We start from the raw sequence: 57,671 nt of genomic DNA, 5'->3' as shown, positions 1-57,671 counted from the left end.
CGTGAAATCTCAAGTCATATGCCATACAGTATTGGTTTCAAAAATGGTACAGATGGTTCGATTCAAATTGCTTTAGATGCTATTCAGTCGGCACAAAATGAGCATCAATTTCTAGGAATGAATCAGCAAGGTTTACCTTCTGTTATTCAGAGTGCCGGCAACCCATTACCACACTTAATTTTGCGTGGAGCGAATCATGGTCCTAATTATGATTTAGCTTCAATTCAGGCAATACGTGAAAAACATAAGCAAAATCTTCCTCCTTTAGTCATTGACTGTAGTCATGGCAATAGTGGTAAAGACCCTTTACGTCAGCCAGAGGTTTTGCAGCAAATCGTTGCTGAACGCTTAAAAACTCAGGTGAAGGGTGTCATGATTGAAAGTCATTTAGTTGATGGTAATCAGAAAATTTCGTGTGAAATGACGTATGGTCAGTCGGTAACGGATGGTTGTTTAGGGTGGGATAAAACTGAACGGCTTTTATTAAATGTTGCTAAACAGTTAAAAGCAAGTGAATTAGCTCATTCGGCTTAATGATGTATACATTTAAAAAGGGATCTGTTTTAGCAGATCCCTTTTTTTTAAGAGGCATGTTTAAGTTCGGATAAAAAAGTAGTGATTTCATGCCCGAATTTTTTTGGCTCGGTTAATAATGGCGTGTGACCTGAACGCTCAAAATAAATTGTTTTTGCATGTTCGACACTATGTGCAATCAGTGTCTGACCAGTTTCTGGATAGAGTGTGGAATTACGGCCAATAAAGAAAGTTGTTGGGCACTGTAATTGTTGCAATGCCTCACGATAGTCTTCATTGTGAAAAAGATAATTTTCGACGTACCAAAATAAGTAGTCTAAGCGTTGAATCGGTAATAAGTATTTCTGTAAAAATGGCTGTTTTAACGCAGTTTTAAAAACAAATGGACTAAAAGGATTGCTACTTTGTAATTCAATAAAATCTACCCACAAACGTACCAATTTTTGACGGTCTGGAAGTGATAACTCATAAAGATATTTAGCATTTTTATGTTTTGATAATAATTGATAAATATCATTGAGTAATTGTTTAAATTGGGCATGTAATGGTCCGAATAAACCATATTGCCATGTCGCATCTACAGATATTTTAGGCGTTTGATCAATATGTAAATAAGCTTTTAACTGCTGAGCAAGATGAGCATGCTTCATACCATGCATTGCAGTGGTAGCACCCATTGAATAGCCCATTAAAATAAAGTGATCAAGTTTTAGTTGTTCAATTAAATGAGCGACATCTTGCCAGTGGCTTGATATGGCATCTTGCTCGGGAATAGCACAGTTTTTTGAACCGCCAAAACCACGCCAGTCAGGAATAATAAATTCATATTCTTTACGATTTGCGTAGATAAACGGTAGCCATTGCCAACTTTGCATACCTAGACCAGATAATACTAATACTGGTTCACCACGACCAACACGGCGTACAAATAATTTTTCCTGATCGGGCATGGTGTAATAAGGCATGGTTATTCTCCAGATGCGTTATCTTGAGCAAAAAGTTTTAATTGTGGGATGACCTGTTCTAACCATTTGATCCACTCAGTTTCCATAGTGATACCGAGTTCCAAGATCATTTTGTGGATATATAACACTCGATTATTCAAGTCATCACTATCTTTAAAATCTTTATCGTAAATATTTTGGTAAAGCTTAAGCTTTTCTTGGTGTAAGCCAAGATGTCGTAACAGTTCGGGTAATATTTGATTATTGCCCAATTGTGCCTCGGCACGCAATCTTACCATTAAGTCATCTCTAAGCTGAGCGGGTTCACTTTGCTGTGTCATCCATGAGGCAAGTTCTATACGCCCAAGTTGTTCGACTTGATAAGTCTTTTTTCGGCCGCTATCCATCTCATTTTCTAAAGTAGAAACCCAGCCTTTTTTTAGCATGTTATTGAGTTCACGATAAATTTGCTGATGTGTGGCATTCCAGAAAAAGCCCATAGAGCGGTCAAAACGGCGAGCGAGTTCAAAGCCAGTGCTTGGACGTTCTAGTAAGCTGGTTAGTAAAACATGGGGAAGTGACATGGCAATCCGTTTGTAAGCAAAAGTAAAGTGTGACTCATAAGATTATGCAACATGTTGCATAAAAGTCAAAATTTGATTATAAATTTGTGCAACAAGTTGCATTAAGCAAGCAGATTAGCAAGCCAAGGAGTTGTTATGTCGTTATATCCACATTTATTAAAACCATTAGATTTAGGTTTTACGACATTAAAAAATCGCGTATTGATGGGGTCTATGCACGTTGGTCTAGAAGAAGCGCCAGGTGGTTATGAGCGCATGGCGGCTTTTTATGCGGAACGTGCTAAAGGAGATGTTGGTCTTATTGTTACTGGCGGTATTGCACCTAATCAGGCAGGTTTAACCTTTGCTCATGCTTCTAAGCTAGATAGCACAGAAGAAGCCGAAAAACATAAAGTCATTACCGAAGCTGTACATGCTGCTGGCGGAAAGATTGCTTTACAGATATTACATACGGGTCGATATTCTTATCAGCCAGAGATTGTTGCACCTTCGGCAATTCAGGCACCGATTAATCCAATTAAACCTAAAGCAATGACTTCTGCAGAGGTTCAACAAACGATTGATGATTTTGCAAACTGTGCGAAGCTTGCTCAATACGCTGGATATGACGGCGTTGAGATTATGGGTTCTGAAGGTTATTTAATTAATGAGTTTATAGCAGCAAGAACAAACCATCGTGATGATGAATGGGGTGGTAGCTATGAAAACCGTATTCGTTTTCCTATCGAGATTGTAAAACGTACACGTGAAATAGTGGGTGAAAACTTTATTATTATTTACCGTTTATCAATGCTTGATTTAGTTGAAGGCGGATCTACTTTAGAAGAAGTGATTCAACTTGCTAAAGCGATTGAAAAAGCTGGCGCTACGATCATTAATACGGGTATTGGCTGGCATGAAGCTCGTATACCAACAATTGCCACTAAAGTTCCAAGAGCTGCATTTACTTGGGTCACTGAAAAATTAAAAGGTGAAGTTTCCGTTCCATTAATTACCTCAAACCGTATTAATACCCCAGAAATGGCTGAACATGTATTGGCATCGGGTCATGCAGATATGGTTTCAATGGCACGTCCAATGCTTGCAGATCCTGAGTTTGTTTTAAAAGCAAGTGAAGGTCGTAGTGATGAAATCAATACCTGTATTGGCTGTAACCAAGCGTGTCTTGATCATATTTTCTCTATGAAAATCGCAACATGTCTAGTTAACCCTCGCGCATGTTATGAAACAGAACTTATTTTTAAAGAAGCACAAAAACAGAAGAATATCGCTGTCATTGGTGCAGGACCAGCAGGTTTAAGTTTTGCTGTATATGCGGCAGATCGTGGACACCAACTTAAAATCTTTGAAGCAAGTCATCAAATTGGTGGGCAGTTTAACATTGCTAAAACTGTGCCTGGTAAAGAAGAGTTCTACGAAACATTACGTTATTTTAATCGTCAAATTGAATTACGTCCGAACATTGAACTTGTATTAAATCATAAAGCGACTTATGAAGAGTTAAGTCAATCAAACTTCGATGAAATTGTAGTTGCAACTGGTGTAACACCTCGTCAATTACAATTTGAAGGTATTGATCATCCAAAAGTACTGAGCTACTTACAAGTACTTAAAGAGCGTGTACCAGTAGGTCAGCGTGTTGCCATTATTGGGGCAGGTGGTATCGGTTTTGATACAGCTGAGTACCTAACCCATGAAGGTGAGAGTGGTAGTTTAAATCCAGAAAAATTTTATGAAGAGTGGGGTATTGATACTCACTATGAACACGTTGGTGGTTTAAAGCAGCCGAAAGTTGAAGCTTCTGAACGAGAAATCTATTTGTTACAACGTAAAGCTTCTTCAGTAGGTGCGGGACTAGGTAAAACGACTGGTTGGATTCACCGTACAGGGCTTAAGAACAGAAATGTGAAAATGTTGGCAGGCGTACAGTATGACAAAGTAGATGATCAAGGACTTCATATTACTGTTGATGGAAAACCAACAGTGCTTGAAGTTGATAACGTAGTGATTTGCGCAGGCCAAGAATCATTTACTGCAATGTATGACCAATTAAAAGCAGATGGTAAGAATGTTCATTTGATTGGTGGTGCTAAAGAAGCAGGTGAACTAGATGCTAAACGTGCTATTCGTCAAGGTGCTGAACTAGCAGCGGTTCTTTAATGATTTCAATGAGCACTGTCTTGGGTAAGAGAGTGCTCATGACTAAAAACTATTTGAAGGAAAAATAAAAAATGACACTCGAAACAACTAAACAGTCATTAGAAAAATGGCATCACATGGTTAAATCAAATGACTTATCGAACTTAAATGATTTGCTGGCAGATGAAGTCGTTTTCCGTTCACCAGTCGCTTATAAACCTTATGAGGGAAGACAAGTTGTTTTCTTTATTCTTACTAATGTGATTCAAGTATTCCAAAATTTTACCTATCACAGAGAGTTTTACACAGAAGATGGTAAAAATGTAGTACTGGAGTTTAGTGCGAATGTAGGTGATAAATCATTAAAAGGGATTGACATGATTCGTTTTAATGAACAGGGTAAAATTATTGATTTTGAAGTAATGATTCGTCCAATGAGTGGTTTAGCTGCATTAGCTGAGCAAATGGGTATAAGAATAGCTCAATTTAAACCTCAATAATTTTGTTAAATAGCCTAAGAATATTGAGGTATATAAAATGTGGTTAAAACTTTCAACATTGCTTTTATTGCCCGTATTATTTGTACAAGGCAGTAAAGTTCGAAAGAACACGCCACGTTTAGCAGAAGCCAAAGGTGAACGAGAAGGTTGTATCGGTCAAGGCAAGCCTTTATCCCTGCTTATTTTGGGAGATTCTGCCGCAGCAGGTGTCGGTGTAGAAAATCAGAAAGATGCCTTGTCTGGTGCTATTATTCAAGAACTGCAAAATGAATTTTCCCTGCAATGGAAACTTCATGCTAAAACTGGTGATACAACTCCACAAGTTTTTAATGCTTTACAGCATTTAGACGAGCAGAAGTATGATGTGATTGTGACATCTATTGGTGTAAACGATGTTACGAAATTTACTTCTGCTAAATCATGGATTAAACAACAGAAGCAATTATTTGAGCACATACAGAAACGTTTTCAGCCAAAGTTGATTATCGTTTCCGGTGTGCCTCCAATGCAACATTTCCCTGCTTTACCCAATCCACTAGCTTGGTTATTTGGGCAATATGCAGAGCAAATGAATCAAAAATTACAACAATGGTTAGCACCGCAGAGCCAGTTTAAGTTTCTTCAATACGATATTGAAACTTTTCAAGCCATGAATTTGACAATGGCAAGTGATGGTTTTCATTCTAGTAAGGAAGTTTACGCAATTTGGGGAAGGCAGGTTGCTGCTTTAGTGCGGCAATCATTTAACTCATAGTCAGAGGTAGTCATTGGACATGGGCATATCTGTTTTTAGTAAAATTAAAGATTTCGGTTCAGAGCTGTTTGATTTAGTGTTAGGTGCTGAGCATCCAAAAGTTTATTATGATCCTCAAGGGCAAATAAAAGATGTGTTGGAGAAGCTTCCTCAACTCAAACAGAAATATCGACCTACGCCTTGGTTAACCAATAGTCATGTCCATTTACTCTATTTTGATCTTATTAGAAAACAATCAATAAAATTAGAGTATGACCGCATTGATCAACTAACCATGAGTGATGGTGGGATTACCGCTATAGCTTGGTATGGATATGACTTACCGGCAGATACTCCAACAATTGTAATTATGCATACTATTACAGGTACGCCTGAAAGTATGCGTGAGTTAGTACGTGATTTGAATCAATATACAGGCTGGCGAATTGCACTATGCCTGCGCCGTGGGCACGCAGGTTTGCCAATGCCTGTGCCGCAAATTTCTCTTTTTGGATCTACCAGTGATTTAAAAGAACAGCTTAACTATATTCAAAGTTTATTTCCGACATCAGATTTATATGCAGTAGGTTCTTCAGCAGGTACTGGCTTGCTTGTTCGTTATTTAGGTGAACAAGGCGAAGATACACCTTTTAAAGCTGCTTTTGCGATGTGCCCGGGTTATAACACGGAAATTGGTTTTAAAAATGTTCATCCTTTTTACAGTAAAATGATGACGAAAAAACTCTTCAAGTATTTTATTTATCCGTATCAAAATACGTGGAGCAAAATAGCATCTTTAGAAAAAGTCTTATCGACGACCAATTTAGAAGAATTTGAAAAAGAATACTTTGAAATGGCAGGTTTTCAAGATTACGAGACTTACTGTAAATCTATTAACCCGATTTATGTGTTTGAAAATATCAAAATTCCATTAATGATTCTTAATGCAGAAGATGACCCTGTTTGCTCTATTAAAAATTTAGAACCTTATAAAGAGCCAATTCAGCAAATGAGTACTGTTGCTGTAGTCACAACTAAAAAGGGAAGTCATTGTGCATTTTATGAAGGATGGCGCAGTACATCATGGGCAGCACGTCTTATGTCTGATTATTTTCTAATTGAACGTAATAAATAGATAATTATTGAATATATAAGTGAAGCTCAAATTTTGGGCTTTATTTTATATCTTAAAATAAGAGCGGTATTGCTTCATTTTTCCAAGTTTTTGAATTGAAATTTAAATGAATTTAATCTGTTTTTATTATGAATTTTGTATAAATGCCCAAATCAAAAAAATTAATTTGGGCATTATTAAAACAGAAGCTTAGTTTTTAAGTGCTGGTGTTGCAGCAGCAATTGCAGCAGCAACTGCGTCATCTTCTGTCTTCGCAGGCTCAGTTGCCTTAGCTGGTTTAGACTGAGCCTTTTCAGGTTTAGGTTCTGCTTTAGGCTCAGGTTTTTTTTCAGGTTTAGGTTCTACCTTTGGTGTCTCAGATTTAGGTTGTTCAGCAACTTGTGTCTGTGAAGATTCAGCAGAATGCGCAGGACGGGTTTCTCGGCGAATTTCAGTTGTAGTATTAGTTGTTTCTTCACGTTCAACTTCAACTTGTGGTTGCGCTGGAACTTGAGCTTCTTGATGAGTATCTACACTCTCTAAAGATTCAAATTTTGCAGGCTTCTCTGGTTGAGGTTCTGAAACAGCAGTTTCAACCTTGTCTTGCTCTTCTTCTTTCGGTGTCTCTTTTTTAACGCATGCGGTTAACAATAGTCCAGCCGCAATTGCAGCACAGATTAAAAGTTTTTTATTTGCCATTGCCCTAAACAACATTTAATTGAGGAATTGGCATTATAACAGTAAATAGCAATGAAAAAATCATGTCAGATTGAGCTAATTTTTTATTAAAAATGCTGATAGAATAACCAGTTGTTTATTGTTCTTTGAATTGATGCGGTTTGACTTTGCTTTATAGGGGCAGAGTACAGTAAAATTGCCAAACATTGTAGGCCGATTTCGGCTTGATTGTACGAGAAACTTAATGACCCATTTTATTTTTGTCACTGGTGGTGTGGTTTCATCGCTAGGTAAAGGTATTTCTGCTGCTTCTGTTGCTGCACTTTTGGAAGCTCGTGGCTTAAAAGTCACAATGGTTAAAATGGATCCTTATATTAATGTCGATCCAGGGACAATGAGCCCATTCCAGCATGGTGAAGTTTTTGTTACCGAAGATGGTGCAGAAACCGATCTGGATCTGGGTTATTACGAACGTTTCTTACGTCGCGCGAAAATGACCAAACTAAATAACTTCACTAGTGGTCGTGTATATCAAGACGTTTTAAATAAAGAACGTCGTGGTGATTACTTAGGTGGTACAGTTCAGGTTATTCCTCATATTACCGATAATATTAAAGAACGTGTTCTTCGCGCAGGTGAAGGCTACGATGTTGCTATCGTAGAGATTGGTGGCACCGTAGGTGATATCGAATCTTTACCATTCATGGAATCGGTTCGTCAGTTAATGGTTGAGCTTGGTCATAAACGTACCATGCTTATGCATTTAACTTTATTGCCATATATTAAGTCGGCAGCAGAGTTAAAAACTAAACCAACTCAGCATTCTGTAAAAGAGTTACTTTCAATCGGTATTCAGCCAGACATTCTTATCTGCCGTACTGAATATGATGTAGATGTTGATACTAAACGCAAAATTGCATTATTCACTAACGTGGAAGCACGTGCTGTAGTGGTATGTAAAGATGCAAAAACGATTTATCAAATTCCACGTACCTTCTATGAACAAAACGTTGATGATCTAATTTGTGAGCGTTTTGGATTTAATGATCTTCCAGAAGCAAATCTAGAGGATTGGGACAATGTAGTAGAAGCATTACTGAACCCTGAATACACTTTACGTGTAGCTATGGTTGGTAAATATGTTGAGTTACCAGATGCTTATAAATCTGTAAACGAAGCATTGTTACATGCGGGTATTAAAAATCGCGTAAAAGTACAAATTGATTATGTCAACGCTGAAGAGCTTGAAAGCCAAGATGTATCTATTTTAAGTACAGCTGACGCAATTTTAGTACCAGGTGGTTTTGGTGAACGTGGTACTGAAGGCAAAATGAAAGCTATTCAATACGCACGTGAAAATCGTATTCCTTTCTTAGGAATCTGTTTAGGTATGCAATTGGCAGTTATTGAATATGCTCGCCATGTTGCAGGTATGCCAGAAGCATCTTCTACAGAATTTAACCGTTCTACAAAATATCCACTCATTGGTTTAATTACTGAATGGTTAGATGAGCGTGGTGAATTACAACAGCGTAGCCTTGAGTCTGACTTAGGCGGAACAATGCGTTTAGGTGCACAAAAATCAGAATTGGTTGAAGGCACAAAAACACGTGAAGTCTACGGAAAAGCTGAAATCACTGAGCGTCATCGTCATCGTTATGAAATGAATAATCGTTTCATTGAGGCGATTGAAAAAGCGGGCATGAAGATTTCTGGTTATTCTTCAGCACAACATTTGGTTGAAACTGTAGAAATTCCTGACCATCCTTGGTTTATTGCTGTACAATTCCACCCGGAATTTACAAGTTCACCACGTGATGGACATCCATTATTTGCTAGTTTTATTGACGCTGCAAAAACACAGCATCAAAAAAGTAAGTAATGCGATTTTAAATAAACTGGGAAAGTTTAAATGTCACAATTAAAACCACAAGAAGTTGTACGTTTAGGCGATATACAAATGGCAAATCATTTGCCATTTGTATTATTTGGCGGAATGAACGTACTTGAGTCAAAAGATTTAGCTTTTGAAATTGCTGAAACTTATATTGATATTTGTAAACGCCTAGATATTCCTTATGTATTTAAGGCGAGCTTTGATAAAGCAAACCGTTCTAGTTTGCATTCATTCCGTGGTCCTGGACTTGAAAAGGGTATTGAATGGTTAGGTGACATTAAAAAGCATTTTAATGTTCCAATTATTACCGACGTTCACGAACCATATCAGGCAGCATCAGTTGCCGAAGTCGCTGATATTATCCAGCTTCCAGCTTTCTTAAGTCGTCAAACTGATCTTGTTGAAGCAATGGCTAAAACTCAAGCTATTATCAACATTAAAAAAGCACAGTTTTTAGCTCCTCATGAAATGCGTCATATTTTGCATAAATGTTTGGAAGCTGGAAATGACAAACTTATTCTTTGTGAGCGTGGCTCAGCATTTGGCTATAACAATTTAGTTGTAGATATGCTTGGCTTTGACATCATGAAAGAAATGAATGTACCAGTATTCTTTGACGTGACTCATGCTTTACAAACTCCAGGTGGTCGTTCTGACTCAGCTGGCGGTCGCCGTGCTCAAATTACAACTTTGGCGCGTGCAGGTATGGCAACAGGTTTAGCGGGATTATTCCTAGAGTCTCATCCAGATCCAGACAAAGCAAAATGTGATGGACCATCTGCATTGCGCCTGTCGCAGCTTGAGCCATTCTTGGCACAACTAAAAGAATTGGATACTTTAGTTAAAGGATTCAAAAAGTTAGATACTCATTGATGCAGGAACTTGCATCGCGTTATTCATTCAACTGAGGAATTGTTCATGAGCCAAATCGTTGACATTCGTGCACGTGAAATTTTGGACTCTCGTGGTAACCCAACCATCGAAGCAGACGTCATCTTAGAATCTGGGGTGGTTGGTCGTGCATGTGCACCATCTGGTGCTTCAACTGGTTCTCGTGAAGCTTTAGAACTTCGTGACGGTGACAAATCACGTTACTTGGGTAAAGGCGTTCGTACTGCTGTTCAGAATGTAAATAGCTCAATTCATGAATTGCTTGTTGGTCAGAGTGTTTTTGATCAAAAAGCACTTGATGAAAAAATGATTGCATTTGACGGTACTGAAAACAAATCTAAATTAGGTGCGAATGCAACTTTGGCAGTATCTTTGGCAGCAGCTCACGCAGCAGCAGCTGAACAAAAACTTCCATTGTTCCAATATATTGCTAACTTACGTGGTCAAACTACTTTGACTATGCCTGTACCAATGATGAACATTTTGAACGGTGGTGCTCACGCAGACAACACTGTTGATATTCAAGAGTTCATGATTGAGCCAGTTGGTTTTACTTCATTTGCTGAAGCATTACGTGCTGGTGCAGAAGTATTCCATTCTTTGAAATCAGTTCTTAAAAAACAAGGTTTGAATACAGCTGTAGGTGATGAAGGTGGTTTTGCACCTAACCTTCGTTCAAACGAAGAAGCAATTACTGTAATTCTTCAAGCAATTGAGCAAACTGGTTATAAAGCTGGTTCAGATATGATGCTTGCACTTGACTGTGCATCTTCAGAATTCTACAAGAATGGTCAATATATTCTTGAAGGTGAAGGCAACAAGTCTTTTACAAGCAATCAATTTGCTGATTACTTAGCTGGTCTTGTTAAGCAATATCCAATTATCTCTATTGAAGATGGTTTAGATGAGTCTGATTGGGAAGGCTGGAGCTATTTAACTTCAATTCTTGGTGATAAAATCCAATTGGTTGGTGATGATTTATTCGTAACTAATCCTAAGATTTTACAACGTGGTATTGATGAGAAAGTAGGTAACTCAATTCTGATCAAATATAACCAGATTGGTACATTGACTGAAACTTTAGATGCAATCTACCTTGCTAAAGCAAATGGTTACACGACTGTTATTTCTCACCGTTCTGGTGAAACAGAAGATTCAACTATTGCTGATTTAGCAGTTGGTACAGCAGCAGGTCAAATCAAGACTGGTTCACTTTGCCGTTCTGACCGTGTTTCTAAATATAACCAATTACTTCGTATTGAAGAGTTGACTAAAGCGGTTTACCGCGGTAAAGCTGAGTTCAAAGGTTTAAACTAATCTTTTGAATAATACTTTGCTGATTTAAATATTGATGACAAATTAATATTTAAAATATAAGTGCTATTTCTTTTTTGGGAATAGCACTTTTTTATTTATCCTAAACGTCGAGTTTTTAAAGATTCAGCCCAACTATGATGATGACAGCGAGAACATTCTTGGTCGAGTTTGTTTAAAATTTTTGTTTCACCGCATTTCATACAAGAATAAAAAGTATTAATTTTAAGTACATCAGCTTTGCGGTAAGCATCTGGAAATAAAGGAAGTCCCCATTTAACGTCTTCATCTTCATAATAAAGCAAACTCAAAATACCATCAGATTCAAGTAAGGCTGTTCGGACTTGACCTAAATGCTCTACATTTTGTTGGCGCATTTCCGAGAAAAACTCGTCATGAGAATATGTTTGTTTCTGGAAATCTTTATAAACTAAGAGACCGTCCTTAACGACACAGAGAGCTCGGCCTTCTAATAAATTTTCAATTTTTTTATTTTTTACCATACCCCAAGTAACGAGGCGGTATAAAGAAATAATAGCTACAAAAGCAACAAATGCATGAGCAATAGGTAAGTCTTTAGTAAACATAGGATCACCAGCAGCAGATCCTAAACATAAAATAATAGCCAGTTCGAATAAGGAAAGTTGTCGAATACCACGTTTACCAGATAGTCTTAAAAAAGTAATGATGATAATAAACATCACAGTACATCGGATTAAAATTTCTAAAACAAAGGTCCACGTTGTGTCACCTATAAAAATGTTAGAAAGATCCATCTTCTTCTCACTTATTAAAATATGTATCAAAAATACATTTAAAATTCTTATCAAAATGGAAAGCAAAAAAGTATACTTTTTAGGTAGTTATTGGTTAAAAATATAAGAAATATGTGATTTTATATAGCTTCAAATAAAAATTTAATAAGTTTTATAGGGCTAATTGGATAAGTAATTAAGTATTTTAAGATGCAAATTTTAAATACTAAAACAGAACAGAGCTATAGTACGATTTTAAAACCTAGACTATTGTAGACTTTTAAGAATAATTATTTTGGTTAGGCCTATGATCTATGTAGCACTTGCTGTTATTGGGGTTCTATCAGGACTGATTAGTGGGGTAGTAGGGACTGGGTCATCTATTATTTTGTTGCCTATACTTTCTTATATTTTTGGGGCGAAGCTTGCAGTACCTATTATGGCAATTGCCGCAATCATGGGGAATATTTCACGTGTGGTGTTGTGGCGTAAAGAGCTTAATATTAAAGCATTTCTGTTGTTTACGAGTCTGGGCATACCCGCAACGATACTGGGAGCCAATACTTTATGGGTTATGTCACCGATATTATCCAACTTATGTATAGGTTTCTTTTTCTTTTGCTTAATACCGATTAGGCATTATGCCAAACGCCATAATTTTAAATTTAATTCATGGCAAATGATAGTCGCAGGTGGAGTGCTTGGCTATATCACTGGTGTAGTATTCTCCACAGGTCCATTATTACTTCCGGTTTTTAATGGTTTTGGTTTAACTAAGGGAGCTCTCTTGGCAACAGAGGCGGCAGCTTCATTTGGAATTTACGTAACAAAAAGCTTAACTTTTGGTGTGCTAGGTGTTTTACAGAAAAATATTTTAATTGCGGGAGTTGCGGTTGGTTTTTCTTTAATCATTGGTAATTATATTGGTAAAACATTTGTAATAAAGATGTCTGAGGAAACTTTTAATTTATTGCTAGATTGCATGTTGGCGGTTGCTGGTTTTTCTATGATATTTGCAGTTTTTACTCATTCTTAAGAGTAACTTTTATATACATAGATTGATTTATAAACAGTTGTGTTTATAAACATTATTTTCCTTTCCAATTGAGTTTAATTTTGACAAAATGAAACATGTTACGATGGTCAATTTAAAGTAATATGATCATTCATCGTTTTGCAGGAATTTTGCAGGAATTTTGCATGTCGCTTGTAAATTGTCATACAATACAAAAACTTAATAAAAGTTTTTAATTAAAGCTCTTAATGCTATGTTAGAAGTATTTCGATCCACTTCAAGCAAACTTATATTGCTACTGGTTATTGTTTTAGTAGCTATATTGCAATATCAGTTCTGGTTAGGTGAGGGTGGTTATTTTCCTCATCAAGCGCTTATGCAACAGATCCAACAGCAAGCCGAAGTAAATGATGAGCTTAAAGAGCGAAACCGCATTTTGGCAGCTGAGGTTTTTGACCTAAAAAACGGTACAGAAGCAATAGAAGAGCATGCTCGTCTTGATCTTGGTTTAGTTAAGCCTCATGAAACATTTGTTCAAATGAGTACAATTAGTACCAATTATAAGCCTATTTATATTGACCCGAACGCTAAAGTAGATTTGGAAACTAATGAGACACCTCCATCGCCAGACATCCCAGACTAAATTATGGGCAGTTATCCCTGCTGCTGGTTCGGGAAGTCGGTTCTCCAAAACTGAATTAAAGCAATATCAATACATTCAAGACGCTACTGTTTTAGAACACACGGTTAAACGTTTAAGTCAACTTCCATTAAGTGGCTATGTTTTAGCAATTGGTGCACAGGATAATTTTGCCTCGACTTTAGCTTTTCAGGATAAATATAAGGCTCATTTTTGTAATGGTGGTGCTGAACGTGTGCACTCAGTATTAAACGCTCTAAATTATCTATTGCAGATAGCGGATGAGAATGACTGGGTATTAGTACATGATGCTGCACGACCTTGTGTGACTTTTGAATGTCTTAGTGCTCTTGTTAAAACCGCAGTTGAAACAAACCAGAGTGCTATTTTGGCAATTCCGGTACGCGATACGCTAAAACAAGTAACTAAACAACACCAAATTGATAAAACTGTGAGTCGAGAACTTTTGTGGCAGGCTCAAACTCCCCAAATTGCTAAAATTGGCACGCTTAAAAAAGCAATAGAAACAGCATTAAAAAATAATTTGACCATTACCGATGAGGCGAGTGCACTTGAATCTGTGGGCGAAAGTGTACAAGTGGTCATGGGGCGCTCTGATAATATAAAAATTACTTATCCTGATGATTTGGAACTTGCTCGTTTAATTTTACAATCACAGTCTTAAGGTTTTATATACAGTGCTGATGGTTATTTTATTTATGAAATAGCCTAAGCAAATATGTTGTTTTATACATATCTATCCAAAATTATTGGTATTTTTTTACAACTTGAGTTTATAAGATAGATTAAGTAATTTACTGAGATAATGTTCGATAGTCGAACAAAAAAATCCTAAATCGAACAAAACTATATATAGCTTACTAGATCAAAATACGAAAATTATCAAAAATGATTAAAAGGGAAATCTAAGGGAAACACTCGGGATTGAGTGAAATATTTATCTATTCTTCTCGCCTCAGTGTGCCTAACTCTCTTACCTATCTCTTCTTCAATGAGCACAATGGAGTTGTCTAATGATTGACAAAAGTAAGTCCTCACTAAGCGAGGTTTTATCGCAGATTAAAGATGGTGCAACCATTCTGATTGGTGGTTTTGGTACCGCAGGACAACCCGCTGAACTCATTGACGGTCTGATTGAACTCGGTGTTAAAGGCTTAACCATTGTGAGCAACAATGCCGGTAATGGTGACTATGGTCTGGCTAAACTGCTTAAGGCCGGTTCAGTAAAAAAAGTGATCTGTTCTTTCCCACGTCAGTCAGATTCTTATGTGTTTGATGAACTATACCGTGCCGGAAAGGTGGAACTTGAGGTTGTACCGCAAGGTAATCTGGCTTGTCGTATTCAAGCTGCAGGTATGGGTTTAGGTGCTGTATTTACTCCAACGGGCTTTGGAACACTTTTGGCCGAAGGCAAAGAAACTCGTGAGATTGATGGTAAAGATTACGTACTTGAATATCCGATCAAGGCTGACTTCGCTTTGATTAAAGCCTATAAGGGCGACCGCTGGGGTAATTTGGTTTACCGTAAATCTGCACGTAACTTTGGCCCGATCATGGCCATGGCTGCGGATGTCACCATTGCTCAGGTTTCTGAAGTGGTGGAGCTGGGTGGATTAGATCCGGAGCACATCATCACCCCGGGTATCTTTGTACAGCATGTTGTACAAGTACAGCCCGCACAGTAAGCAATAAGGAGAAATAACATGAGCTACCAGAAACTCAGCCGTGACCAGATTGCACAACGTGTGGCACAAGATATTCCAGATGGCGCCTATGTGAACTTGGGCATTGGCTTACCAACCAAGATTGCCAGCTACTTACCTAACGATAGAGATATTTTCCTCCATTCTGAAAATGGCCTATTGGCATTTGGCCCACCACCAGCTGCAGGTGAAGAAGACCCTGAACTGATCAATGCGGGTAAAGAGTTTGTGACCATGCTAGAAGGCGGCAGCTTTTTCCATCATGGCGACTCATTTGCGATGATGCGTGGTGGTCACCTTGATATTGCCGTGCTTGGGGCATTTCAGGTTGCAGCGAATGGTGACTTGGCGAACTGGCACACCGGTGCACCGGATGCGATTCCTGCGGTGGGTGGTGCGATGGATTTGGCGGTTGGTGCCAAGAAAGTATTTATCACTACAGACCACGTCACCAAACAAGGTGAACCAAAGATTGTCGCTGAGCTGACTTATCCGGTAACGGGTAAGCACTGTGTGGATCGTATTTACACCGATCTGTGTGTGATTGATGTGACCAAAGATGGTTTAAAAGTAATTGAGAAAGTTGAAGGTCTTAGCTTTGATGAGTTGCAGGCTTTAACGGGTGCGACTTTGATTGATGCGACTCAAGGGTAAGGAAGTAGGGAAATGACATTAAAAAACGCTTATATCATCGATGCCATCCGTACTCCATTCGGCCGTTATGCCGGTGGCCTTGCACCTATCCGTGCCGATGACCTTGGTGCTGTACCCATTAAAGCCCTCATGCAGCGTAACCCAAGTGTAGATTGGGAACAGGTCGATGATGTGATTTATGGTTGTGCCAACCAAGCTGGTGAAGATAACCGTAACGTGGGCCGTATGTCAGCACTGCTTGCTGGGTTACCTTATCAGGTTCCGGCAACCACCATTAACCGTTTGTGTGGTTCATCACTCGATGCCATTGCCATTGCTGCCCGTGCCATTAAAGCAGGTGAAGCGAACTTGGTGATTGCAGGTGGTGTGGAAAGCATGAGCCGTGCACCCTATGTGATGGGTAAGTCAGACAGTGCCTTTGGCCGTAGCCAGAAGATTGAAGACACCACTATGGGTTGGCGCTTCATTAACCCGAAACTTAAAGAATTGTATGGTGTAGACACCATGCCCCAGACTGCCGAAAACGTGGCTGAACAGTTTAACGTCAATCGTGCAGATCAGGACCAGTTTGCCTTGGTGAGCCAACAACGCACCGCAAGCGCGCAAGCCAAAGGCTTTTTTTCTAAAGAAATCGTGCCAGTTGAAATCCCTCAGCGTAAGGGTGAGGCTGTTGTGATTGATACCGATGAACATCCACGTGCATCCACCACACTTGAAGGTTTAAGCAAACTTAAACCTGTTGTGAAAGCAGATGGTACAGTTACTGCGGGTAATGCTTCAGGCATCAACGATGGTGCGGCAGCTTTACTGATTGCTTCTGATGATGCAGTTCAGGCTTACAACCTCAAACCACGTGCCAAGATCATTGCTTCAACAGCGGTGGGTGTAGAACCACGCATTATGGGTTTTGCTCCAGCACCAGCCATTAAAAAATTACTGAAACAAGCCAACCTGACTTTAGAGCAGATGGATGTAATTGAGCTTAACGAAGCCTTTGCTGCACAGGCATTGGCAGTGACCCGTGATTTAGGTTTGCCAGACGATAGCAACAAAGTAAATCCAAATGGTGGTGCCATTGCATTGGGCCATCCACTTGGTGCTTCAGGTGCACGCCTCGTGACCACAGCCCTAAACCAGCTTGAACAGACTGGCGGTCGTTATGCCTTGTGTTCAATGTGTATTGGTGTGGGACAAGGCATTGCTTTGATTATTGAGAGAGTCTAATCATGAGTCAGTTATATGCCAGCTTGTTTTACCAAAAAGACGTTACTGACATCTTTAGTGACTCATCCTTAATCGCATACATGATTCAGGTTGAAGTTGCGTTAGCCCAAGCGCAGGCACAAGTTGGCGTGATTCCTCAAAATGCAGCAAATACCATTGCCCAAGTAGCTGAGCATGCACTAGACAAGTTTGATTTTTCCGCTTTAGCGGTAGCAGCTGGTTTAGCTGGGAATATCGCAATTCCATTTGTAAAACAGCTTACGGCAATTGTTAAAGATACTGATGAAGATGCTTCACGCTATGTGCATTGGGGTGCAACCAGTCAGGATATTTTAGACACAGCTTGTATTTTGCAATGCCGTGATGCGTTGAGTGTTGTAGAAGCTCAAATTCAACAATGCTATGCGACTGCATTACAGCAAGCCAAGCAATATCGCCATCAAGTCATGATTGGACGTACATGGTTACAACAAGCTTTACCAATTACGTTGGGACATAAACTTGCTCGTTGGGCTTCTGCATTTAAACGTGATTTAGACCGTATACAAGCTATGAAATCACGTGTGCTCACTGCTCAGTTAGGCGGTGCTGTGGGTTCGTTGGCTTCATTGCAAGACCAAGGTTCGCTTGTGGTCAGTGCATTTGCGAAGCAACTGAATCTGACTGTACCAACAAGTACATGGCATGGTGAGCGTGACCGTATTGTAGAAATTGCAAGTGTGCTTGGCATGATTGTCGGGAATACGGGCAAGATGGCACGCGATTGGTCACTCATGATGCAAACTGAAATTGCAGAGTTGTTTGAGCCAACCGCAAAGGGCCGCGGTGGTTCTTCTACTATGCCTCATAAGCGTAATCCAGTCGCAGCAGCTTCAGTACTTGCAGCAGCGAATCGTGTACCAGCGCTGATGTCTAGCATTTATCAAAGCATGGTACAGGAACATGAACGGAGTTTAGGTGCATGGCATGCAGAATGGTTAGCAGTTCCAGAAATCTTTCAGCTTTGTGCTGGGGCATTAAGCCGTACAGGTGAAGTTCTACAAGGTTTTGAAGTTAATGCTGAGCATATGCAACAGAACCTTGAGTGTACTAATGGGTTAATTATGGCAGAAGCGGTGATGATGGCACTTGCTCCCAAAATTGGTCGTTTAAATGCTCATCATTTAGTTGAAGCTGCATGTAAAACAGCGGTAGCACAAAACCAGCATTTGTTTGATGTTGTTAGCCAACTAGATGAAGTAAAAGGACAGTTTAGCCAGCAAGAAATACGAGATATTTTCAAACCAGAAAATTATTTAGGCAATATTCAGCAACAGATTGATGCGGTTTTGCAAGAAGCACAAGGAGAGTCAAAGTGAAACAGACTATTCGTAATCGTCAAGGAAAACAGTTAGCAGTTTATACAGATGGTCTAAAAGATGCTCCTGTGCTTGTGTTTTCTAATTCATTAGGAACAGACCATGGTATGTGGCAACCTCAGCTGAATGAATTAAAAAGTCATTTTAATGTCATTACATACGACACACGTGGTCATGGTGAAAGTGATGTAATTAGTGACACTACATTGCAAAACTTAGCTGAAGATGTTGTTGATATTTTAGATGCCTTGAATATTGAAAAAGCTCATTTTTGCGGGATTTCAATGGGTGGTATTACAGGGCTTTGGTTGGGTATCCATCATCCAAATCGTTTTAATAGCATTACAGTTGCAAACTCGGCAGCCAAAATTGGTCAGACTGAAGCTTGGTTAAGTCGTGCTGAATCGGTAGAACAAAATGGTTTAGCTGAGCTGGTTAAAACCACGCATACCCGCTGGTTCAGTGAAAAATTCGACTATCAACATAATATTGTTGCACAGACAACGATTCAAAGTCTGGCAAACACACCAGCACAAGGTTATGCCAATGCTTGTCGTGCTTTAGCGTATGCCGATTTAAGAGATGAAATTGCACAAATTCAAATTCCAGTACTGCTGATTGCAGGAACAGAAGATCCAGTAACTACAGTAGCAGATGCTGAATTTATGCAGAAGGCAATTAAGAACAGTCAGCTAGCAAAACTGGAAGCATCTCATCTTTCTAGTATTGAGCAACCACAGAGATTTACTCAGGAATTGACTAGGTTTATTCAGCAAATCTAATCGCTTAGTAATTTAAAAGGAATTGGCCTTAAGGAGGCAAATATGGCGTCTCAGGATTACGCTACACCAAACAAAAGCATCGATGCTCAAGCACTGATTAATGATGCTCCACTTAGTAAATATCAATGGATGATCGCAATCATCTGTTTCTTAATTATTTTTACTGATGGTATCGATACAGCTGCGATGGGCTTTATTGCACCAGCATTGGCACAAGACTGGGGAATTGATCGTTCTCAGTTAGGACCGGTGATGAGTGCAGCACTTGGTGGAATGATTATTGGCGCTTTAGTTTCTGGTCCGACAGCGGACCGTTTCGGTCGAAAAGTTGTTTTAGCTGTGGCAATGCTTGTGTTCGGTGGATTTACTTTGGCATCTGCTTATGCAACCAACTTGGATAGCCTTGTCGTTTTACGTTTTTTAACCGGTATTGGCCTTGGTGCAGCAATGCCGAATGCGACCACTTTATTTTCTGAGTACTGTCCAACCCGCATTCGATCATTACTCGTGACATGTATGTTCTGTGGCTACAACTTGGGTATGGCTACCGGCGGTTTTATTAGCAGTTGGCTTATCCCTACCTACGGTTGGCATAGCTTATTTTTGCTCGGCGGCTGGTCACCTTTAATTTTAATGATTTTAGTGATTGTAGTGCTACCTGAGTCTTACCGCTTCTTAATTGTGAAAGGTAAGAATCCTGAAAAAGTACGCAAAATCTTAAATCATATTGCCCCAAAACAAATTCAGAATGCGACTGCATTTCACGTTCCTGAAGAAAAAACTGAAACAGCTCAAAAGAAAAATGTCTTTGGAATTATGTTTTCTAAGCCATATGCCAAAGGAACAATTTTACTTTGGGTAACTTACTTCATGGGACTCGTGGTTGTGTACTTGCTGACAAGCTGGTTACCAACACTTATGCGTGAAACAGGCGCTTCGATGGAGCGTGCTGCATTTATTGGAGGGTTGTTCCAGTTCGGCGGTGTGGTAAGCGCATTGTTCATTGGTTGGGCAATGGACAAATTCAACCCAAACCGAGTCATCGCCATTTTCTACTTTGCCGCAGGTCTATTTGCAATTGCGGTCGGTCAAAGCTTAGGCAACTCAACCTTACTTGCAGTATTAGTGCTTTGTGCGGGTATCGCCATTAATGGTGCGCAATCTTCGATGCCGGCGTTAAGTGCACGCTTCTATCCAACTCAGTGCCGTGCAACGGGTGTGTCTTGGATGACTGGTATTGGGCGTTTTGGTGCGGTATTTGGTGCATGGATTGGTGCGGTGCTACTCGGTAATGATTGGTCATTCACCGCTATTCTCAGTTTATTACTAATTCCAGCGACTGCTGCGGCTGTTGCTGTATTTGTTAAATCACTTGTTGCGCATACCGATGCAACTTAATAGAGGTCTATCACAATGAATGATGAACAACGCTATAAACAAGGCATTGAAGTGCGGACTGAAGTTTTAGGTGAAAAGCATGTTGGTCGGTCTTTGCAAAACCTAAATGACTTTAACCAAGATTTTCAAAATTTTATTAGCCGTTACGCATGGGGTGAGGTGTGGTCGCGTCCGGGCTTGCCACGTCATACACGTAGTTTAGTGACGATCGCAATTTTATTGGCACTGGGCCGTGAAGATGAACTACGCATGCATTTACGTGCTTGTTTCAACAATGGTGTAACCAAAGAAGATTTAAAAGAGCTGATCTTACACAGTTCACTCTATGCAGGTTTACCTGCTGCAAACGCTGCAATGCACATGGCTGAAGAAGTCTTTAAAGAGTTGGGAATAGAAGTAAACCCAATTGCAGCGAAAGAACAGGATTAAGGAGATAAAGATGTCACAACATAGCTGGGGTGCCTACGCCCAACGTAATACAGATGATCATCCACCAGCGTATACGCCAGGTTATAAAACAAGTGTATTGCGTTCGCCAAAAAATGCATTGATCTCTATTAACGAGACTTTAACTGAAGTTACTGCACCGCATTTTTCTTCAAATCTATTTGGTCCAAAAGATAACGATTTGATTTTGAACTATGCCAAAGATGGTTTGCCAATTGGTGAGCGTGTCATTGTGCATGGCTATGTTCGTGATCAGTTTGGTCGTCCTGTAAAAAATGCACTTCTAGAAGTATGGCAAGCCAATGCTTCTGGTCGTTATCGTCATCCAAATGACAAGTTTATTGGTGCAATGGACCCTAACTTTGGTGGTTGTGGTCGTACCTTAACAGATGAAAACGGTTTTTATATTTTCCGTACCATTAAACCGGGTCCGTACCCATGGCGTAACCGTATTAATGAATGGCGTCCTGCCCATATTCATTTCTCATTAATTGCTGATGGTTGGGCGCAGCGTTTGATTTCGCAATTTTATTTTGAAGGCGACACGCTCATCGACACTTGCCCGATCTTAAAAACAATTCCTTCTGAAGATCAACGTCGTGCATTGATTGCACTAGAAGATAAAAACAACTTTATCGAAGCCGATAGCCGTTGTTACCGTTTCGACATCACTTTGCGTGGTCGTCGAGCGACTTACTTCGAAAATGAATTGACTTAATCGGGAGCACGAGCATGAATAACTGGAATTTTCAGGAATTAAAAGAAACTCCATCTCAAACAGGTGGTCCTTACGTTCATATTGGGTTATTGCCACAACAAGCAAATATCGAAGTGTTTGAAAACAACTTTAATAACCAATTAGTACAAGACCAGACTCAAGGTGAACGTATTCGTCTTGAAGGTCAAGTGTTTGACGGATTAGGTTTACCGCTACGTGATGTGCTTATCGAGATTTGGCAGGCCGATGCAAATGGTATCTACCCAAGTTATGCCGATACACGGGAGCAAAAAGCTGATCCTGCATTTCACGGCTGGGGTCGTACAGGTGCAGACTTTGAAACAGGTATTTGGAGTTTCAATACGATTAAACCGGGCGCGACAGCAGGCCGTAAAGGCTCAACTCAGGCACCACATATTGCATTAGTCATTTTCGCTCGCGGTATTAACTTAGGTCTTCATACACGTGTTTATTTTGACGATGAAGCTGAGGCAAATGCTAACGACCCAATTCTAAATAGTATTGAATGGGCACCACGTCGCCAAACACTTATTGCGAAACGTTTTGAAGAAAATGGTGAGGTTGTTTACCGTTTCGATATTCGCATTCAAGGCGATGATGAAACTGTATTTTTTGATATTTAAGAAACACCTAAGGCTACACCTGATTACTCAAGGATGTGTGTAGCCTTTTTAAGGATGAACTCTATGAACATGAAAACATTATTAAGCCTAAGTTTGCTTGCAGTCCCGTTTTTTACAGCACAGGCAAATGCTGAACCTGTCGTTTTGGCTGCTCAAACACAACCTGCATCTACAGCTGTTAAAACGATTGTTCCGATTACTGCAAAAACCAAAGAACAAGCTTTGGCACAAGCTCAAGTGGTTGCAAATACAGCAGATGCTGATTTGGCAGAGTTCCGTATCGATTTATTAAGCTTTGCAAGCGATACAAAACAAGTCATTGCCTTAGGTCATGAGTTGAAAAAGATTTTAGGCAACAAGCCATTGATTGCCACCATTCGTACGAAAAACGAAGGAGGTCAGCTTGAAATTAGTGATGCGGATTATGGTAAGACCTATCAAGCTTACTTAAAAAATCCGTTCATGGACTGGTTAGATGTTGAAATGTTCCGTGATCAAAAAGTAGTTTCAGAAATAGTTCAAAAAGCACATCAAAAGAAAGTGCTCGTTGTCATGTCTAATCACGACTTCCAAAAAACACCAAGCCAAGATGAAATTGAAAAACGCTTGTTAAAACAAGATCAAATGGGCGCAGATGTTCTCAAAATTGCTGTAATGCCTAAATCTAAACAAGATGTTTTCACTTTAATGAACGCAACTTTAAAGGTAAGCCAACAGACTACTAAACCTTTATTGACGATGTCGATGGGGCAATTAGGTACGATTTCTCGTGTTGCAACTGCCAATATGGGTGGAAGTTATAGCTTTGGCATGATTGGTCAGGCTTCTGCACCGGGTCAAATTGATGTGACTAAGCTCAAACAGATTTTACAAACCGTTCAACCAACAAACCCATAAATCATAAGGATATGATGAAATGAATACATTACGTTTAACTACTCTTGCATTAGGTTTGATGGTTTCAGGAGTAGCTGCAGCACAAACTTATGTGGTTGACCGTTATCAAGATGATAGCAACAAAGGCTCTTTACGCTGGGCAATTGAACAAGCCAATGCAAACCCAAGCGAAGCTAGTGATATCTTGATTCAAGCAGTAGGCAAAGCACCTTATGCAATTAAATTAAACAGCCCGCTTCCTGAAATTAAAGCACCTATCAAAATTATTGGTACCCAATGGGATAAAACTGGTGAATACATTGCAATTGATGGTTCAAATTATATTAAAGGTGAAGGTGCAAAAGCTTGCCCGGGAGCAAATCCTGAGCAGTATGGTACCAATGTACGTACTATGACTTTACCGGGTTTTGTACTACGTGATGTCAATAACGTGACTTTAAAAGGCCTAGATATCCACCGGTTCTGCATTGGCGTATTGGTTAACCGTTCAAGCAATAACCTCATTCAACACAACCGTATTAGTAATAACTATGGTGGAGCTGGGGTCATGATCACGGGTGATGATGGTAAAGGCAACCCAACTGCGACAACTACCAATAACAACAAAGTCTTAGACAACATTTTCCAAGACAATGGTGATGGTTTAGAACTGACACGTGGCGCTGCTTTTAACTTGATTGCAAATAACCATTTTGTTTCTACCAAAGTAAATCCAGAGCCATCACAAGGTATTGAAATCTTGTGGGGCAATGACAATGCTGTAGTTGGAAATAAGTTTGAAAATTATTCGGATGGCTTACAGATTAACTGGGGTAAGCGTAACTATATTGCCTACAACGAAATGACCAATAACTCGATTGGTTTTAACATGACGGGTGATGGCAATATTCTTGATAGCAATAAAGTGCATGGCAATCGTATTGGTGTTGCCATTCGCTCAGAAAAAGATGCAAATGCAAGAATTACACTGACGAAAAACCTAATTTGGGACAACGGTAAAGATATTAAACGCTGTGAAGCAGGTGGTTCATGTATACCAAATCAGCGTTTAGGTGCAATTGTATTTGGAGTTCCTGCGCTTGAGCATGAAGGATTTGTTGGCTCTCGTGGTGGTGGTGTGGTGATTGAGCCATCTAAACTACAAAAAACATGTACTCAGCCAAATGAACAAGGTTGTAATGCTCAGCCGAATCAGGGTATTAAAGCACCTAAGTTAACAGCAAATAAAGGTTCAGTTAATATCGAAGTTAATGGTTTACCAAACCAACGTTACCAAGTTGAGTTTTTTGGCAACCAGAGTGCGACATCAAAAGAAGCTGAGCAGTATTTAGGGACTATAACAGTTGCCACAGACGCACAAGGCAACGCAAAAGCCAATTGGAAGCCAACAGTCAAAGTTGCCTCAATTACAGCAAATGTAACTGATCACTTTGGTGCAACTTCTGAACTTGGGTTTGTGCAAGTTAAATAACAAAAAATAAAGCGCCTCAAAACAGGGGCGCATTTTAGAAAAGATAAAAGGGACTTGAAATGCCAAACGTAATCAAACTGAGTGTATTAACAATTGCTGTATTAGGTAGCCAATTTGCACTTGCGAATGAGCCGTGGTCACAAGACCGCCAATGGTTACTGGGTGACTGGAATGGTGAGCGTCAACAATTAGAGCAACAGGGTTATAAATTTACAGCTTCTATCATGAGCCAGGCTGCCACAAATTTAGATGGTGGGTATAACGACAGCAATACTTTTGAGAATGCTGCGCAGCTTTCTTTGGGTGCAACTTTCGATTTAGACAAAATTGCTGGATGGAAAGATACAACCGCGAGCTTAGTTGTGACTAAACGTGACGGTAATGCGCTTACTTTAGAGCGTATTAAAGACCCACGCTCTAGTCAACTTGGTAACGCACAAGAGATTTATGGTCGTGGCAAAATCTGGCGTTTATCTCAAGCATGGATAAAAAAAGGCTTTGCTGATAATACCGTACAAGTCAAAGTTGGTCGTATGGGAATGTCAGAGGACTTCAATAGTTCTCAATGTGAGTTTCAGAACTTATTGCTTTGTGGTGGGCAGTTAGGAAAATCAATTGGTTCAATTTGGTATAACTCACCAGTTGGTGTTTGGGCTGCAAATGTTAAATATCAGTTTGCACCTGAATGGTCTTTAGGTGTTGGTGTTTATGAGGTCAATCCAGACAATATTAAAACCGAATCAAACAGTGATGGTTTTAATCTGGATATGAATAACGTCAAGGGCGCTACTATACCGGTTGAACTTGCATGGAAACCAAAACTTGCTGCTTTCAATGGTTTACCGGGTGAATATAAAGTAGGTGCACTTTACTCAACCGCAGAAGCAAATGATATTAAAACTGCAGGTAAAGTTCATGACGGAAAACAAAGCTTCTGGATTAATGCGCAGCAACAACTTAGCCATGCCGGCCAAGATCCGAAACGCGGTTTATATGTAAGTTTTAATGGCGTTGTAAATGATAAAGCAACCACGTTTGTACAAAGTACACAACAACTTGCACTTTGGTATAAGGGCCCATTTGACAGCCGACCAAATGATTCAATTGGTTTTGGTATTGCCAATTATGTCGTTAATGACCGTGCTAAAGATAAGCAGATCGCGACAAATGAAAGCCGCGGATACTATAGCTATGATCCGATCGCATCTAACTATATTCCAATTCAGGACGACGAACTAAACGTTGAATTGAACTATACCTATCAATGGTCTCCGGCCGTCATGCTGCGACCAAATATTCAATATATCCATCAACCTGCTGGTGTAAAAGAAGTTGATGATGCTTGGGTGGCGGGCCTGAGTGTAAAAGTTAATTTTTAACAATATTGATGGCTGGTTAGACATAGTTTAACTGGCCCAAATGCTTGAACTATTTGTGTTCAGTATATGTGGAGTAGGATCTATGTCTGAGTCAGATTCTAAGTTTCATATCTTATTCAAAATATGGTGTTTTATTTTAGGTCTAGTTTTATTGGCTACCGGTGTTTTTTACATTGTAGGTGGTGGAAAACTAGTATCACTCGGCGGTTCTTGGTATTTCCTTATCTCAGGACTGTTTATAACCATTTCGGCAATTAGTATCTTCCGTAAAAAAGCACTTGGTGTCTGGATTTTTGCAGTTGTTTTTATCGGTACGGTAATTTGGTCACTGATTGACGCTGGATGGGAATTTTGGCCTTTATTTTCGCGCTTAATGTTTCCTGCTGGTCTTTTTGCTGCCTTGCTATTTACTTTGCCTTCAATCCGACGTTACCAATTTCAAACTAGTTTGGCATCTTCATCCTATGCGGTAGGTGGATTAGTTGTTGTAGGTATGTTGATTGCGCTCTATCAAATGTTCCAACCGCATCCAACAGTAGCAAGTTCAGGTGAAAAACTACCTTTAGTACCAGTTGATCCTGCAAAAAAACAGGTAAATTGGGAAAATTATGGTAATGATGCAGGTGGTAGTCGCTTTGTTGCTCTCGATCAAATTAACCGAGATAACGTTCATAAGTTAAAAGAAGCATGGCGCTTTAGAACAGGTGATTTTACAACGGGTAGCGGTAATGGTGCTGAAGACCAAATGACCCCACTACAAGTTGGAAATAAAGTCTTTTTATGTACGCCGCATAACAATATTTTTGCAATAGATGCTGATTCGGGTAAACAGCTTTGGAAAGCTGAGGTAAACTCTAAGGCCGATGCTTGGGAGCGTTGCCGTGGTGTTGCATACTTTGATTCAACAAAAACACTTGTACAACCAACTTTAGCTGGTGCAACTCCGGTCACTACTGTTGCGACCAACACAGCATGTCCACGCCGTGTATATACCAATACTCCCGATGCTCGTTTAATTGCAGTCAATGCAGATACTGGTGAACGTTGTGCTGACTTTGGTGTGAATGGAACAGTTAACCTGCTCGAAGGCTTAGGCGATGGAACAAAAGCTCCACGTTTTGAAGTGACTTCTGCACCAACGATAGCAGGTACTACTATTGTAGTCGGCAGCCGTATCGCAGATAACGTGGCAGCAGATATGCCGGGTGGCGTAATCCGTGGTTATGATGTGATTACAGGTAAACTCCGCTGGGCATTTGACCCACGTAACCCTGATCCTAACCATGTTCTAAAACCAGGTGAAACGTATAAACGTAGTTCGGCAAACTCTTGGGCCGCTATGTCGTATGACCCACAAATGAATACAGTGTTCTTACCTATGGGGAGTTCATCTGTTGATATTTGGGGTGGTAACCGTAATCCGTTAGATCACAAATACAATACTTCTGTGTTGGCACTCGATGCGACAACGGGTAAAGAAAAGTGGGTATATCAAACTGTTCATAATGACTTATGGGACTTTGACTTACCAATGCAACCAAGTCTAGTCGACTTTCCATTAAAAGATGGTACGACTAAGCCAGCTGTTGTGATTGGAACCAAATCAGGCCAATTCTTTGTTCTAGACCGTGTAACTGGTAAACCACTTACTAAAGTGATTGAACAGCCAGTGAAAGCTGCGAATATTCCGGGTGAGCAATATAGTTTAACTCAACCACGTTCTGTTGAAATGCCTCAAATTGGTAATCAGACTTTAACTGAGTCAGATATGTGGGGTGCTACACCGTTTGATCAGCTCATGTGCCGTATTAACTTTAAGTCAATGCGTTACGAAGGTTTATTTACTGCACCGGGTACTGATGTTTCATTAAGTTTTCCTGGTTCTTTAGGTGGCATGAACTGGGGAAGTATTGCTTTTGACCCGACTCATCGTTACATGTTCGTAAACGACATGCGTCTTGGTTTATGGGTTCAACTCATTAAACAAACCCCTGAAGATATTAAGATTCAGGCGAGTGGCGGTGAAAAAGTAAATACAGGTATGGGTGCTGTACCAATGAAAGGTACACCATATAAAGTGAATAAAAACCGCTTTATGTCTGCTTTAAGTATTCCTTGTCAAAAACCACCATTTGGTACCATGACTGCAATTGATATGAAAACTCGTCAGGTTGCATGGCAAGTACCACTTGGCACAGTTGAAGATACTGGACCTTTAGGTATTAAGATGGGCTTAAAAGCACCGATTGGTATGCCGACTATTGGTGGACCGATGGCAACTCAAGGTGGCTTAGTCTTCTTTGCTGCAACTCAAGATTACTACTTGCGTGCTTTTGATTCATCTACAGGTAAAGAGCTGTGGAAGTCACGTATGCCAGTAGGTAGCCAAGGTACACCAATCAGCTATGTCTCACCTAAAACAGGTAAACAGTATGTAGTGGTTACCGCGGGCGGTGCACGTCAGTCTCCGGACCATGGTGATTATGTGATCGCATATAGTTTAGAGAAGTAATTAAAGAGGGCAAAAAGATAAATTTTCTTTTGCCCTTATTTTTTTAATATCTTTTTTCTATTAGAGTGTTTGCGGAAATTCTATAATTTTAGTGAGATAACTTTACCAAATAGTAAAAAAGTGCTTGAAGTTATTGCTAAACTTAAAATATACCTATAAATGTTTTATTCTGAACGCTAGAGATAGCCGAACTATTAAGCATTTTTTTATAATGTTTTACCTATAAATAAGATTAATAAGTTTATTAAGTTTTGTTTAACTTAAGATTGTGAATTTTAATTAAAAATAAACATTATTAGCTTTTTAGGCTTGAAAAACATGTTTTTTTTGTTGGAAAAACAAGCGTAAATATATACTTATATTATATTTAAATAATGTATTGCATTACTATAGAATGGTTGGCGCAGGTTATTACTACCCAGTAATAATTTGTATTTCAGGAATTTAAGCTTTAATTGGCTTAAGGCTCATCGAAAGATGGGCCTTTTTTTATGTGCTTTGTATTACAATTTCTTTATAAAATTAAAAATAGCCTAAGTCTTATTAAATAAAGATATGAAAAATGAGTCTTTAATGACAATTTGGATCTGATTTGTTAGATTAAAGCCACTTGATAATAATAGGTGATGTAATGAGATTTTTAGTTCTTGCAACTTTATCCGGTTTGGCTTTAATGGGTTGTGCTTCTGTTCAGCAAGCACCTAATACACAAGAAACCATTCGTTATGCTTCTAGTCCATGTTTCGGCGCATGTCCAATTTATTCAGTAGAAGTGGCGCCTACAGGCTTAATTCGTTTTGAAGGTAAACAATATACAAAAACACTTGGTGTTAAAGAAATCCAAGGTAGCGTAAAAGATTATCAAAAACTTGCTGACGAATTAAAAACTTATCGTCCTCAAACAGGAACTCAATCTAAAACTGCGGGTTGCCAGCAAACTGCAACTGACATGTCTAGCTATTACATCACCTGGATTCAACCAAATGGTACAGAAACAAAATTAAGCCATTACACAGGTTGTATCTCTCCAGCAAATAATAGATTAAATAAAGTTATGGAAAAATTACCTGAACAATTAGGCATTAAAGATCTAATTTAATGATAAAAGCCCCAAAATCTTGGGGCTTTTTCTTGTTAAGAAGAATTATAAACTTAAAAGTTTTATATTAAGTATTTCTAAAAGAATCAGCGTATAATACAGATTACAAAAACATATATTGTTAAGAGTAGCTATATGTCAAATATTGTCTATGCTTTTTTGGGTGGTTTATTACTCGGCATCGCAACAGTTGGATATTTATATATAAATGGTCGTATAGCCGGAATTAGTGGTTTGATGGCACAACTTATTAGACCAACTAAAGATACTTTTAAAAGTTCTGCATTCTGGTTTATTGCAGGACTCGTAATTACGCCTTTCATATACAGTTATTTTTATCAGCCCGACATTGAAATTAAAGCCAATTCATTTGCACTTATTCTGGCAGGGTTACTTGTTGGTTTTGGAACACGGCTAGGCTCTGGATGTACAAGTGGTCATGGTATTTGTGGTATGAGTCGGCTCTCAAAACGCTCAATAATAGCGACAGCAGTTTTTATGTTTGCTGGCATGTTAACCGTTTATATCATTCGCCATGTGTTGGGGTAATCTTATGAAAAATGTCTTTGCTTTTATATTTGGTGGTTTGTTTTCATTGGGGTTAATGATTTCTGGTATGTCTAACCCTGCAAAGGTTTTAGGGTTTCTAGATATTTTTGGGCAATGGGATATTAGCTTAATGTTTGTGATGCTAGGTGCGATTGCTGTGGCATTTATTCCGTTTCAAAGGGCTATTAAAAAACCAAAAACACTCTTTAATGAACAAATTCAATTACCAACGAATACACAGATTGACCAAAGGTTAATTGTAGGCGCTTTTATTTTCGGTATAGGCTGGGGAATAGCAGGTATATGTCCAGCGCCCGCTTTAACTCTTGTTGGATTAGGACATTTTGAAGCACTTTATTTTATTGTCGCGATGTTAGTAGGAATGTTTATTTTCCGAATTTTAAATAAAGGAAATTAAAGATATGCAACAACCTCTAGTAAAAGATTTTTTTGATGAAAATACCAATACTTTTAGCTATGTTGTTGCGGATTTAGCGACTCGTCAATGCGCCATTATTGATAGTGTGCTTGACTATGATCCCGCGTCGGCCACTACAAAAACGACTAATGCTGATTTAATTATTGATTATGTCTTGGCGCAAAACTTCAAGGTACAATGGATTTTAGAAACCCATGTACATGCCGACCATATGACTGCGGCTCAATATTTAAAATCTAAATTGGGTGGTACAGTTGCGATTAGTCAAAAAATCTCAGTTGTACAAGAAACATTTTCGGCTATTTATAATTTTGATTTTAAGAAATTTAATGAAAATCAGCCCTTTGACTATTTGTTTGAAGATTATGAACATTTCAAAATAGGGGAGATAGAAGCCTATAACATTCCTACACCAGGGCATACACCCGCTTGCTTAAGCTATGTGATCAGTGATGCCGTTTTTGTAGGTGATACTTTATTTATGCCTGATTATGGTTCGGCCAGATGCGACTTTCCTAAAGGAAGTGCTGCTGCACTTTATGATTCGGTACAAAAACTTTACACACTTCCCGACGATATGCGTATGTTTTTATGTCATGACTATAAGCCCGAAGGTCGTGATGAATATGTCTGTCAAACTGATATAAAAACTCAAAAACAAAGCAATATCCATTTAAATCGACGAGTTTCCAAAGACTCATTCATAAAAATGCGTCAGGAAAGAGATGCGACTTTGGCAATGCCAAAATTAATTCTGCCTTCAATTCAAATTAATATGAACGGTGGAAATTTTCCGGAACCTGAAGCAAATGGTATCCGCTATTTAAAAATCCCATTTAATTACTTTTAGAAATAGCCTAAGTATTCATTCAATCATTTTAGGTACTCAAATAGCCTAAGCAAAATAAAATTAATTTTATGAAAATAGCCTAAGTAAGATTTAAAGGACTTGTCTTAAATCCCGCGCAGTCTCTTGCAATAGCGGCAGAATATGTTGAATTAAATATTCTTCAGTTGTTCTCATGGTTGGAGAGACAATATTTAAAGCAGCCACCACTTTAAAGTCTTGTCCATAAATCGGTACGGCGAGCGCATGAACACCTAATTCGTGTTCTTCACGTGAATAACACCAATCTTGTTCTCGGATTTCTTTTAGTAACTCTAAAAATTTATCATTTTCGACATGCGTATATTTAGTTAAACGCTGAAGTGGATATTTTTGGAGCCAGTCCAATTGTTCTTCTTGGCTTAAATGTGCCAGTAAAATTTTACCCGCCGAGGTTGCATGAGCAGGTAAGCGGTTACCCAAGTGCAAACCATATGGATTTACACGGTCAGTTTGTTGGTGAGCAGCACTACGGGCAATAGTAATGGCTTCATAACCATCAAGTACCATCACTGAATAAATGAGAGAGGTTTGGTTGGTTAGAAGATTTAATAAAGGTTGAGATACTTTTGGAAGCTGAGCTGCACCTAAATAAGCTCCTGAAAATTTGAGTACTTTAGGGGTTAAATAGTAATAGTGGCCATCTGACTCAAGATACCCTAAATATTCTAAAGTTAATAAATGGCGTCTTGCTGCCGCTCGGGTAAGCCCGGTTTTTTCAGCTGCCATAGAAATATTTAAACGATGTTGATTACTACTAAAGCTATCTAAAATCGCCATGCCTTTACCAATGCCAGCAATGTAATCTTCATGACGAATCGTTTTTTTGTTGTCCTGATTCTGGATTATCCGTTCATCTTTACTCATTACTGGTCCTTGTACGATAGAAGCTTAATAGATCAATTTGCTTTACTGAAAAAGTTTAATGATTTCATGTCGCAAAAATTGATGCCTTAAATTATCCCTCAAATCTTCATGCCAAAACATACCCATTTTAATATTGGTCATCTCAAAAGGCAGAGAATGGAGTTGAATATCAGGGCTATAAGATAAATGCTGCAAAATCATTCGAGGCATAGTGAGTATTGCGTCGGCTTGAGCTCCTAGAACTTGTAACGCCGTTGAATAATTTTGACAGCGCATAAATACATTTCTAGAGATTTTTTGGTGTTGGTTTAAATAAATATCTTCAAGTAAAGCACCTGTACGGCGTGATGAAACACCAATGTGTCTACCACTAATGTAGCTAGATAAATCGACTTCTTTAAGTTGACTACAAATGATGAATTCATCTGTGACCAGAAGATCAAAGGTAATTTTTGGAGACAAGTATTGTTCTAGGTCAATTACGAAATCGAGCTGTTGTGTAGCCAAGTCCGCCATAATATGTTTTCGATCGAGCTTCATACTGACAAACTGCAAATCTAAATTAAGATTTTGAAAATGTTGAGCCAATCTTGGGAGAATAATTGGCTCAATTTCGTCATGCACGGCGATTTTTAAGCTTTTTAAACTTGTTGGGTCGAACACATGTTTCTGCTGGCTAATATTTTGAATGGTTAAAAGTGCTTGCTTAACAGTTGGATAAATCTGTTCTGCAAAAGGCGTTGCAGACATTTTATTACCTACACGTATAAATACATCATCTTCAAGTTGCTGGCGTAAACGCTGCAAAGCATGACTTGCTGCCGATTGTGTAATATTGAGACTACTTGCCGCATTTGAAATACTTTTTTGCTCATAAATCGCGATAAAAAGCGGATATAAATTGATATCAATTCGGTGAAAAAAACTTAAGTCTAGGCCATGTAGGTTATGAATATTATTCATGAGACATTATTTAATAAAATCATTTCATTCATATTAAGTTTCAAGTTATGTTGATGTAAAGACCAGATAATGATGTAAAGGAAAAAGAATGTTTGAACTCTCAAAAAAAGCTCAAGATTTTGCTGAGCGAACTAAAAAATTTATTCAAGAAGAAATAGAACCTGTCGAGGCAAAATTTTGGGAAGAAGTTCATGAGTTAAATCCAGATGGAAACTGGACAAAATGGCAATGGCCAGACCTTTTAGAAACTCTAAAATCTAAAGCCAAACAGGCAGGCCTTTGGAATATGTTTTTACCCGATGAAAAGCTAGGTGCTGGGTTAACTGTTCAAGAATATGCACATATTGCTGAATTGACTGGCCGCAGTTTATTGGCACCAACCGTTTTTAACTGTAATGCACCAGATACGGGAAATATGGAGGTGTTATGGCGCTATGGCAGTGAACAGCAAAAACAACAATGGTTACAGCCTTTATTGGACGGAAAAATTCGCTCTGTTTTTTGTATGACTGAACCAGATGTTGCATCAAGTGATGCAACCAATATGCAAGCGACTGCACTCATCGAAGGAAATGAAATTGTTTTAAATGGCAAAAAGTGGTGGTCGTCTGGTTTAGGTGATCCAAATGCCAAAGTCATTATTTTTATGGCGCATACCCCAGATGAAACCAAAGATCGCCATCATCAACACTCTATGGTTTTAGTACCGATTGATACAGCGGGTGTTGAAATTCAGCGTATGTTACCTGTGTTTGGTGATTACGATGCACCACATGGACATGGTGAAGTTCATTTTAAAAATGTTCGAGTACCTCTTGAAAACTTTATTGGTGGTGCAGGCCAAGGTTTTGAAATTGCACAAGGTCGCTTAGGGCCAGGGCGTATTCACCATTGCATGCGCTGTATCGGAGCTGCTGAAAAAGCACTAGAACTTATGATTGATAGAGGCATGTCTAGAACGGCGTTTGGCAAAGAAATTTTAAAACTTGGTGGGAACCTCGAACGTGTAGCTGATGCGCGAGTAGCCATAGATCAAGCTAGACTTTTAACCTTGTATGCTGCTTATAAAATGGATACTTTAGGAAATATGGCTGCTTTAACAGAAATATCTGCAATTAAAGTCGTGGCTCCAAGCGTATTAGAAAAAGTAGTCGACATGGCAATTCAGCTACATGGCGGTGCAGGCGTTTCACGAGATACACCTTTAACAGGTTTCTTTGCTCAAGCACGTAGTTTACGTTTAGCTGATGGTCCAGATGAAGTACATAAAGGCATGATTGCCAAATTAGAGTTGGCCAAACGTGGTTATGGTCGTCATAAGAAAGTATAAGTTTAAAGGAAGAGAATATGTCGGTAATTGATGTAGGCGGTGAAGTACGTGAAGGTGAAGAACTTGATATTGGGGCAGTTGAAAACTGGTTAAAGAACCAAGGTGTTGAGTTAGTTGGTCCAGCAGTCGTTACTCAATATACGGGCGGCGCGTCGAATTGGACTTATCGTTTAAAGTATGAAAATACGGATTTAATTTTACGACGTCCACCAAAAGGAACAAAAGCCAAGTCAGCCCACGATATGGCCCGTGAATATATGGTGCAGAAAAACCTTGCTCCTTATTATCCAGTACTTCCTAAAATGGTGGCACTTTGTCAGGATGAATCGGTCATTGGCTGTGATTTTTATGTCATGGAACGCATTGAAGGAATTATTCCTCGTGCAAAATTGCCGCCTGAGCTTGGCTTTAATGAAGAAGATGTTCATGAGCTTTGTGTAAATGTTATTGATAAGCTGATTGAGCTGCATCAAGTTCCTTATGAGAACACACCTTTAGCTGAACTTGGCAAAGGTACAGGATATTGCCGTAGACAAGTTGAAGGTTGGGATAAACGTTATGAAAAAGTCCGCACAATTAACGTTCCTTCATTTAAATATGTCCGAAAATGGCTAAACGATAATATTCCTCAAGACTCTACGACTTGTATTATTCACAATGATTGGCGTTTTGATAACGTAATTTTAAATCCAGAGCACCCAACAGAAGTGATTGGCGTGCTGGATTGGGAAATGGCGACCTTGGGTGATCCATTAATGGATTTAGGTAGTGCTTTAGCTTATTGGGTTGAGCCTACGGATAATATGATCTTCAGGTCAACACGCCGTCAGCCTACTCACCTAAAGGGAATGTTCTCTCGCAAAGAAGTCGTTGACTATTATTTGCAAAAAACTGGTCTGGAACCTCAAAACTGGACTTTTTATGAAGTCTTCGGTGTATTCCGTTTAGCAGTGATCGCTCAGCAAATCTATTACCGTTATTACCATAAACAGACCCGAAACCCTGCATTTAAAGATTTCTGGATAGTGATCCATGCACTACATATGAGAGCTTTAAAACTTATCGCGCAGCAAAAATTGCAAGAATCGGAATTTGCTCAGCAATCTCTACAAAAAATACAGGGTATTTTAAGAAGATGACCACAATTTATCTGGTAAGACATGGACAGGCATCATTTGGTAAAAGTAACTATGATGAGTTGTCTGAAAATGGTGAAGCTCAAGCGACTTTATTAGGTCAATATTTTAAGAAAATATTGAAAGAACAACCTTATATAGTTGCAGGAACTATGCAGCGCCATGAACAAACTGCACAGCTCGCACTAAAAGAATGTTTTCCAGATGCGGTAATTCATCATAATAATTTATGGAATGAGTTTAACCATCAACAGGTTTTTGCCCGTTATGAGCCACGTTTTGAACAGCCTGAACTGTTAAAAGCCGATATCGCAAAAGAGCATAACCCTCGCGCGTATCTTGCAAAAATATTTGAAGGTGCGATTGAACGATGGACCGACGGTGATTTTCATCATGAATATGATGAGTCTTGGCCGCATTTTAAAAGCAGAGTTGAAACAGCGCTACAGCAACTTTGTGATGAGTTGGCAAAAACCAAACCTCGTTATGCAGTCGTTTTTACCTCTGGTGGGGTGGTTTCCGTAGCAATTGGCAAGCTGCTTGAACTGAGCGCCAATCGAACTTTTGCTTTGAATTGGGCAATTACCAATACAAGCCTCACCACTTTACGTTTAGTTGGCAACGAAGCTCAGGTTTTAAGTTTAAATGAACATCATTTTATAAAAGCTGAGCGTCCAGATTTACTGACATGGATTTAAAAATAAGGATAAAGCATGGCAAAGACAATTTTAATTACAGGTGCAAGTTCTGGTTTAGGTGCAGGTATGGCGCATGAATTTGCAGCCAAAGGTTATAACTTGGCGATTTGTGCACGCCGTTTAGACCGACTAGAGTCCTTAAAAACCGAACTTGAAAATGAGTACGGTATTAAGGTAATTGCGAAAAGTCTGGACGTTACCAATTACGATCAGGTTTTTGAAGTATTTCGTGCCTTTAAACAAGAATTTGGCTATTTAGACCGAATTATTGTAAATGCCGGAGTCGGAAATGGCCGCCGTATTGGTAAAGGTAATTTTGAAATTAACAGAGCCACTGCTGAAACAAACTTCATTTCTGCTTTAGCGCAGTGTGAGGCAGCGATTGAAATTTTTAGAGCGCAAAATGCAGGTCATTTGGTGGTGATATCATCCATGAGTGCGATGCGCGGATTACCAAAACATTTATCGACCTATGCGGCAAGTAAAGCTGCAGTTGCTCACTTGGCCGAGGGTATTCGCGCTGAGTTACTGGATACTCCAATTAAAGTCTCAACCATTTTTCCGGGTTACATTCGTACTGAATTGAACGAAGGTGCAAAACATTTACCTTTTGAAGTCGATGCCAAAACAGGGTGTAAAGCTTTAGTCAAAGCGATTGAAAAACAGCCTGTAAAAGCATATGTACCACAATGGCCATGGCTACCAATGAGTATTGTCATGAAAGTTTTACCGTTAAAGTTGGTTAATAAATTAGGATAAAAAATACCCCCAAAATTTAAGGGGGTAATTTTTATTTAGAATTTTTTAGTGTAATTGACAAATAAACGGTCTTCACCAAAGTCATTACCATGTTTAACGTTGTAGTCAATACGAATATATTGCAGGGCAAAGCCTTTTAAGAAAGGCTGCTGAAAGGCATAGTTCAGAATGATGTTTGATTCGGTTTCATGGTTTTTCTCACCATTGGCTGCTTTAAAGTCATGACCGTAAACATATTTCACCATTACGTTTAAGCCCGGTACATAATCTTTAAAGTCATAGCCATACATGACATGGTAAGATTTTTCATCTTCTTTGAAAAAGCCCGTAGCATTCCAGTTAATGAAATACGTCTCTGGTAAGAAACCATCCGGTAGCGGGTAAGCCGACTCTCCAATAATTTGTTGGTACCCCAAACCAAAGGTATGGTTTTTTACTTTGACGGTTTCAAGTAAACCAATGTTCTGGGCATCAATATTAAAAGTATTACCGTCATCTTTCGCATTGAAGTATTTAAACTTAGAAGTGAGGGCAAAGTTAGGCTGTTTCCATGTATGTTCAAGCCCTACATAGTGTTTGTTATAGAGGTCTTCCAAATTACCAAAATAATATTCACCTTTTAAAGACGGCGTGAATTGATAGCGCAAGTCAATATAATTTAAGCCATCAGATTCTTTAGTAATTCCATTGGATGTGAAAGAAAACTTTTTAAAGTCTTCTTCATTTCGTGGCGAGACTTTTTCAACTCGACCAATTTCTGCATAGAGTTGATCTGAAAGCTGTGACTTAAGGTTAGTGCCCCAATAGGAAGTGAGTAACTGACGGCTAGCATCGACTGCTGTTACAGGTAAATCTAGCCAGAGTTCGCCGACACTCAAAAGTGTTTTGTCATAACCTAGTTTTAAGGTCGCGCCGTATTTTAGATAGTCAGATGCTTGAGATTGCGTTTCTTTATTAAAAGGTAGAACCGTATCTGCGACATGTTTGTCAGAACTTAAACGCACGGCGTATTGAACGGAAGCATCGGCCCCAATCGTAATCGGTTTATCTGCTATGACTAGCGGAGTGTCATGCATTTTCGATTTATAAAATAAAGATGCTGCCTGAGACCAGCTACCGGTATCTTTAAGGGCGTCATTATCAAAATCGCGGTTGATATAGGCATTTTTTAAAGTGAATTTCCATTCATCTTCAGGTTGCTGATTTGGATTTGCAGCCCATGAGCTGCTACACATAAGTATTAAAGTGGCAAGAGCTAAAGTATGTGGTTGAAAGCGGTGAAATAATTCCATAATCCATTTCCAAGATATATGCCAGTCCTCGGCATTACGTATTGTGAAATATTGGTGTGGTGTTCCCTAAATTGTTTAAAGGGAACTCCTGTTTTTATAAATGGCTGTTGCTTCAATTAATGTAATTTTTCAAGCTTCATGCTTTCACTAAAGGATTTACAGCCTTTAAAAAGTAGAGCCAAAGCCAGTACACAGGACAAACCACCCACAATAGATAAAGAAGAACCCACCATTAATGGATTGCCAAAAACCTTATCTGTAATAATTGCCACTAATGTTGTACCAACACCTAGTCCAATTAAGTTACTCACCAAAAGGAATAGGGCAGAAAGGCGTGCTCTAAATTGGTTGGGTGCTAACATTTGCAATGCTGTTGCCGAGATCACAAGGGGGAAGGAGGCAAAGAACATTGCAGGAATGAGCAAAGTTACTGAAAGCCAGAGTTGATCTGTTTGGGTGAAAAATGCAATTGGAATAATCAGGCCAACAATACCAATCACCCCCGTGAACATCGGTGCATCTTGGCGTCCTTTTTTAATAAACCAGTCGTTTAGCCATCCTGCACAAAACACGCCTAAAGTATTTGCAACTAGCAATATACTGCCGAGCATATAGCCTGTTTCAGTCGGTGCGAGTTGAAACTTACGAATATAAAATGCTGGTGTCCAACTAGTCAGACTGTAGAGTGCCATTGCATAAAAGGTAAAACCTAAATAGTGACAAGCAAAAGTTTTTGCATGTTTTTTAATAAACTGAAGGCACTGTGTGAATTTAACTTGGTCAACTTGTCCACTTTGGTTGAGTTGCTGGCCTTTACGTGCAGGGTCTTTAACTGTCAAAATAAATAACAAACCAATAATAATGCCGGGTAACCCCACCACTAAAAAGGCAATTTGCCATGCTTTAAGTGCACCTAATAAAGGAACTTCAATGAGTGTCACGCCTTTAAGTAGGTTAATCACATAACCGCCAACTAAAAAGGCGATACCTCCACCTAAGAAAGCACCAATTGAATAGATCCCGACCGCGCGGCCTAGTTTGTCTTTACTAAACATGTCACTAAACATTGAATAGGCCGCTGGAGATAAAGCTGCTTCACCAACGCCTACAGCCATACGGCTTAAGAACAGTTGAATAAAGTTTTTACTTAAACCGCAAGTTGCTGTTGCCAAGCTCCAGACAATAATTCCGATTGAAATCAGTTTTGGTCGGGAAAAACGGTCGGCAATATAGGCTAATGGTAAGCCCATCACAGCGTAGAATAGTGAAAAGGCAAGGCCATGTAACAAGCTAAATTGAGTATCTGAAAGTTGAAGGTCTGCTTTGATGGGTTCAATCATCAACGCCAGAATTTGACGGTCAATAAATGAAAATATATAGGCCAACATACAAAGTATGACCACATACCATGCATATGCATTGGTTTTCTTTTGTGTCCTTTCAACGGCGATATTACTTTGGTTCATACACTTAATCCTTATGTATAAAACGCTTTAAAGAAATTGATCTCTAGCTTTTATTCATCCTCAAAATTTTTGATACGTCCCCATTTGAAATGAATAATAAAACGGCTAGAAATGATTGAATTTGGTTTGGTAAAGGACCTTGAAGAAGAGATCCTAGTACAAACGGAAATAGTAAGATTGGGTAAATTGTTGAATAATTATTTTCTTTTTATATGTAAAATTCCATTACTTATTGAGTATGTTTAGATACCTAAAAAGTATGTTAAGTGAGCTATTGGAAGAATTTAATTAAATAAAAATATGATTTTACTTGTTTTTATTTTTAGTATTGGACTTTTTATAGTAAGCAGCTAAAGAATGACTAGCTTTAACTGCTCTAGACCCAAGTTAATTTAGTGTCAATGGAAATAATTAACTGGATGGCATGAGATCAAATAATTTTTTTAACTGAGAATTTAAATTGTGTAGCTCGTCTTCTGAAAAAGCGTTAAGGATCCCAGCTAAGGTAACCACACTAATTTGATTAATCTGTTCAACCAGCTCAACTCCTTTGGTTGTTAATTTCACCATCGAGATGCGTTCATCAGTGGTAGAGGAGTAGACTTCCACAATTCCATCTTCTACCAATCGATATACAGCCTTTGTCGCTGTCGTGAGTTTTAAAGTAGAAAGATTGGCAATGTCAGTGATACTGGCTTCCCCAAGCGCATTGGTACTTAAAATAATTTTACGGCGAGTATTATCAATGCCGAGTTTCTTTATAGATTTTTCAATAAGTTGTGAATATTTACCATTAACTTGGGAAACCCAGAAAAAGGGGAAGTTTTGAATACTCGACGGTTCTTTATTGGGAAGAAATTGTTCTAAATGATCAAGCATAGCTAAGCAATAACTTAGTAAAAAAAGGGTAATCCTATTATAAACAAAATTTTGCATATTTCCCTGAACACACATTAGAAAAATTACTTGACAATTCCATTAAATTTTCTGATATTTTAATTAATGGATAAAAATACATGGAAAAGTGAATGAATATTATTAGCCAAAGTGTGCAAAAAGGAAGCGGCAAACTTAAGGTAATGGTGAAAGACACTATAGATATCCAAGGTCTAAAAACCATTGCTGGTAGTAAAGCTTTATTAGAAGTTGAACCTGCGCACGATGATGCAGAGGTGGTTAAAAACATCTTAAAAGCTGATTGCGAAATTATTGGTAAGACAAATTTGCACGAATTGGCTTTTGGAATTACAGGCATTAACCACACTTTTGGTACACCTATCAATCCTAAATATCCTGAACTTATTCCGGGCGGATCTTCGAGTGGTTCAGCCGCAGCAGTTGCAGCAAAACAAGCTGACTTTACCTTAGGGACAGACACAGGTGGCTCTATTCGTATGCCCGCTGCATGCTGCGGAGTTTTTGGTTTAAAACCGACTTTCGGTCGGGTAAGTCGCAAAGGCGTATACCCGCCGTCAAGTTCTTTAGATTGCGTTGGTCCTTTTGCAAATTCAGTCGAGATGATTGAAAAAGCCATGCAAATTATTGATCCAACTTTTAAGCCAGCTGAATATACGCATACACCAAAACTTGCGCTGCTCGATGTCAAAGCAGATGAGATTGTTTGGAACTGTATATATCAAGCACTTCAAAAAGCAAATTTAGAGACCGTTTTAGAAAAAGTTGAACATTTTGAAGCAGCTTATGATGCAGGCATGCAGATTATTAACTATGAAAACTGGCAAGCTTTTGGTGAGTTAACCCAAACGGGCTTAATTGGTTCTGATGTAAATAATCGGTTATTAAAAGCGGCACACACCACTTTAGAGCAAGTAAAGCAAGCAGAAGTTGTGAAAGCACAGCTCACCCAAGAACTCGATGCACTATTAGACAAATATGATGCATTGATCCTACCGACACTACCGCAAATTCCACCAAAAGTTTCTGAAGCTGAAAACACGGTCGCTTTTTTGAACCTAACCGGTTTAGTTCGACCATTTAATTTATCAGGACATCCAGCTATTTCAGTGCCACTTGAAACCAGTGAAGGTTTGCCTGTGGGCTTACAGATCGTATCAAAGCATCAAAAAGATGAGCAATTATGCGCAATAACCAAATTTTGTGTTGATGCAATGCAATAAATTACAAGGAGTTAGATGATGAATAAGTTGTCTAAAATGGAGTTTGCTTCTCAAGACCAAGCCGTAGACTTAGATACTTTGTGTCAAGAAATTCGTGAGCGTGCCTGTGCAGGTGAGTTTGATAATCAGGCCTATGTGAGCCAAGACATTATCGAAAAACTTAAAAAAATTGGTGTTTACCGTGCCTTGGTACCTAAACGTTTCGGTGGTGAAGAATGGTCACCACGGCAGTTTTGTGAGTTGATCGAAACTTTATCTAAAGCTGATGGTTCAGTGGGTTGGGTAGCAAGTTTCGGTATGAGTCCTGCGTATTTAGGAAGTTTGCCGGAAGAAACGCTGAAAGAGTTGTACCAAAATGGGCCAGATGTCGTATTTGCCGGAGGTATTTTTCCACCACAACCTGCTGAAATTACCGATGAAGGTGTAGTGGTGCGTGGACGTTGGAAATTTTCCAGCGGCTGTATGGGCGCTGACATTGTTGGTGTGGGGATTTCACCTCTTAAAAACAATGAAATGCAAGGTTTACCACGTATGGCCGTGATGCCTGCCAACAAAGCCAAAATCGAAATGACATGGGACACTGTTGGCCTAAAAGGTACCGGAAGCCATGATTTAGTGGTTGAAGATGTATTGGTCGAAAAGAAATGGACCTTTGTACGTGGTGAACCTTCAAAACTCAGCGAGCCATTTTTTAAATATCCATCATTGTCTTTAGCCACTCAAGTCTTAACCGTGGTGGGTATCGGGGTTGCAGCTGCTGCATTAGAAGAATTTGAAAAATTAGCACCGGGTAAAGCATCTATTACGGGTGGTTCAGAAATTGCCAACCGCCCAGTGACTCAATATGAGTTTGCTCAAGCTGATGCAGAGTTTCAGGCTGCAAAGTCTTGGTTTTATCAAACCATGGATATTGTGTGGAATGAAATTATTGCTGGTCGTGAAGCAAATGCTGAACAGATTAGTGATATGCGTCTGGCATGTACTCATGCAGCTCGCGTTTGCGCCAAAGTGACCCGAAAAATGCAAATGCTCGCGGGTATGACAGCGATTTATACCAACAATCCATTTAGCCGTTTTGTAAATGACACCAACGTGGTGACCCAGCATGCCTTTATGGGGGATGCAACTTTACAAAATGCAGGTTTGGTCAGTTTCGGGTTAAAGCCAACCCCAGGTTATCTATAAGTTTAAATTTTTAAAAAGGAATATTGAGATGGAAGCTAAAAAACCATTACGCGTGTTGTTTTGCATGGGTATTAACCAGAACTTTTTTGATGCAGAACCTGCTGAAGCAAAAGCGGTTTGGGCAGCATTTGGTGAAATGTGGAATGGTATTCATGACCTACCGGGCGTGCATGTTTTTGGGAATCTTGATGATGACCAAAGCATGGTGGGTGCAAGTACGGGTTGGCCTTGGACAACCTACTTGCTTGCTGATGTTCCGGATATTGAAACTGTACACGCGGCTTGCAACTTGTTTAGAACGACAGTGGTGGGTGAAGGGCCATACAAACTTTGGAAATATTGCAAAGTTGAAGCTCGTGTTGGGCGTGAATTGATTATTCAACGTTAAGGCGACCGCAATGACTGACAAAGTGAATATTGCAGAAATCATAGAACGGCTAGAACAGTTGGAAGCACACAATGCTATCCGTAACTGCATAAACCGTTATATGGAAATCTGCGACGAGCTCAATGCAAATACAGATCTTTATGAGTTGATGAATCTTTTTGATCAAGACTGTATTTGGGAAGGTATTGGTGACAAATATTCCAAATCCTTTGGTCGTTATGATTCTTGGCAGTCGATTTATGACATGTTCAAAAGCTATACCCAAAAAGAATCTCACTTTGTCATGAATGCACACTTTGTAAATTCAGAACAAATTTATGTAAATCAAAATGATGCAAATGCTTCATGGCTGATGTTGCAAACTTCAACTTTTCAAGATGGCCGTAGTCATCTGAATGCGGCAAAGCTCAAGGTGAAGTTTCATAAGCAAGCAGATGGAACATGGAAAATTAAACATTTCCAAACCCAGAATATTTTCAGTCGTCCGGTATCGCATTGGCACAGTGAAGCCGAGTTGCCGGTACCTTCCCAGGAATGACCCAGGACATATTTAAAAGGACTATTGATATGAACAGTATTATCCCAACGCATAACATTGGCATTGATTACGATGCTTTAGTTAAAAGTGACCGTGCCCATACTTCTCTTTATAAAGATGAACGCATTTTTGATGAAGAGATGGAAAAAATCTTTTATAGCACTTGGGTGTGGGTTGCGCATGCCAGCGAAATTCCGGAAGGCGGAAGCTATAAAACCATTAACATTGGTAAACAGCCTGTGGTTGTGGTACGTGACCGTAAAAAGAAAGTCCATGTACTTTTAAACCGTTGCCGTCACCGCGCAGCAACCGTATGCGAACATAAAAAAGGAAAAACCAACAGTTTTGTATGCCCATATCACGGTTGGAGTTATGCACTTGATGGCAGTTTACGTGGTGTGCCATCTCCGGAAAGTTACGGCGATTGTTTAGATAAGTCAGAATTACCGCTGGTGAGTCTACGGGTAGAAGAATATAACGGTATGATCTTCGCTTCATTTAAAGAAGACATTCAACCGCTTGAAGAGTTCCTTGGACCAGCAAAAAAATGGATTGACCTGTTTATGAAACAAGGCGCGGGTTATCCAATTAAAGTGTTGGGTGAACACCGCTTCCGTTTTCCGGGTAACTGGAAAATCCAGCTTGAAAATACCACCGATGCATATCATTTCCCGTTGGTGCACAAGTCATTCTTAAGTTCTGTAGATGAAAAAACCGAAGAACTCTTTAACTTCGAAAACCAGCCGGGCTTTGTTGAAGACTTAGGCAACGGTCACAGTGTCATGGTGATGATTCCTGAACTGGTCGATTTAGAAGAAGACTTAATGGAGCGACCAATTCAAGAGCGTTTCGAAGACTTGGCTCAAGCTTTGCGTGATGAAGGCCATGAAGAGTTAGAAGTACGCCGTATTGTTCGAGCAGTGGGTGGTTCTGGCTTTAACTTAAATTTATTCCCAAATATTGCATGTTCAATGGCGTTCTTCCGTGTGTTACAGCCAATTTCAGTCGCTGAAACAGAGATTCATCACTCGGTGATTACGATGGATGGCGGTCCACAAATTGCCAATCAATATCGCTTACGTTTGCATGAACATTTCCAAGGCCCATTTGGTTTTGGTACGCCAGATGACTCTGAAGCTTGGGAACGCGTACAACACGGTGCCAATGCGGGTAATGATTTATGGATCATGCTCAACCGCGGTTTACCGGGCGAAGTCAAAACCGAAGATGGCTTAAAAAGTGATGTCAGTGCTGAAACAGGTATGCGTGCAGCATATCAGCAATGGAAAAAGATGATGACAGCTTAAGGAGAGAGCAATGAATATGAATCTGCAATTATTAAATGAAGTCACTGCTTTCATCTGGGCTGAAGCAGATATGTTAGACCACAGCGAGTACCGTGAATGGCTCAATTTATGGAATGAAAAAGGTGTTTATATCATTCCGATTGACCCGAACCTCACAGACTACGAAAACAACTTAAATTATGCCTATGACGATAATCATATGCGTAAGTTACGGGTAGAGCGTCTTGAAAATGGTGAGGCAATTTCTACGGCACCAAAGGCGAATACGGTACGCAGCATTTCGCGAGTACGAGTGATTCAAGACCATAATGATGAAATCGTTTTACGCTGCGCTCAAAACCTGCGTGAATTTCGTAAAGAAAACCTCAAGCATTACACGGCCGATATTACGTACCATCTAACCCGCGATGCCGATACTGGTTTTAAGATTAACCGTAAAATCATTAACTTGGTTAACTCAACCGATACCTTAGCTGGTATTAGCTACATTCTTTAGGAGCGGTAACATGAAACAGGTTGTTTTAGTGACAGGTGCTGCTTCTGGACTCGGTAATGTGATTGCTGAATATTTTGCGAGCCAAGGCCATCAAGTGATTTTGTCAGCAAGCACGCTTGAAAAAGCCGAAAATGCCAAAGTACAAAGTCAGTATGCCCAAAATATGCTTCCTTTAAAGCTGGATATTTCGGTCGAGGCAGATTTTCATGCAGCGGTGCAATGGATTGAAGAGAAATTTTCTAAACTTGATGTGTTAATTAACAATGCTACCGTCACTAAAGCAACACCCGTATTAGAAATTACCGCAGCCGATTTTGATTGGGTGACCCAAGTTAACCAACGCGGCACCTTTCAAGCTTGTCAAATTATTGGTCAATACATGGCCAAAAAAGGTTATGGACGCATCATTAATATGGCGTCTTTGGCGGGACAAAACGGCGGTACTGCAACGGGTGCACACTACGCGGCAACCAAAGGGGCTATTGTGACATTAACCAAAATTTTTGCCAAAGAGTTTGCGGCAAAAGGTGTTACGGTCAATGCGATTGCACCGGGACCAATGGAGTCACCAATCGTTCATAGTGTGGTGCCCGACGAAAAAATGGAACAGTTCATCCAGAATATTCCGGTTAAGGCCTTAGGAAGTATGCATTTTATTGCTGAAACTTGTGGGTTGCTTGCGAGTCCAAATGCAAGTTTTGTGACTGGTGCAACATGGGATATTAACGGTGGTTTATTCATGCGTTAAGCCAATCGCTTTACCATGAAAAGGGAGTTAAATCATGACTACACTTTATGATGTTGTCGTTAAAAATCGCCATGTGGAAGGTGGAAATATTGCAGTTATGGAGTTTGAATCTGCAACTTCTGCTGCATTACCAAAGGTTGAACCCGGTGCACATATTGATGTGCACTTACCGAATGGTATGGTGCGCCAATATTCGCTTTGCCAAAATCCAAATGACGAAGGAAAGTTTCGCCTTGGAATTTTACGTGATCCTGAATCACGTGGCGGCTCGATTTCTGCATTTGATGAAATTAAAGATGGTATGCAAATTCAGATCAGTGAGCCGAAAAACTTATTCCCACTTTTAAAAGCCAAGCACAGTGTGTTAATTGGCGGTGGAATCGGGATTACGCCATTAATTACGATGGCATATCAACTTGCACATGAAGGTGCATCATTTGAGCTTCACTACTGTGGTGCTAGCCCTGAAAAATGTGCTTTTGTTGATGAAATTAAAAATGGTGTGTTAGCACAATACACAACTTTCCATTTTAAATCTGAAGGCGCAAGCCACAGAGCATTTTTTGAATCTGCCATTAAAGATATTGACCCTGAAAGTCATATTTACACCTGTGGTCCAGTCGGTTTCATGGATTGGGTGATTAACCTCGCCACAACTCATGATTTTCCTGAGCAGCAAATCCACAAAGAGTATTTCCAAGTCGAAACTGATACCTCGGGAGATTCATTTGAGGTGGTGGCTGAGCGTAGCGGAAAAATCATTATGGTCGAAGCTGGCGAAACCATTTTGCAGGCTTTGGCTAAAGAAGGCATTGAGATTGAAATGTCTTGCGAGCAAGGTGTATGTGGAACCTGCATGTGCGATGTGATTGAAGGTGAACCTGATCATCGAGATGTTTATTTTACTGATGAAGAAAAAGCCAGCAATGAGCAAATATTGGTTTGCTGTTCACGCTCTAAAACACCGAGATTAGTTTTAGATATCTAATGCTCTCGCGATTTATATGGATGTAAGAGAAGGTTTAGGAGAAAGATGATGAATGTATTACAACAAATAGATGAGTTTACGGTCGATCCACTACAGTTCCGACGGGCATTAGGAAATTTTGCAACAGGCGTTACCATTGTTACCGCACAAAATGCACAAGGTGAAAAAGTAGGAGTTACTGCAAATAGTTTTAACTCGGTATCGCTCGACCCACCACTTATTTTGTGGAGCATTGATAAAAAATCTTCAAGTTTTTCAGTATTTGAACAAGCAACACATTTTGCAGTCAATATTTTATCGGGCACGCAAATTGAGCTGTCTAATAAGTTTTCGAGACGCAATATTGATAAATTTGCCGACACAAATTTTCAACTTGGCGCAGGACGCGCACCCATTTTAGAAAATTGTTCAGCGGTGTTTGAGTGCGAACGTTATCAAGTGATCGAAGGTGGTGACCACTGGATTATTATTGGTAAAGTGGTTCGCTTCCATGATCAAGGCCGAAGCCCGCTAGTTTACCATCAAGGTGCATATTCTTGTGTCATGCCGCATCCGAGCCTTCAAGTTAAACAAACTGAACAGAGCGGTGTAGACCAAACACATTATGGGCATTTATATAATAATGTCTGCTACTTGATGAGCCGTGCTTTTAAAGCTTATCAAACCGACTATATTCCTAAACAAATGGCTTCGGGTTTCCGTACCAGTGAATCACGTCTTTTGCTTGTTTTGGCAAGTGGTACTGCTTCAAGTAAGGAGGATTTACCACGAGATATTGCTATGCCAATGCAAGAAGTGGAAAGATCGGCTGAAATTTTAAAATTTGAAGGGTTATTGGTCGATCACGATAATTTGTACGCACTGACCGAGAAAGGCAAACAAACGGCGCAGTATTTGTTTGATATTGCCGATAGCCACCAAAATGAGGTGTTTAAAAAGTATTCTGAGGAACAAAAGGATATTTTTATAACCATGCTGCGAGACTTTGCGGGAGTAGCATAAGCCCCATTAAGCTGATAAATTGAATTGATTTATCAGCTTCTTTACATCTAGCTGACTATCATCAAAACAATTCCAAGGATAAGGAATTTTTGGCACACAATTTGTTTATCAATAAAACAAGATTGCAAATATGCCAAGACAGTGCACCACCACAAACACAAAATTTTGAGCGGTGGCACATGTATAGAGAGGTAAGGGATGAACCAGTATGTAAGCGATGCATTACTCACATGGACGCACCATATTAAAAGTGTGTGCGGCAATTTTGAAACCGATTTTGACGGAACCCGTAATTTATTCATTGGTGAAGTTCAGTGCTTTTTATTGGGCGATACCGAAATTGCTTTTATTAAAAACAATGCCAATAAAATTGTCCGAAAAGCCGATGAAATCGATCGAGTGAATAATCGTTTTTGTTTTTTGATTTTGCAGTATTCGGGAAAAATGCTGCTCGAGTATAAAAACGAGACTCTAAGTCTGAATGAAGGCGATATTGTTTTGGTCGACCCAGTCGAAACTATTTCGATGTATCCGCAAGGCTTAGTCAGCCAGATTTCAGTCCATCTGTCGCGTGAAAAATTACTGAAAGAAAATATTAGTACCGAATATTTTGGAAAACTGATTACTCAAAATATGAGTGGTTTTTTACTTAAAAATATTTTGAAAAATATGTCTGCTGAAAACATCAAACTTTGGTATGCAACCGAAGATGGGAATGCTTTTGAAGATGCGTTAATTGCTTTAATCAAACCCACAATCAATTATAAAAATATTAATAGCTCCAATAAACTGATGGAAAACGCCGAGCGATATATTATAGAAAACTTAGCAAAACCCGATTTAACACCTAAATTAATTGCAGAGCATATTGGAGTGTCACTGCGTCATCTCTACCGTTTATTCCTTCAAGAAAATTTATCGATTAACAAATATATACAGCTCAAACGCTTAGAAAAAGTTAAAGCAGATTTGCTTGATAAAAGAAATAAACAAAGCTCAATTACCCAAGTTGCCTTGAAATGGGGTTTTTGGGACGGTGCTCATTTTTCAAAAATCTTTAAAAAGACTTATGGTATCTCTCCTAAAGAATTTAGAGAGGGTATGTCGGTTTAATTCTTTCATCTCTCAATGTCATTTTTAGACAAATCCGACGTCATTCTTGAACAAGCTAGCCCTATGTAACTGTGTTGAAATTAAATTCATTAGAGCAGGTTAGATAAGCTTAATAACCATAAAACTATTAAGTTGGTCTAATGAATTTCACTCACAGGAAAGTGCATTTTAACTGTCTGATTCAGATAGTTCAGGGATAGATGAAAAGGATGAAACCAATGCGTAAACAACGATTATTGAATGACATACAAAAAATACTGGCACTTAACTTATCAATCGCTGCAAGCTTTTGGGGACTCAATACTCAAGCGTTTGCTCATGGTGGACATGCCGAAATGGTCTCACTTTATCAAAACATGAGTGAGCAAGGCGCTAAAGTTGTTAAAGATGACTTTACCAATACCTATACAATCACCAAAGGTTCTATGGTAGTTCGGGCCAAACCCAATTCGGATCAGGTTTTGGTGAATGGCAAACCTTTCAAACTCAGTGTGCCTTTATTAATTAAAGATGGTAAACCTGTTATTGGAAAAGATTTTTTTAATGAAGTCTTCCAGTCGGGGTTAGATCAAACTTTCAAAATTGAAAATACGTTTCACCCGCTCAATAGCTTAAATTCTGACGAAATCAAAAAGACCTTTGATGTGATTAACCGCTCGAAATACGCCTATAAAAATATGCGTTTTGCCGAGTTAAAGCTTAAAGAACCTGAAAAAGCCAAAGTATGGGATTACTTCATTAATCACAAAGAATTTAAAGAAGATCGTATTGCTTCATTTATTTTATTAAAGGGCAATCAAGCGATTGAAGGTGAAGTTAATCTTAATACTCAACAAGTCACAAAATGGAATGTACTTAAAGATACTCATGGTATGGTGCTGCTAGATAATTTTGAAGCCGTGCAGCGTGTAATTGAGACAAGTAAAGAATATCAAGATGCGTTACGCAAACGTGGCATTACTGATGTGAAGAAAGTGATTGCTACTCCGCTAACTGTTGGATATTTTGGCGGTAAAGATGGGCTTGATAAACAACTCAACATATTAAAAGTCGTCGCTTACCTCGATGTCGGCGATGGTAACTACTGGGCACATCCTATTGAGAACCTAGTTGCTGTAGTCGATTTAGATAAAGAAAAAATTATCAAGATTGAAGAAGGCGCAATCATTCCTGTGCCGATGGCAAATCGACCTTATATGTCGAATAAGCCCTTAGCAAGTAAGCTAAAACCACTCAATATTACTGAACCTGAGGGCAAAAACTTTAGCATTACCGGTCAAACCATACATTGGGGGAACTGGTGTTTGCATGTAGCGTTAGACTCTCGTGTTGGCTTACAGCTTTCAACCGTGACCTACAAAGATAAAGGTGTGAAGCGTAAAGTCATGTATGAAGGTAACCTTGGTGGAATGGTAGTTCCATATGGTGACCCTGATATTGGTTGGTACTTCAAATCTTATTTGGACTCTGGCGAATATGGTATGGGAACACTCACATCATCTATTCTTCCTGGAACAGATGCACCCGACAACGCTGTTTTACTTGATGCCGTGATTGCAGACTACAAAGGCCAACCACAAGTAATTCCAAATGCCATTGCTGTGTTTGAACGATATGCCGGACCTGAATATAAACATCACGAAATTTTTGGTAACCAAGATGCCAGTGAAGCACGCCGTGAACTTGTCGTGCGCTGGATTAGTACGGTTGGAAACTACGATTACATGTTTGACTGGGTATTTTCCCAAAATGGTGTAATTGGAATTAATGCGGGTGCAACGGGTATTGAAGCTGTTAAAGGCGTTAAATCACGCACTATGCATGACAGTACCGCCAAAGAAGACACCAAATATGGAACTTTAATTGACCATAATATTGTGGGTACAACGCATCAGCACATCTATAATTTCCGCTTAGACATGGATGTCGATGGTGAAAATAACAGCTTTATGCATATGGACCCTGTGGTGAAAGCCAATGACAAAGGCGGTGTTCGTACAAGCTCAATGCAAATTGACAGTAAAGTCATTACCAATGAGCAAAATGCCGCTGAAAAATTTGATCCATCTACCATTCGCTTACTCACGAATTTCAACAAGGAAAATAAATTAGGCAATCCGGTTTCTTACCAACTCATTCCTTTTGCAGGTGGAACACATCCTGTTGCGAAGGGTGCCAATTTTTCTAAAGATGAATGGTTATTTAAACGTTTGAACTTTATGGATAAGCAAATTTGGGTGACTCAGTACAATCCGGATGAACGTTATCCTGAAGGGAAATATTCAAACCGTTCAACTCATGATACAGGCTTAGGACAGTTTATTGGCAACAACGAAAATATCGAAAATAAAGACCTTGTGGTCTGGATGACAACAGGCACAACCCATGTGGCACGTGCTGAAGAATGGCCAATTATGCCGACAGAATGGGTTTATACCCTAATCAAACCTTGGAACTTCTTTGACAACACCCCGACTTTAAACTTGGGTGAAGACGAGCAAAGTACGCAGCACGACCATCACTAAAGATCATCATGAACGAGGATGGGTAACGAATAAGTTACCCATACGTGAGCACGGTTAGGCCGTTCGCAAAAAAGGAATTTCTCAATGAAAAATTTATTTTCTCAGGTTATGAGAGGGACTCTCTTTGTCTCATTTTTTTCAACTGTGCATGCTGGTGAGCTTGAAATTAAGCCAACTTTTGAAGCAACTTTTGGAGCTTTTAGTAGTGGTAAAAGCTATAACGGCGAAAACCTAGATGATGAAAGAGTCAATTGGCAAGAAGGTCATCTTAAATATGGTGCTAAAGGACAATATACCTTTAAAAGCAAACAGCTCTATGCAAGTTTGAGTGGTATTAGCTCGGCAACATTTGGTGATGGCGACGCAGGTCAAAATAGTAATGGCAAAGAACGTAAAACAGATGTGAATGAATGGATCATTGGTTTTAAAGACGGCACCAATAAAGATGAGTTAACGACCTATGATTTAAGTATTGGTCGGCAAAATATCATGATTGGTGATGGGTTCTTTATTGCGGGTGATGCGTTAAACCTCGGTAAAGTGCCTGCGGATGGCACACTCGATCGGGGCGGTGCATATTATCTAGCAGCTCGTCGAAGCTTTGATTTTACGACTTTGCTTCAATACAAACCGCAAGAGAATACAACGCTAAAGCTGGCTTATTTAAAATCAAACAACAAAGCACAATTTTCACCAGAACTGTTTGTAACTGATTTGATGTATCAACTTAAAGATAAGGGCGTTGGGTTCACTTACTTAAACGTATTAGACCTTAAAGATGCTGAACACGTTTCAGGGCGTGAAGATCTTAAAAACTATGCTTTACGTTTAAATTATCAACCTTTACCAGAATTACAGCTCAAAACTGAGTTTGTGGTGCAAGATAAAAAAGATAGCCACGAAAATGCTGGCTACTTAGCGCTGAACTATAACTTTTTATCTTCAAAATATACGCCCTCATTAGGCTACCGTTTTAGTCATTTTTCAGACCAATACGACCCTATGTTTTATGGAAATACAGTCGGCTTTGGTACGTGGTTTCAGGGCGAAGTTGCCGGAAACTATGCTGGTCCATTTAATAAAAATGCAGATATTCATCAAGTCTCTTACACTATGAATTTGAAAGAAAATTTTATGTTGGGTGCTTTGGCCTATAAGTTCAAAACGGTAAATAAGTCTTTAACCAATGTGGATGGACATGAGTTAGATGTGTTTTCGGTTTGGTCGGTTAATAAAAAATTTAACGTTATTCCTTTAGTGGGACTCTATAAACCGAAACACGATATCCATAGTGGCGGTACTCAAAACTACGATGACAAGATCAATGTATATGCGCAGTTGATTCTGCAATACATCTATTAATAAATCCTTTTAAATGAATTGAGAGAAATAAAAATGAGTGAAGTTCAGATTTTACAAAATGTGCAGCAATTTATGGCACGTCAACATGGACATTTTATTGATGGAAAATTAGTTGCTGCCGAGCATTTAGATAAAGTGGATATTGTAAATCCATCGACTGAACAAGTGGTTGCTCAAATTAGTATTGGTAGTCAACAAGATGTCGCAAGCGCCGTCAAAAGTGCTAAACATGCTTTTCAAAATGCTTGGGCTGAAACGACACCCTATGAACGTGGCGTTAAATTAAATAAGTTGGCAGATTTAATTGAGCAACATGGTGAAGAACTTGCTCAGCTCGAGACGTTATCCACCGGAAAACTTATCAATATTTCCCGCCATCTTGAAGTCGCACAATCCGTTATTTTCTTAAGATATTTTGCTGGTTGGGCAACCAAAATTAATGGTCAAACCATGCAACCTTCTATTCCTTCTATGCAAGGTGAAAAATATACGGCCTTTACTTTAAGACAACCAGTGGGTGTGGTTGCAGGGATTGTGCCTTGGAATTTCTCACTGATGATTGGCGTTTGGAAAATCGGTTCAGCTTTAACAACAGGCTGTACCATTGTGCTTAAACCAAGTGAGTTTGCCAGTTTATCTTTATTACGTTTAGCTGAACTTGCCATCGAAGCAGGTATTCCAGCCGGTGTAATTAATGTAGTGACAGGTAAGGGCGATACAGGGCAATATTTAATTGAGTCGCCACTCGTTAAGAAAGTTTCGTTTACAGGTTCGGTACCAACAGGTATTGCCATCGGTAAACTTGCGATGAGTAGTGATTTAACCCGTGTAAGTCTGGAGTTGGGCGGTAAAAATGCCATAGCTGTTTTAGCCGATGCAAATATTGATGAGATTTTACCGACTTTATTGCAAGCAACTTTTGTACATCAAGGTCAAGTTTGTGCATCCCCAGAGCGTTTTTTTGTACACCATACAAAACATAATGAACTAGTCGAAAAACTCTCTAAAGCACTTTCTAGTTTAAAAATTGGATCGGCTATGGATGAAGGAAGTATGTTTGGTCCACTCTCTAATCAGCCACACTTTCATAAAGTGAAACATTATTTAGATATGGCTAAAGCCAATAACCAGATTATTGCTGGAGGTGAGGCTTTAGATCGATCAGGATATTTTGTACAACCGACTTTAATTTCCTTTAAAAATACCGATGATCCTTTATTTTCAGAAGAAACTTTTGGTCCAGTAGTCGGGGTAATGCCATTCGAAACTGATGAAGAACTTATTCAACTGATGAATCAGTCGCGCTTTGGTTTAACCGCAAGTATTTGGACAAATGATTTGTCTAAAGCTTTGCGTTTAATTCCTAAGATTGAAGCAGGGACCTTGTGGGTCAATATGCATACGTTCTTAGACCCTTCGGTTCCATTTGGTGGCGTTAAAGCTTCAGGAATTGGCAGAGAGTTTTCAGATGCATTTATTGAAGATTACACCGAATTAAAATCGGTCATGATTCGGTACTAAGTTTCTACGAGATATAAAAAATGGCCTCTATAGGCCATTTTTTGAATCATTAAAATTAACCTAGTAAAAAATCCTTTAGGATTTTATTAAAAGCTTCAGGTTGTTCTACATTGGAAATATGAGAAGCGTCTATCTCTGCAAGTTGTGATTGTGGAATGCGTTGCTGCATAAACTCACCATCTGCAACAGTCGTTACAGGGTCTTGAGTTCCAGCAATCACCAATACAGGTATTTTGATGTCGTTTAACTGCTCACGGACATCCGCTTTAGCCAAAGCCTCGCAACAATTGGCATAACCTATTGCGCTGCCAGCACTTAAGTCGTTACACAGGTTGTTGACAATTGAAGCATGACTTTGGATAAAGGGATCTGTAAACCATCGCGAAGCTGCTGTAGCTGCGATTGGCTGTAAACCTTGCTCACGTACTAATTTTGCACGGTCAAGCCATGCTTGTTCTTGTCCGATTTTAGCGGCAGTATTTGCAACAATGACATGACTAAAACGGTTAGGGTAGTGAATCGCAAGCCATTGACCGGTTAACCCCCCCATAGAAATACCACAAAAAGCAGCTTTGCTAATATTTAGATGGTCGAGTAAACGGACAACATCTTCACCTAATTGCTCTACAGTGTATGGGCCGTCAGGCGTAGATGATGAACCATGACCACGTGTATCATAACAGATCACAAAAAATTGATCTTTTAACTCATTGAACTGTTTTTGCCACATACCATAATTGGTGCCCAAAGAGTTTGAAAACACCAGAGCAGGGGAAGATGGCTCACCAAAGGTTTGATAGTTAATTTGTGCATCGGCAGATTGAAAAGATGGCATTTGTTTCTCCTTAAAGTGCTTCAACACGTTCAATAATGAGTGCAATCCCTTGACCTACCCCAATACACATCGAACACAAGGCATAACGACCATCTGTTTGCTCAAGCTGGTTTAAGGCAGTGGTCACAAGGCGTGCACCTGAGGCCCCAAGTGGATGGCCTAATGCAATTGCTCCACCGTTTGGATTTACCTTGTTGCTATCATCTGGCAAGCCTAAATCACGGGTCACTGCCAATGCCTGTGCAGCAAAGGCTTCATTGAGCTCAATTACATCCATCTGCTCTAAAGTCAGGTTGGCTTGTTTCAGTAATTTTTTAATGGCGGGTGCCGGAGCAAAACCCATAATACGTGGTTCTACACCCACAGCTGTTGAAGCAATGATCTTGGCACGTGGTTTGAGGTTATAAGCCTGAACTGCATCATCAGAAGCAATCAGTAGAGCTGCTGCCCCATCATTAATACCTGAAGCATTACCTGCTGTTACAGTGCCATCTTCTTTTACAACTGGTTTAAGTTTCCTTAAACCTTCAAGTGTGGTCGATGCACGTGGATGTTCATCGCTATCGATCACAACAGCATCCCCCTTACGCTGAGGGATTTCAACTGCCACGATTTCTTTAGAAAAAAAGCCTTTGGCTTGCGCGCTTGCGGTGCGTTGTTGGCTCACCAAGGCAAACTGGTCCTGATCTGCACGATTAACGTTGAACTGTTCAGCCACGTTTTCGGCAGTCTGGGGCATGGTGTCTACACCATACAATTCTTTAAGTTTTGGGTTGATGAAACGCCACCCCATGGTGGTGTCTTCAATCTTCTGGCTACGGCCAAAAGCACTGTCAGACTTACCCATTACATAAGGCGCACGGCTCATGCTTTCCACACCACCTGCAATCACCAAGTTCGCTTCGCCTGCTTTAATAGCACGGGCAGCAATAGCAATCGCATCGAGTGAAGAACCGCACAAACGGTTAATGGTGGTTGCTGGAACCTGATACGGTAAACCGGCAAGCAGTGCTGACATACGGCCGACATTACGGTTATCTTCACCAGCTTGGTTGGCACAGCCATAGATCACATCATCAACCTGTTCCCAATCTA

Annotated in this window: 56 protein-coding genes (2 of these 56 running past the window's edge); 45 read left to right on the top strand and 11 right to left on the bottom strand. The window is 39.5% G+C overall.

Annotated elements, in window-relative coordinates; translation table 11 throughout:
• Window positions 1-534 carry the 3' portion of a 3-deoxy-7-phosphoheptulonate synthase gene (locus ABLC00_RS10120; protein ID WP_004886963.1) on the top strand. Its footprint begins 522 nt before the window's first position, so 534 of the gene's 1,056 nt are visible here — the last part of the coding sequence; the start codon falls outside the window, past its left edge; its stop codon occupies window positions 532-534.
• A 47-nt stretch (window positions 535-581) separates the two neighbouring features.
• On the opposite strand, the gene ABLC00_RS10115 is transcribed toward ABLC00_RS10120, so the two are convergent.
• Both ABLC00_RS10115 and ABLC00_RS10110 read right to left on the bottom strand, forming a co-directional pair.
• Complete coding sequence (locus ABLC00_RS10115) at window positions 582-1,499, bottom strand: alpha/beta fold hydrolase (protein ID WP_002050701.1); 918 nt, start codon at window positions 1,497-1,499, stop codon at window positions 582-584.
• Between the two features lie 2 nt (window positions 1,500-1,501).
• Complete coding sequence (locus tag ABLC00_RS10110) at window positions 1,502-2,062, bottom strand: PadR family transcriptional regulator (RefSeq protein ID WP_002050679.1); 561 nt, start codon at window positions 2,060-2,062, stop codon at window positions 1,502-1,504.
• Window positions 2,063-2,197: 135 nt separating this feature from the next.
• Between ABLC00_RS10110 and ABLC00_RS10105 the strand changes: the two genes are divergently transcribed.
• The 4 genes from ABLC00_RS10105 to ABLC00_RS10090 all read left to right on the top strand — a co-directional run bounded on the left by ABLC00_RS10105 (window position 2,198) and on the right by ABLC00_RS10090 (window position 6,569).
• Window positions 2,198-4,222, top strand: coding sequence for an NADPH-dependent 2,4-dienoyl-CoA reductase (locus tag ABLC00_RS10105; RefSeq protein WP_004886966.1), 2,025 nt, complete (start codon window positions 2,198-2,200; stop codon window positions 4,220-4,222).
• 71 nt (window positions 4,223-4,293) lie between these two features.
• Window positions 4,294-4,701: a nuclear transport factor 2 family protein gene (locus ABLC00_RS10100; RefSeq protein WP_004886968.1), complete on the top strand. Its 408-nt coding sequence runs from the start codon at window positions 4,294-4,296 to the stop codon at window positions 4,699-4,701.
• A 37-nt stretch (window positions 4,702-4,738) separates the two neighbouring features.
• On the top strand, window positions 4,739-5,455 hold the full coding sequence (locus ABLC00_RS10095; RefSeq protein ID WP_348941146.1) for an SGNH/GDSL hydrolase family protein: 717 nt from the start codon (window positions 4,739-4,741) through the stop codon (window positions 5,453-5,455).
• Window positions 5,456-5,474: 19 nt separating this feature from the next.
• Window positions 5,475-6,569 carry a YheT family hydrolase gene (locus tag ABLC00_RS10090; protein ID WP_004708515.1) on the top strand — a complete coding sequence of 365 codons (1,095 nt, stop codon included), beginning with the start codon at window positions 5,475-5,477 and terminating at the stop codon, window positions 6,567-6,569.
• 189 nt (window positions 6,570-6,758) lie between these two features.
• Here ABLC00_RS10090 and ABLC00_RS10085 read toward each other — a convergent pair whose 3' ends face one another.
• A complete protein-coding gene (locus tag ABLC00_RS10085) occupies window positions 6,759-7,247 on the bottom strand; it encodes a hypothetical protein (RefSeq protein ID WP_002050668.1) in 489 nt (162 codons plus the stop codon).
• 223 nt (window positions 7,248-7,470) lie between these two features.
• Here ABLC00_RS10085 and ABLC00_RS10080 point away from each other — a divergent pair, with 223 nt between their 5' ends.
• Genes ABLC00_RS10080 through eno form a run of 3 tightly spaced genes read left to right on the top strand, consistent with a single transcriptional unit; the run spans window position 7,471 to window position 11,331 of the window.
• Window positions 7,471-9,108, top strand: coding sequence for a CTP synthase (locus tag ABLC00_RS10080; protein ID WP_002050609.1), 1,638 nt, complete (start codon window positions 7,471-7,473; stop codon window positions 9,106-9,108).
• A gap of 30 nt (window positions 9,109-9,138) precedes the next feature.
• Window positions 9,139-9,996 (top strand): 3-deoxy-8-phosphooctulonate synthase, encoded by an 858-nt coding sequence (gene kdsA / locus ABLC00_RS10075; protein ID WP_033846542.1) that lies wholly within the window; start codon window positions 9,139-9,141, stop codon window positions 9,994-9,996.
• A 45-nt stretch (window positions 9,997-10,041) separates the two neighbouring features.
• Complete coding sequence (eno, locus tag ABLC00_RS10070; protein WP_004708520.1) at window positions 10,042-11,331, top strand: phosphopyruvate hydratase; 1,290 nt, start codon at window positions 10,042-10,044, stop codon at window positions 11,329-11,331.
• Between the two features lie 95 nt (window positions 11,332-11,426).
• Here eno and ABLC00_RS10065 read toward each other — a convergent pair whose 3' ends face one another.
• Window positions 11,427-12,104, bottom strand: a complete 678-nt coding sequence (locus ABLC00_RS10065; protein ID WP_004708522.1) for a DUF421 domain-containing protein — start codon at window positions 12,102-12,104, stop codon at window positions 11,427-11,429.
• Window positions 12,105-12,390: 286 nt separating this feature from the next.
• On the opposite strand from ABLC00_RS10065, the gene ABLC00_RS10060 reads away from it, so the two are divergent.
• From ABLC00_RS10060 to ABLC00_RS09965, 20 genes are all read left to right on the top strand, one after another.
• Window positions 12,391-13,119 (top strand): sulfite exporter TauE/SafE family protein, encoded by a 729-nt coding sequence (locus tag ABLC00_RS10060; RefSeq protein ID WP_004886978.1) that lies wholly within the window; start codon window positions 12,391-12,393, stop codon window positions 13,117-13,119.
• Window positions 13,120-13,351: 232 nt separating this feature from the next.
• A complete protein-coding gene (gene ftsB / locus ABLC00_RS10055; protein WP_004701341.1) occupies window positions 13,352-13,741 on the top strand; it encodes a cell division protein FtsB in 390 nt (129 codons plus the stop codon).
• The gene (gene ispD, locus ABLC00_RS10050) at window positions 13,707-14,423 is read left to right on the top strand and encodes a 2-C-methyl-D-erythritol 4-phosphate cytidylyltransferase (protein ID WP_004886982.1); all 717 of its coding nucleotides are present in this window, start codon (window positions 13,707-13,709) and stop codon (window positions 14,421-14,423) included. Before ftsB ends, ispD begins: the two co-directional genes overlap by 35 nt.
• A gap of 349 nt (window positions 14,424-14,772) precedes the next feature.
• Window positions 14,773-15,444 (top strand): 3-oxoacid CoA-transferase subunit A, encoded by a 672-nt coding sequence (locus tag ABLC00_RS10045; protein ID WP_004886985.1) that lies wholly within the window; start codon window positions 14,773-14,775, stop codon window positions 15,442-15,444.
• Window positions 15,445-15,462: 18 nt separating this feature from the next.
• Window positions 15,463-16,116 carry a 3-oxoacid CoA-transferase subunit B gene (locus tag ABLC00_RS10040; protein ID WP_033846543.1) on the top strand — a complete coding sequence of 218 codons (654 nt, stop codon included), beginning with the start codon at window positions 15,463-15,465 and terminating at the stop codon, window positions 16,114-16,116.
• 12 nt (window positions 16,117-16,128) lie between these two features.
• Window positions 16,129-17,340 (top strand): 3-oxoadipyl-CoA thiolase, encoded by a 1,212-nt coding sequence (pcaF, locus tag ABLC00_RS10035; protein ID WP_033846544.1) that lies wholly within the window; start codon window positions 16,129-16,131, stop codon window positions 17,338-17,340.
• Between the two features lie 2 nt (window positions 17,341-17,342).
• Window positions 17,343-18,698: a 3-carboxy-cis,cis-muconate cycloisomerase gene (locus tag ABLC00_RS10030; RefSeq protein ID WP_033846545.1), complete on the top strand. Its 1,356-nt coding sequence runs from the start codon at window positions 17,343-17,345 to the stop codon at window positions 18,696-18,698.
• Window positions 18,695-19,480 (top strand): 3-oxoadipate enol-lactonase, encoded by a 786-nt coding sequence (gene pcaD, locus ABLC00_RS10025; protein ID WP_033846546.1) that lies wholly within the window; start codon window positions 18,695-18,697, stop codon window positions 19,478-19,480. Before ABLC00_RS10030 ends, pcaD (ABLC00_RS10025) begins: the two co-directional genes overlap by 4 nt.
• A gap of 42 nt (window positions 19,481-19,522) precedes the next feature.
• The gene (locus ABLC00_RS10020; protein WP_033846547.1) at window positions 19,523-20,878 is read left to right on the top strand and encodes an MFS transporter; all 1,356 of its coding nucleotides are present in this window, start codon (window positions 19,523-19,525) and stop codon (window positions 20,876-20,878) included.
• Window positions 20,879-20,893: 15 nt separating this feature from the next.
• Window positions 20,894-21,307, top strand: a complete 414-nt coding sequence (gene pcaC, locus ABLC00_RS10015) for a 4-carboxymuconolactone decarboxylase (protein ID WP_000997505.1) — start codon at window positions 20,894-20,896, stop codon at window positions 21,305-21,307.
• 10 nt (window positions 21,308-21,317) lie between these two features.
• On the top strand, window positions 21,318-22,043 hold the full coding sequence (pcaH, locus tag ABLC00_RS10010) for a protocatechuate 3,4-dioxygenase subunit beta (protein ID WP_000077913.1): 726 nt from the start codon (window positions 21,318-21,320) through the stop codon (window positions 22,041-22,043).
• A 14-nt stretch (window positions 22,044-22,057) separates the two neighbouring features.
• On the top strand, window positions 22,058-22,687 hold the full coding sequence (gene pcaG, locus ABLC00_RS10005) for a protocatechuate 3,4-dioxygenase subunit alpha (RefSeq protein WP_033846548.1): 630 nt from the start codon (window positions 22,058-22,060) through the stop codon (window positions 22,685-22,687).
• A 69-nt stretch (window positions 22,688-22,756) separates the two neighbouring features.
• A complete protein-coding gene (gene aroD, locus ABLC00_RS10000; RefSeq protein ID WP_080775671.1) occupies window positions 22,757-23,584 on the top strand; it encodes a type I 3-dehydroquinate dehydratase in 828 nt (275 codons plus the stop codon).
• Window positions 23,585-23,603: 19 nt separating this feature from the next.
• Window positions 23,604-25,055: a NosD domain-containing protein gene (locus tag ABLC00_RS09995; RefSeq protein ID WP_033846550.1), complete on the top strand. Its 1,452-nt coding sequence runs from the start codon at window positions 23,604-23,606 to the stop codon at window positions 25,053-25,055.
• A gap of 59 nt (window positions 25,056-25,114) precedes the next feature.
• Window positions 25,115-26,434, top strand: coding sequence for a carbohydrate porin (locus ABLC00_RS09990; RefSeq protein WP_022574398.1), 1,320 nt, complete (start codon window positions 25,115-25,117; stop codon window positions 26,432-26,434).
• An 82-nt stretch (window positions 26,435-26,516) separates the two neighbouring features.
• On the top strand, window positions 26,517-28,946 hold the full coding sequence (locus ABLC00_RS09985; protein WP_033846551.1) for a glucose/quinate/shikimate family membrane-bound PQQ-dependent dehydrogenase: 2,430 nt from the start codon (window positions 26,517-26,519) through the stop codon (window positions 28,944-28,946).
• Window positions 28,947-29,577: 631 nt separating this feature from the next.
• The gene (locus tag ABLC00_RS09980) at window positions 29,578-30,045 is read left to right on the top strand and encodes a DUF6438 domain-containing protein (RefSeq protein WP_002048825.1); all 468 of its coding nucleotides are present in this window, start codon (window positions 29,578-29,580) and stop codon (window positions 30,043-30,045) included.
• Between the two features lie 135 nt (window positions 30,046-30,180).
• Window positions 30,181-30,594, top strand: coding sequence for a YeeE/YedE family protein (locus ABLC00_RS09975; RefSeq protein WP_002048868.1), 414 nt, complete (start codon window positions 30,181-30,183; stop codon window positions 30,592-30,594).
• A 4-nt stretch (window positions 30,595-30,598) separates the two neighbouring features.
• Window positions 30,599-31,012 carry a DUF6691 family protein gene (locus ABLC00_RS09970; protein WP_009499597.1) on the top strand — a complete coding sequence of 138 codons (414 nt, stop codon included), beginning with the start codon at window positions 30,599-30,601 and terminating at the stop codon, window positions 31,010-31,012.
• A gap of 4 nt (window positions 31,013-31,016) precedes the next feature.
• A complete protein-coding gene (locus ABLC00_RS09965; protein WP_004708553.1) occupies window positions 31,017-31,883 on the top strand; it encodes an MBL fold metallo-hydrolase in 867 nt (288 codons plus the stop codon).
• A gap of 90 nt (window positions 31,884-31,973) precedes the next feature.
• On the opposite strand, the gene pcaU is transcribed toward ABLC00_RS09965, so the two are convergent.
• Together pcaU and ABLC00_RS09955 are read right to left on the bottom strand one after the other, a co-directional pair.
• The gene (pcaU, locus tag ABLC00_RS09960; RefSeq protein WP_000030961.1) at window positions 31,974-32,786 is read right to left on the bottom strand and encodes an IclR family transcriptional regulator PcaU; all 813 of its coding nucleotides are present in this window, start codon (window positions 32,784-32,786) and stop codon (window positions 31,974-31,976) included.
• Window positions 32,787-32,828: 42 nt separating this feature from the next.
• Entirely contained in the window at window positions 32,829-33,749 is a 921-nt protein-coding gene (locus tag ABLC00_RS09955; protein WP_004887007.1) for a LysR family transcriptional regulator, read from the bottom strand.
• 88 nt (window positions 33,750-33,837) lie between these two features.
• Between ABLC00_RS09955 and ABLC00_RS09950 the strand changes: the two genes are divergently transcribed.
• From ABLC00_RS09950 to ABLC00_RS09935, 4 genes are read left to right on the top strand one after another with little or no spacing between them, the layout of a single operon-like run.
• On the top strand, window positions 33,838-35,079 hold the full coding sequence (locus ABLC00_RS09950) for an acyl-CoA dehydrogenase family protein (RefSeq protein ID WP_004887009.1): 1,242 nt from the start codon (window positions 33,838-33,840) through the stop codon (window positions 35,077-35,079).
• 17 nt (window positions 35,080-35,096) lie between these two features.
• Window positions 35,097-36,218 carry a phosphotransferase family protein gene (locus ABLC00_RS09945; protein WP_004887010.1) on the top strand — a complete coding sequence of 374 codons (1,122 nt, stop codon included), beginning with the start codon at window positions 35,097-35,099 and terminating at the stop codon, window positions 36,216-36,218.
• Window positions 36,215-36,913 carry a histidine phosphatase family protein gene (locus ABLC00_RS09940; protein WP_004887013.1) on the top strand — a complete coding sequence of 233 codons (699 nt, stop codon included), beginning with the start codon at window positions 36,215-36,217 and terminating at the stop codon, window positions 36,911-36,913. Before ABLC00_RS09945 ends, ABLC00_RS09940 begins: the two co-directional genes overlap by 4 nt.
• A 15-nt stretch (window positions 36,914-36,928) precedes the next feature.
• Complete coding sequence (locus ABLC00_RS09935) at window positions 36,929-37,672, top strand: SDR family oxidoreductase (protein ID WP_004887016.1); 744 nt, start codon at window positions 36,929-36,931, stop codon at window positions 37,670-37,672.
• 35 nt (window positions 37,673-37,707) lie between these two features.
• On the opposite strand, the gene ABLC00_RS09930 is transcribed toward ABLC00_RS09935, so the two are convergent.
• The 3 genes from ABLC00_RS09930 to ABLC00_RS09920 form a co-directional block, all read right to left on the bottom strand.
• Entirely contained in the window at window positions 37,708-38,964 is a 1,257-nt protein-coding gene (locus tag ABLC00_RS09930) for an OprD family outer membrane porin (protein ID WP_004887018.1), read from the bottom strand.
• A gap of 116 nt (window positions 38,965-39,080) precedes the next feature.
• On the bottom strand, window positions 39,081-40,430 hold the full coding sequence (locus ABLC00_RS09925; protein WP_004887020.1) for an MFS transporter: 1,350 nt from the start codon (window positions 40,428-40,430) through the stop codon (window positions 39,081-39,083).
• A gap of 411 nt (window positions 40,431-40,841) precedes the next feature.
• Window positions 40,842-41,309, bottom strand: coding sequence for a MarR family winged helix-turn-helix transcriptional regulator (locus ABLC00_RS09920; RefSeq protein ID WP_023188331.1), 468 nt, complete (start codon window positions 41,307-41,309; stop codon window positions 40,842-40,844).
• 149 nt (window positions 41,310-41,458) lie between these two features.
• Between ABLC00_RS09920 and ABLC00_RS09915 the strand changes: the two genes are divergently transcribed.
• The 13 genes from ABLC00_RS09915 (at window position 41,459) to ABLC00_RS09855 (ending at window position 55,741) form a co-directional block, all read left to right on the top strand.
• Window positions 41,459-42,568 carry an amidase gene (locus ABLC00_RS09915; protein ID WP_006580877.1) on the top strand — a complete coding sequence of 370 codons (1,110 nt, stop codon included), beginning with the start codon at window positions 41,459-41,461 and terminating at the stop codon, window positions 42,566-42,568.
• A gap of 36 nt (window positions 42,569-42,604) precedes the next feature.
• The gene (locus ABLC00_RS09910; protein WP_079377123.1) at window positions 42,605-43,753 is read left to right on the top strand and encodes an acyl-CoA dehydrogenase family protein; all 1,149 of its coding nucleotides are present in this window, start codon (window positions 42,605-42,607) and stop codon (window positions 43,751-43,753) included.
• A gap of 28 nt (window positions 43,754-43,781) precedes the next feature.
• Window positions 43,782-44,141, top strand: a complete 360-nt coding sequence (locus ABLC00_RS09905) for a hypothetical protein (RefSeq protein ID WP_000387550.1) — start codon at window positions 43,782-43,784, stop codon at window positions 44,139-44,141.
• Window positions 44,142-44,151: 10 nt separating this feature from the next.
• Entirely contained in the window at window positions 44,152-44,679 is a 528-nt protein-coding gene (locus ABLC00_RS09900) for a nuclear transport factor 2 family protein (protein ID WP_004887028.1), read from the top strand.
• A 29-nt stretch (window positions 44,680-44,708) separates the two neighbouring features.
• A complete protein-coding gene (locus tag ABLC00_RS09895; RefSeq protein ID WP_001084470.1) occupies window positions 44,709-45,986 on the top strand; it encodes a Rieske 2Fe-2S domain-containing protein in 1,278 nt (425 codons plus the stop codon).
• A 10-nt stretch (window positions 45,987-45,996) separates the two neighbouring features.
• A complete protein-coding gene (locus tag ABLC00_RS09890; protein ID WP_002048853.1) occupies window positions 45,997-46,482 on the top strand; it encodes an aromatic-ring-hydroxylating dioxygenase subunit beta in 486 nt (161 codons plus the stop codon).
• Window positions 46,483-46,492: 10 nt separating this feature from the next.
• Window positions 46,493-47,230, top strand: coding sequence for an SDR family NAD(P)-dependent oxidoreductase (locus ABLC00_RS09885; protein ID WP_004887034.1), 738 nt, complete (start codon window positions 46,493-46,495; stop codon window positions 47,228-47,230).
• A 34-nt stretch (window positions 47,231-47,264) separates the two neighbouring features.
• Window positions 47,265-48,218, top strand: a complete 954-nt coding sequence (locus ABLC00_RS09880; RefSeq protein WP_006580874.1) for a PDR/VanB family oxidoreductase — start codon at window positions 47,265-47,267, stop codon at window positions 48,216-48,218.
• Window positions 48,219-48,263: 45 nt separating this feature from the next.
• On the top strand, window positions 48,264-49,220 hold the full coding sequence (locus ABLC00_RS09875; protein ID WP_006580873.1) for a p-hydroxyphenylacetate 3-hydroxylase reductase component: 957 nt from the start codon (window positions 48,264-48,266) through the stop codon (window positions 49,218-49,220).
• Between the two features lie 198 nt (window positions 49,221-49,418).
• A complete protein-coding gene (gene feaR, locus ABLC00_RS09870; RefSeq protein WP_004887042.1) occupies window positions 49,419-50,333 on the top strand; it encodes a transcriptional regulator FeaR in 915 nt (304 codons plus the stop codon).
• Between the two features lie 209 nt (window positions 50,334-50,542).
• Window positions 50,543-52,858, top strand: coding sequence for a primary-amine oxidase (gene tynA, locus ABLC00_RS09865; protein WP_079377122.1), 2,316 nt, complete (start codon window positions 50,543-50,545; stop codon window positions 52,856-52,858).
• A 144-nt stretch (window positions 52,859-53,002) separates the two neighbouring features.
• Window positions 53,003-54,220, top strand: coding sequence for a hypothetical protein (locus tag ABLC00_RS09860; RefSeq protein WP_079377838.1), 1,218 nt, complete (start codon window positions 53,003-53,005; stop codon window positions 54,218-54,220).
• A 33-nt stretch (window positions 54,221-54,253) separates the two neighbouring features.
• Window positions 54,254-55,741 (top strand): NAD-dependent phenylacetaldehyde dehydrogenase, encoded by a 1,488-nt coding sequence (locus ABLC00_RS09855; protein ID WP_004887052.1) that lies wholly within the window; start codon window positions 54,254-54,256, stop codon window positions 55,739-55,741.
• A 55-nt stretch (window positions 55,742-55,796) separates the two neighbouring features.
• On the opposite strand, the gene pcaD (ABLC00_RS09850) is transcribed toward ABLC00_RS09855, so the two are convergent.
• The gene (gene pcaD / locus ABLC00_RS09850) at window positions 55,797-56,576 is read right to left on the bottom strand and encodes a 3-oxoadipate enol-lactonase (RefSeq protein WP_004887054.1); all 780 of its coding nucleotides are present in this window, start codon (window positions 56,574-56,576) and stop codon (window positions 55,797-55,799) included.
• Between the two features lie 10 nt (window positions 56,577-56,586).
• Window positions 56,587-57,671, bottom strand: the 3' portion of a protein-coding gene (pcaF, locus tag ABLC00_RS09845; protein ID WP_004887057.1) for a 3-oxoadipyl-CoA thiolase. 130 nt of this gene lie beyond the right edge of the window; 1,085 of the gene's 1,215 nt are visible here — the last part of the coding sequence; the start codon falls outside the window, past its right edge; the stop codon is at window positions 56,587-56,589.

It is taken from the genome of Acinetobacter nosocomialis, from assembly GCF_041021905.1.
GTDB classification, from domain to species: Bacteria; Pseudomonadota; Gammaproteobacteria; order Pseudomonadales; family Moraxellaceae; genus Acinetobacter; species Acinetobacter nosocomialis.
Note: the sequence above shows the minus strand (reverse complement) of the source record. Positions and strands in the feature narration are given on the sequence as shown.

Bases quoted from the DNA above. Each gene is read 5' to 3' on its own strand.
- ABLC00_RS10115 (WP_002050701.1), bottom strand. From the start codon at position 1,499: ATGCCTTATTACACCATGCCCGATCAGGAAAAATTATTTGTACGCCGT.
- ABLC00_RS10110 (WP_002050679.1), bottom strand. From the start codon at position 2,062: ATGTCACTTCCCCATGTTTTACTAACCAGCTTACTAGAACGTCCAAGC.
- ABLC00_RS10105 (WP_004886966.1), top strand. From the start codon at position 2,198: ATGTCGTTATATCCACATTTATTAAAACCATTAGATTTAGGTTTTACG.
- ABLC00_RS10100 (WP_004886968.1), top strand. From the start codon at position 4,294: ATGACACTCGAAACAACTAAACAGTCATTAGAAAAATGGCATCACATG.
- ABLC00_RS10095 (WP_348941146.1), top strand. From the start codon at position 4,739: ATGTGGTTAAAACTTTCAACATTGCTTTTATTGCCCGTATTATTTGTA.
- ABLC00_RS10090 (WP_004708515.1), top strand. From the start codon at position 5,475: ATGGGCATATCTGTTTTTAGTAAAATTAAAGATTTCGGTTCAGAGCTG.
- ABLC00_RS10085 (WP_002050668.1), bottom strand. From the start codon at position 7,247: ATGGCAAATAAAAAACTTTTAATCTGTGCTGCAATTGCGGCTGGACTA.
- ABLC00_RS10080 (WP_002050609.1), top strand. From the start codon at position 7,471: ATGACCCATTTTATTTTTGTCACTGGTGGTGTGGTTTCATCGCTAGGT.
- kdsA (WP_033846542.1), top strand. From the start codon at position 9,139: ATGTCACAATTAAAACCACAAGAAGTTGTACGTTTAGGCGATATACAA.
- eno (WP_004708520.1), top strand. From the start codon at position 10,042: ATGAGCCAAATCGTTGACATTCGTGCACGTGAAATTTTGGACTCTCGT.
- ABLC00_RS10065 (WP_004708522.1), bottom strand. From the start codon at position 12,104: ATGGATCTTTCTAACATTTTTATAGGTGACACAACGTGGACCTTTGTT.
- ABLC00_RS10060 (WP_004886978.1), top strand. From the start codon at position 12,391: ATGATCTATGTAGCACTTGCTGTTATTGGGGTTCTATCAGGACTGATT.
- ftsB (WP_004701341.1), top strand. From the start codon at position 13,352: ATGTTAGAAGTATTTCGATCCACTTCAAGCAAACTTATATTGCTACTG.
- ispD (WP_004886982.1), top strand. From the start codon at position 13,707: ATGAGACACCTCCATCGCCAGACATCCCAGACTAAATTATGGGCAGTT.
- ABLC00_RS10045 (WP_004886985.1), top strand. From the start codon at position 14,773: ATGATTGACAAAAGTAAGTCCTCACTAAGCGAGGTTTTATCGCAGATT.
- ABLC00_RS10040 (WP_033846543.1), top strand. From the start codon at position 15,463: ATGAGCTACCAGAAACTCAGCCGTGACCAGATTGCACAACGTGTGGCA.
- pcaF (WP_033846544.1), top strand. From the start codon at position 16,129: ATGACATTAAAAAACGCTTATATCATCGATGCCATCCGTACTCCATTC.
- ABLC00_RS10030 (WP_033846545.1), top strand. From the start codon at position 17,343: ATGAGTCAGTTATATGCCAGCTTGTTTTACCAAAAAGACGTTACTGAC.
- ABLC00_RS10020 (WP_033846547.1), top strand. From the start codon at position 19,523: ATGGCGTCTCAGGATTACGCTACACCAAACAAAAGCATCGATGCTCAA.
- pcaC (WP_000997505.1), top strand. From the start codon at position 20,894: ATGAATGATGAACAACGCTATAAACAAGGCATTGAAGTGCGGACTGAA.
- pcaH (WP_000077913.1), top strand. From the start codon at position 21,318: ATGTCACAACATAGCTGGGGTGCCTACGCCCAACGTAATACAGATGAT.
- pcaG (WP_033846548.1), top strand. From the start codon at position 22,058: ATGAATAACTGGAATTTTCAGGAATTAAAAGAAACTCCATCTCAAACA.
- aroD (WP_080775671.1), top strand. From the start codon at position 22,757: ATGAAAACATTATTAAGCCTAAGTTTGCTTGCAGTCCCGTTTTTTACA.
- ABLC00_RS09995 (WP_033846550.1), top strand. From the start codon at position 23,604: ATGAATACATTACGTTTAACTACTCTTGCATTAGGTTTGATGGTTTCA.
- ABLC00_RS09990 (WP_022574398.1), top strand. From the start codon at position 25,115: ATGCCAAACGTAATCAAACTGAGTGTATTAACAATTGCTGTATTAGGT.
- ABLC00_RS09985 (WP_033846551.1), top strand. From the start codon at position 26,517: ATGTCTGAGTCAGATTCTAAGTTTCATATCTTATTCAAAATATGGTGT.
- ABLC00_RS09980 (WP_002048825.1), top strand. From the start codon at position 29,578: ATGAGATTTTTAGTTCTTGCAACTTTATCCGGTTTGGCTTTAATGGGT.
- ABLC00_RS09975 (WP_002048868.1), top strand. From the start codon at position 30,181: ATGTCAAATATTGTCTATGCTTTTTTGGGTGGTTTATTACTCGGCATC.
- ABLC00_RS09970 (WP_009499597.1), top strand. From the start codon at position 30,599: ATGAAAAATGTCTTTGCTTTTATATTTGGTGGTTTGTTTTCATTGGGG.
- ABLC00_RS09965 (WP_004708553.1), top strand. From the start codon at position 31,017: ATGCAACAACCTCTAGTAAAAGATTTTTTTGATGAAAATACCAATACT.
- pcaU (WP_000030961.1), bottom strand. From the start codon at position 32,786: ATGAGTAAAGATGAACGGATAATCCAGAATCAGGACAACAAAAAAACG.
- ABLC00_RS09955 (WP_004887007.1), bottom strand. From the start codon at position 33,749: ATGAATAATATTCATAACCTACATGGCCTAGACTTAAGTTTTTTTCAC.
- ABLC00_RS09950 (WP_004887009.1), top strand. From the start codon at position 33,838: ATGTTTGAACTCTCAAAAAAAGCTCAAGATTTTGCTGAGCGAACTAAA.
- ABLC00_RS09945 (WP_004887010.1), top strand. From the start codon at position 35,097: ATGTCGGTAATTGATGTAGGCGGTGAAGTACGTGAAGGTGAAGAACTT.
- ABLC00_RS09940 (WP_004887013.1), top strand. From the start codon at position 36,215: ATGACCACAATTTATCTGGTAAGACATGGACAGGCATCATTTGGTAAA.
- ABLC00_RS09935 (WP_004887016.1), top strand. From the start codon at position 36,929: ATGGCAAAGACAATTTTAATTACAGGTGCAAGTTCTGGTTTAGGTGCA.
- ABLC00_RS09930 (WP_004887018.1), bottom strand. From the start codon at position 38,964: ATGGAATTATTTCACCGCTTTCAACCACATACTTTAGCTCTTGCCACT.
- ABLC00_RS09925 (WP_004887020.1), bottom strand. From the start codon at position 40,430: ATGAACCAAAGTAATATCGCCGTTGAAAGGACACAAAAGAAAACCAAT.
- ABLC00_RS09920 (WP_023188331.1), bottom strand. From the start codon at position 41,309: ATGCTTGATCATTTAGAACAATTTCTTCCCAATAAAGAACCGTCGAGT.
- ABLC00_RS09915 (WP_006580877.1), top strand. From the start codon at position 41,459: ATGAATATTATTAGCCAAAGTGTGCAAAAAGGAAGCGGCAAACTTAAG.
- ABLC00_RS09910 (WP_079377123.1), top strand. From the start codon at position 42,605: ATGGAGTTTGCTTCTCAAGACCAAGCCGTAGACTTAGATACTTTGTGT.
- ABLC00_RS09905 (WP_000387550.1), top strand. From the start codon at position 43,782: ATGGAAGCTAAAAAACCATTACGCGTGTTGTTTTGCATGGGTATTAAC.
- ABLC00_RS09900 (WP_004887028.1), top strand. From the start codon at position 44,152: ATGACTGACAAAGTGAATATTGCAGAAATCATAGAACGGCTAGAACAG.
- ABLC00_RS09895 (WP_001084470.1), top strand. From the start codon at position 44,709: ATGAACAGTATTATCCCAACGCATAACATTGGCATTGATTACGATGCT.
- ABLC00_RS09890 (WP_002048853.1), top strand. From the start codon at position 45,997: ATGAATATGAATCTGCAATTATTAAATGAAGTCACTGCTTTCATCTGG.
- ABLC00_RS09885 (WP_004887034.1), top strand. From the start codon at position 46,493: ATGAAACAGGTTGTTTTAGTGACAGGTGCTGCTTCTGGACTCGGTAAT.
- ABLC00_RS09880 (WP_006580874.1), top strand. From the start codon at position 47,265: ATGACTACACTTTATGATGTTGTCGTTAAAAATCGCCATGTGGAAGGT.
- ABLC00_RS09875 (WP_006580873.1), top strand. From the start codon at position 48,264: ATGATGAATGTATTACAACAAATAGATGAGTTTACGGTCGATCCACTA.
- feaR (WP_004887042.1), top strand. From the start codon at position 49,419: ATGAACCAGTATGTAAGCGATGCATTACTCACATGGACGCACCATATT.
- tynA (WP_079377122.1), top strand. From the start codon at position 50,543: ATGAAACCAATGCGTAAACAACGATTATTGAATGACATACAAAAAATA.
- ABLC00_RS09855 (WP_004887052.1), top strand. From the start codon at position 54,254: ATGAGTGAAGTTCAGATTTTACAAAATGTGCAGCAATTTATGGCACGT.
- pcaD (WP_004887054.1), bottom strand. From the start codon at position 56,576: ATGCCATCTTTTCAATCTGCCGATGCACAAATTAACTATCAAACCTTT.